General features: G+C 63.8%; 59 protein-coding genes (1 of these 59 running past the window's edge). 32 read left to right on the top strand and 27 right to left on the bottom strand.

Features of this window, described 5'->3' with window-relative positions; translation table 11 throughout:
• The 4 genes in view from cyoA to cyoD are tightly spaced (at most 3 nt apart) and all read left to right on the top strand, a layout consistent with a single transcriptional unit that may run on beyond the window.
• A protein-coding gene (gene cyoA, locus N539_RS15910) for a ubiquinol oxidase subunit II (RefSeq protein ID WP_051531602.1) crosses the window boundary here: on the top strand, positions 1-343 show its end. 539 nt of this gene lie to the left of the window's left edge; 343 of the gene's 882 nt are visible here — the last part of the coding sequence; its start codon lies beyond the left edge, outside the window; it ends in the stop codon at positions 341-343.
• A 3-nt stretch (positions 344-346) separates the two neighbouring features.
• Positions 347-2353, top strand: coding sequence for a cytochrome o ubiquinol oxidase subunit I (cyoB, locus tag N539_RS0107145; protein WP_028969721.1), 2007 nt, complete (start codon positions 347-349; stop codon positions 2351-2353).
• Complete coding sequence (cyoC, locus tag N539_RS15905; RefSeq protein ID WP_037552525.1) at positions 2350-2991, top strand: cytochrome o ubiquinol oxidase subunit III; 642 nt, start codon at positions 2350-2352, stop codon at positions 2989-2991. Before cyoB ends, cyoC begins: the two co-directional genes overlap by 4 nt.
• Entirely contained in the window at positions 2988-3377 is a 390-nt protein-coding gene (cyoD, locus tag N539_RS0107135; protein ID WP_028969720.1) for a cytochrome o ubiquinol oxidase subunit IV, read from the top strand. The genes cyoC and cyoD overlap by 4 nt, the downstream gene beginning before the upstream one ends.
• Here cyoD and N539_RS0107130 read toward each other — a convergent pair.
• The 6 genes from N539_RS0107130 to N539_RS0107105 are packed head-to-tail and all read right to left on the bottom strand — an operon-like array spanning position 3374 to position 9780.
• Complete coding sequence (locus N539_RS0107130) at positions 3374-4627, bottom strand: MgtC/SapB family protein (RefSeq protein WP_028969719.1); 1254 nt, start codon at positions 4625-4627, stop codon at positions 3374-3376. The genes cyoD and N539_RS0107130 overlap by 4 nt on opposite strands.
• 15 nt (positions 4628-4642) lie before the next feature.
• Positions 4643-6709, bottom strand: a complete 2067-nt coding sequence (locus tag N539_RS0107125; protein WP_028969718.1) for an alkaline phosphatase D family protein — start codon at positions 6707-6709, stop codon at positions 4643-4645.
• Between the two features lie 3 nt (positions 6710-6712).
• Positions 6713-7549 carry an S-formylglutathione hydrolase gene (fghA, locus tag N539_RS0107120; protein WP_028969717.1) on the bottom strand — a complete coding sequence of 279 codons (837 nt, stop codon included), beginning with the start codon at positions 7547-7549 and terminating at the stop codon, positions 6713-6715.
• Between the two features lies 1 nt (position 7550).
• Entirely contained in the window at positions 7551-7919 is a 369-nt protein-coding gene (locus tag N539_RS0107115) for a cupin domain-containing protein (protein WP_028969716.1), read from the bottom strand.
• A 40-nt stretch (positions 7920-7959) separates the two neighbouring features.
• Positions 7960-9072, bottom strand: a complete 1113-nt coding sequence (locus N539_RS0107110) for an S-(hydroxymethyl)glutathione dehydrogenase/class III alcohol dehydrogenase (RefSeq protein ID WP_028969715.1) — start codon at positions 9070-9072, stop codon at positions 7960-7962.
• A gap of 30 nt (positions 9073-9102) precedes the next feature.
• Positions 9103-9780: a type 1 glutamine amidotransferase gene (locus N539_RS0107105; protein WP_028969714.1), complete on the bottom strand. Its 678-nt coding sequence runs from the start codon at positions 9778-9780 to the stop codon at positions 9103-9105.
• A 46-nt stretch (positions 9781-9826) separates the two neighbouring features.
• Here N539_RS0107105 and N539_RS0107100 point away from each other — a divergent pair, with 46 nt between their 5' ends.
• From N539_RS0107100 to N539_RS18440, 6 genes are all read left to right on the top strand, one after another.
• On the top strand, positions 9827-10591 hold the full coding sequence (locus N539_RS0107100) for an SDR family NAD(P)-dependent oxidoreductase (protein WP_028969713.1): 765 nt from the start codon (positions 9827-9829) through the stop codon (positions 10589-10591).
• On the top strand, positions 10588-11397 hold the full coding sequence (locus N539_RS0107095; RefSeq protein ID WP_028969712.1) for an enoyl-CoA hydratase family protein: 810 nt from the start codon (positions 10588-10590) through the stop codon (positions 11395-11397). Before N539_RS0107100 ends, N539_RS0107095 begins: the two co-directional genes overlap by 4 nt.
• Positions 11397-12545, top strand: coding sequence for an acyl-CoA dehydrogenase family protein (locus N539_RS0107090; RefSeq protein ID WP_028969711.1), 1149 nt, complete (start codon positions 11397-11399; stop codon positions 12543-12545). Before N539_RS0107095 ends, N539_RS0107090 begins: the two co-directional genes overlap by 1 nt.
• Complete coding sequence (locus N539_RS0107085) at positions 12542-12934, top strand: RidA family protein (protein WP_028969710.1); 393 nt, start codon at positions 12542-12544, stop codon at positions 12932-12934. The genes N539_RS0107090 and N539_RS0107085 overlap by 4 nt, the downstream gene beginning before the upstream one ends.
• 84 nt (positions 12935-13018) lie before the next feature.
• The gene (locus tag N539_RS0107080; protein WP_028969709.1) at positions 13019-14614 is read left to right on the top strand and encodes an AMP-binding protein; all 1596 of its coding nucleotides are present in this window, start codon (positions 13019-13021) and stop codon (positions 14612-14614) included.
• Positions 14611-15072 carry a hypothetical protein gene (locus tag N539_RS18440; RefSeq protein ID WP_156029818.1) on the top strand — a complete coding sequence of 154 codons (462 nt, stop codon included), beginning with the start codon at positions 14611-14613 and terminating at the stop codon, positions 15070-15072. Before N539_RS0107080 ends, N539_RS18440 begins: the two co-directional genes overlap by 4 nt.
• A gap of 3 nt (positions 15073-15075) precedes the next feature.
• On the opposite strand, the gene N539_RS0107075 is transcribed toward N539_RS18440, so the two are convergent.
• From N539_RS0107075 to N539_RS0107045, 7 genes are all read right to left on the bottom strand, one after another.
• On the bottom strand, positions 15076-17142 hold the full coding sequence (locus tag N539_RS0107075; protein ID WP_028969708.1) for an acetyl-CoA carboxylase biotin carboxylase subunit: 2067 nt from the start codon (positions 17140-17142) through the stop codon (positions 15076-15078).
• 272 nt (positions 17143-17414) lie between these two features.
• Positions 17415-19547, bottom strand: a complete 2133-nt coding sequence (gene scpA / locus N539_RS0107070; RefSeq protein WP_028969707.1) for a methylmalonyl-CoA mutase — start codon at positions 19545-19547, stop codon at positions 17415-17417.
• A gap of 84 nt (positions 19548-19631) precedes the next feature.
• Positions 19632-20213: an SOS response-associated peptidase gene (locus N539_RS0107065; RefSeq protein ID WP_028969706.1), complete on the bottom strand. Its 582-nt coding sequence runs from the start codon at positions 20211-20213 to the stop codon at positions 19632-19634.
• A gap of 3 nt (positions 20214-20216) precedes the next feature.
• Positions 20217-20633, bottom strand: a complete 417-nt coding sequence (mce, locus tag N539_RS0107060) for a methylmalonyl-CoA epimerase (RefSeq protein WP_028969705.1) — start codon at positions 20631-20633, stop codon at positions 20217-20219.
• Complete coding sequence (locus tag N539_RS0107055; protein WP_028969704.1) at positions 20630-21088, bottom strand: OsmC family protein; 459 nt, start codon at positions 21086-21088, stop codon at positions 20630-20632. Before N539_RS0107055 ends, mce begins: the two co-directional genes overlap by 4 nt.
• Complete coding sequence (locus tag N539_RS0107050; RefSeq protein WP_028969703.1) at positions 21085-21378, bottom strand: hypothetical protein; 294 nt, start codon at positions 21376-21378, stop codon at positions 21085-21087. The genes N539_RS0107055 and N539_RS0107050 overlap by 4 nt, the downstream gene beginning before the upstream one ends.
• Positions 21348-22874 (bottom strand): acyl-CoA carboxylase subunit beta, encoded by a 1527-nt coding sequence (locus tag N539_RS0107045; RefSeq protein ID WP_028969702.1) that lies wholly within the window; start codon positions 22872-22874, stop codon positions 21348-21350. Before N539_RS0107045 ends, N539_RS0107050 begins: the two co-directional genes overlap by 31 nt.
• A 220-nt stretch (positions 22875-23094) precedes the next feature.
• On the opposite strand from N539_RS0107045, the gene N539_RS18980 reads away from it, so the two are divergent.
• Genes N539_RS18980 through N539_RS15890 form a run of 3 tightly spaced genes read left to right on the top strand, consistent with a single transcriptional unit; the run spans position 23095 to position 26461 of the window.
• Positions 23095-24285 (top strand): glycosyltransferase family 1 protein, encoded by a 1191-nt coding sequence (locus tag N539_RS18980; RefSeq protein WP_231462941.1) that lies wholly within the window; start codon positions 23095-23097, stop codon positions 24283-24285.
• Positions 24282-25451, top strand: coding sequence for a UDP-galactopyranose mutase (gene glf, locus N539_RS18975; protein WP_037552522.1), 1170 nt, complete (start codon positions 24282-24284; stop codon positions 25449-25451). The genes N539_RS18980 and glf overlap by 4 nt, the downstream gene beginning before the upstream one ends.
• Entirely contained in the window at positions 25448-26461 is a 1014-nt protein-coding gene (locus N539_RS15890; protein WP_051531600.1) for a glycoside hydrolase family 43 protein, read from the top strand. Before glf ends, N539_RS15890 begins: the two co-directional genes overlap by 4 nt.
• Here N539_RS15890 and N539_RS15885 read toward each other — a convergent pair.
• Both N539_RS15885 and N539_RS15880 read right to left on the bottom strand, forming a co-directional pair.
• On the bottom strand, positions 26429-27589 hold the full coding sequence (locus N539_RS15885) for a hypothetical protein (RefSeq protein WP_197018365.1): 1161 nt from the start codon (positions 27587-27589) through the stop codon (positions 26429-26431). The two genes, N539_RS15890 and N539_RS15885, sit on opposite strands and share 33 nt — an antisense overlap.
• A gap of 127 nt (positions 27590-27716) precedes the next feature.
• Entirely contained in the window at positions 27717-28214 is a 498-nt protein-coding gene (locus N539_RS15880) for a hypothetical protein (protein ID WP_037552521.1), read from the bottom strand.
• Between the two features lie 293 nt (positions 28215-28507).
• Between N539_RS15880 and N539_RS17715 the strand changes: the two genes are divergently transcribed.
• Complete coding sequence (locus tag N539_RS17715) at positions 28508-29041, top strand: TetR/AcrR family transcriptional regulator (protein ID WP_028969700.1); 534 nt, start codon at positions 28508-28510, stop codon at positions 29039-29041.
• A 22-nt stretch (positions 29042-29063) separates the two neighbouring features.
• Here N539_RS17715 and pyk read toward each other — a convergent pair whose 3' ends face one another.
• Entirely contained in the window at positions 29064-30542 is a 1479-nt protein-coding gene (gene pyk, locus N539_RS0107010; protein WP_028969699.1) for a pyruvate kinase, read from the bottom strand.
• A gap of 102 nt (positions 30543-30644) precedes the next feature.
• Between pyk and N539_RS0107005 the strand changes: the two genes are divergently transcribed.
• The 5 genes from N539_RS0107005 to N539_RS0106985 all read left to right on the top strand — a co-directional run bounded on the left by N539_RS0107005 (position 30645) and on the right by N539_RS0106985 (position 33203).
• A complete protein-coding gene (locus N539_RS0107005; protein WP_028969698.1) occupies positions 30645-30887 on the top strand; it encodes a DUF2312 domain-containing protein in 243 nt (80 codons plus the stop codon).
• 9 nt (positions 30888-30896) lie between these two features.
• Entirely contained in the window at positions 30897-31640 is a 744-nt protein-coding gene (locus N539_RS0107000) for a YebC/PmpR family DNA-binding transcriptional regulator (RefSeq protein ID WP_028969697.1), read from the top strand.
• On the top strand, positions 31637-32122 hold the full coding sequence (gene ruvC, locus N539_RS0106995; RefSeq protein WP_028969696.1) for a crossover junction endodeoxyribonuclease RuvC: 486 nt from the start codon (positions 31637-31639) through the stop codon (positions 32120-32122). The genes N539_RS0107000 and ruvC overlap by 4 nt, the downstream gene beginning before the upstream one ends.
• Positions 32123-32214: 92 nt before the next feature.
• On the top strand, positions 32215-32805 hold the full coding sequence (gene ruvA, locus N539_RS0106990) for a Holliday junction branch migration protein RuvA (protein WP_028969695.1): 591 nt from the start codon (positions 32215-32217) through the stop codon (positions 32803-32805).
• A complete protein-coding gene (locus N539_RS0106985) occupies positions 32802-33203 on the top strand; it encodes a GFA family protein (protein ID WP_028969694.1) in 402 nt (133 codons plus the stop codon). Before ruvA ends, N539_RS0106985 begins: the two co-directional genes overlap by 4 nt.
• 3 nt (positions 33204-33206) lie before the next feature.
• Here the strand turns inward: N539_RS0106985 and N539_RS0106980 are convergent, their stop codons facing one another.
• Positions 33207-34331: a dipeptidase gene (locus N539_RS0106980; protein WP_028969693.1), complete on the bottom strand. Its 1125-nt coding sequence runs from the start codon at positions 34329-34331 to the stop codon at positions 33207-33209.
• Between the two features lie 64 nt (positions 34332-34395).
• On the opposite strand from N539_RS0106980, the gene ruvB reads away from it, so the two are divergent.
• Both ruvB and N539_RS0106970 read left to right on the top strand, forming a co-directional pair.
• Complete coding sequence (ruvB, locus tag N539_RS0106975; protein WP_028969692.1) at positions 34396-35439, top strand: Holliday junction branch migration DNA helicase RuvB; 1044 nt, start codon at positions 34396-34398, stop codon at positions 35437-35439.
• Positions 35439-36608 carry a DUF3089 domain-containing protein gene (locus N539_RS0106970; RefSeq protein WP_028969691.1) on the top strand — a complete coding sequence of 390 codons (1170 nt, stop codon included), beginning with the start codon at positions 35439-35441 and terminating at the stop codon, positions 36606-36608. The genes ruvB and N539_RS0106970 overlap by 1 nt, the downstream gene beginning before the upstream one ends.
• Here N539_RS0106970 and N539_RS0106965 read toward each other — a convergent pair.
• Positions 36574-36771 (bottom strand): helix-turn-helix transcriptional regulator, encoded by a 198-nt coding sequence (locus tag N539_RS0106965; protein WP_331280080.1) that lies wholly within the window; start codon positions 36769-36771, stop codon positions 36574-36576. The genes N539_RS0106970 and N539_RS0106965 overlap by 35 nt on opposite strands.
• A 1-nt stretch (position 36772) precedes the next feature.
• On the bottom strand, positions 36773-37216 hold the full coding sequence (locus N539_RS0106960; protein WP_028969689.1) for a hypothetical protein: 444 nt from the start codon (positions 37214-37216) through the stop codon (positions 36773-36775).
• Positions 37217-37320: 104 nt separating this feature from the next.
• Between N539_RS0106960 and N539_RS0106955 the strand changes: the two genes are divergently transcribed.
• From N539_RS0106955 to N539_RS15870, 3 genes are read left to right on the top strand one after another with little or no spacing between them, the layout of a single operon-like run.
• Complete coding sequence (locus N539_RS0106955; RefSeq protein ID WP_028969688.1) at positions 37321-37779, top strand: YbgC/FadM family acyl-CoA thioesterase; 459 nt, start codon at positions 37321-37323, stop codon at positions 37777-37779.
• Positions 37776-39083: a Tol-Pal system beta propeller repeat protein TolB gene (gene tolB, locus N539_RS0106950; RefSeq protein WP_028969687.1), complete on the top strand. Its 1308-nt coding sequence runs from the start codon at positions 37776-37778 to the stop codon at positions 39081-39083. The genes N539_RS0106955 and tolB overlap by 4 nt, the downstream gene beginning before the upstream one ends.
• Positions 39083-39532 (top strand): OmpA family protein, encoded by a 450-nt coding sequence (locus tag N539_RS15870; RefSeq protein WP_037552519.1) that lies wholly within the window; start codon positions 39083-39085, stop codon positions 39530-39532. Before tolB ends, N539_RS15870 begins: the two co-directional genes overlap by 1 nt.
• 3 nt (positions 39533-39535) lie before the next feature.
• On the opposite strand, the gene N539_RS0106940 is transcribed toward N539_RS15870, so the two are convergent.
• On the bottom strand, positions 39536-39841 hold the full coding sequence (locus tag N539_RS0106940) for a sel1 repeat family protein (protein WP_028969686.1): 306 nt from the start codon (positions 39839-39841) through the stop codon (positions 39536-39538).
• A gap of 79 nt (positions 39842-39920) precedes the next feature.
• Positions 39921-40745, bottom strand: coding sequence for a pantoate--beta-alanine ligase (gene panC / locus N539_RS0106935; RefSeq protein ID WP_443027623.1), 825 nt, complete (start codon positions 40743-40745; stop codon positions 39921-39923).
• An 89-nt stretch (positions 40746-40834) separates the two neighbouring features.
• Between panC and N539_RS0106930 the strand changes: the two genes are divergently transcribed.
• Positions 40835-41629 (top strand): division plane positioning ATPase MipZ, encoded by a 795-nt coding sequence (locus tag N539_RS0106930; RefSeq protein ID WP_028969684.1) that lies wholly within the window; start codon positions 40835-40837, stop codon positions 41627-41629.
• Positions 41630-41661: 32 nt separating this feature from the next.
• A complete protein-coding gene (gene pgmG, locus N539_RS0106925) occupies positions 41662-43041 on the top strand; it encodes a phosphoglucomutase/phosphomannomutase PgmG (RefSeq protein WP_028969683.1) in 1380 nt (459 codons plus the stop codon).
• A 138-nt stretch (positions 43042-43179) separates the two neighbouring features.
• On the opposite strand, the gene N539_RS0106920 is transcribed toward pgmG, so the two are convergent.
• The 5 genes from N539_RS0106920 to N539_RS0106900 form a co-directional block, all read right to left on the bottom strand.
• The gene (locus N539_RS0106920) at positions 43180-47283 is read right to left on the bottom strand and encodes an Eco57I restriction-modification methylase domain-containing protein (protein ID WP_197018364.1); all 4104 of its coding nucleotides are present in this window, start codon (positions 47281-47283) and stop codon (positions 43180-43182) included.
• A gap of 57 nt (positions 47284-47340) precedes the next feature.
• A complete protein-coding gene (locus tag N539_RS0106915) occupies positions 47341-48432 on the bottom strand; it encodes a site-specific integrase (RefSeq protein ID WP_231462937.1) in 1092 nt (363 codons plus the stop codon).
• Positions 48432-48917: a helix-turn-helix domain-containing protein gene (locus N539_RS18750; RefSeq protein WP_037552517.1), complete on the bottom strand. Its 486-nt coding sequence runs from the start codon at positions 48915-48917 to the stop codon at positions 48432-48434. The genes N539_RS0106915 and N539_RS18750 overlap by 1 nt, the downstream gene beginning before the upstream one ends.
• 9 nt (positions 48918-48926) lie before the next feature.
• Positions 48927-49094: a helix-turn-helix domain-containing protein gene (locus N539_RS0106905; protein WP_037552566.1), complete on the bottom strand. Its 168-nt coding sequence runs from the start codon at positions 49092-49094 to the stop codon at positions 48927-48929.
• Between the two features lie 103 nt (positions 49095-49197).
• The gene (locus N539_RS0106900; protein ID WP_156029817.1) at positions 49198-49941 is read right to left on the bottom strand and encodes a hypothetical protein; all 744 of its coding nucleotides are present in this window, start codon (positions 49939-49941) and stop codon (positions 49198-49200) included.
• Between the two features lie 361 nt (positions 49942-50302).
• On the opposite strand from N539_RS0106900, the gene N539_RS0106895 reads away from it, so the two are divergent.
• The 4 genes from N539_RS0106895 (at position 50303) to N539_RS0106875 (ending at position 53639) form a co-directional block, all read left to right on the top strand.
• Positions 50303-51178, top strand: a complete 876-nt coding sequence (locus N539_RS0106895; protein WP_037552515.1) for an alpha/beta fold hydrolase — start codon at positions 50303-50305, stop codon at positions 51176-51178.
• A gap of 111 nt (positions 51179-51289) precedes the next feature.
• Positions 51290-52039, top strand: a complete 750-nt coding sequence (locus N539_RS0106890; RefSeq protein WP_028969677.1) for a hypothetical protein — start codon at positions 51290-51292, stop codon at positions 52037-52039.
• 617 nt (positions 52040-52656) lie between these two features.
• Positions 52657-52986 carry a hypothetical protein gene (locus N539_RS0106880; protein WP_028969675.1) on the top strand — a complete coding sequence of 110 codons (330 nt, stop codon included), beginning with the start codon at positions 52657-52659 and terminating at the stop codon, positions 52984-52986.
• A gap of 455 nt (positions 52987-53441) precedes the next feature.
• Entirely contained in the window at positions 53442-53639 is a 198-nt protein-coding gene (locus N539_RS0106875; protein ID WP_028969674.1) for a DUF6894 family protein, read from the top strand.
• On the opposite strand, the gene N539_RS0106870 is transcribed toward N539_RS0106875, so the two are convergent.
• Complete coding sequence (locus tag N539_RS0106870) at positions 53627-53992, bottom strand: hypothetical protein (RefSeq protein WP_028969673.1); 366 nt, start codon at positions 53990-53992, stop codon at positions 53627-53629. The two genes, N539_RS0106875 and N539_RS0106870, sit on opposite strands and share 13 nt — an antisense overlap.
• Before the next feature lie 95 nt (positions 53993-54087).
• Between N539_RS0106870 and N539_RS0106865 the strand changes: the two genes are divergently transcribed.
• Both N539_RS0106865 and N539_RS0106860 read left to right on the top strand, forming a co-directional pair.
• The gene (locus N539_RS0106865; RefSeq protein ID WP_028969672.1) at positions 54088-54441 is read left to right on the top strand and encodes a hypothetical protein; all 354 of its coding nucleotides are present in this window, start codon (positions 54088-54090) and stop codon (positions 54439-54441) included.
• 63 nt (positions 54442-54504) lie between these two features.
• Complete coding sequence (locus N539_RS0106860; protein ID WP_028969671.1) at positions 54505-54771, top strand: hypothetical protein; 267 nt, start codon at positions 54505-54507, stop codon at positions 54769-54771.
• Positions 54772-55883: the final 1112 nt, after the last annotated feature.

Below are 55883 nucleotides of genomic sequence, written 5' to 3'. Positions count from 1 at the left end.
GATGACCACCCGCCTCAACCTCCAGGCGGACCGGCAGGGCTCCTTCAAGGGCCTGTCCGGGCACTTCAGCGGCGACGGCTTTCCGGGCATGGAGTTCCAGGTCCAGTCGCTGCCGCCCGACCAGTTCGCGATGTGGGCGCAGGGTGCGCGCGGCCAGGGTGGGGCGCTTGACGGGCGCAGCTACGCCGAGCTGTCGAAGCCGAGCAGCTACGTGAAACCCATCACTTACGGCACCGTCGCGCCCGGTCTGTACGACGCCATCGTCGCCAACCGCGCGCCGATGCTTCACCTGCCCCAGGCGACGACGCCCGATCCACCCTCAGCCGTACCGGCGGCAGGCTAGACGATGTTCGGAAAGCTCACCTGGGCGGCGATCCCATTCGACCAGCCGATCCCGCTGATCACCTCGCTCGTGGTGGCGCTCGCCCTCGCGGGGATCGCGCTATGGGTCTGGCGCAAGGGCTGGTGGCCTTACCTGTGGAACGAATACATCACCTCCACCGACCACAAGCGCATCGGCGTCATGTACATTGTGCTCGGCCTTGTGATGCTGGTGCGCGGGTTTGCCGACGCGATCATGATGCGCCTGCAGCAGTCGCTCGCGATCGGCGCGTCGCAGGGCTATTTGCCGCCCGAGCATTACAACCAGATTTTCTCCGCCCACGGCACGATCATGATCTTCTTCGTGGCGATGCCGCTGGTCATCGGCTTCATGAACTTCGTCGTTCCGCTGCAGCTCGGCGTGCGGGACGTTGCCTTTCCGACGCTGAACAACGTCAGCTTCTGGCTAAGCGCGTCGGGCGCGCTGCTGGTCAACCTCAGCCTGTTCATCGGCGAGTTCGCGCGCACCGGCTGGCTGGCGTTCCCGCCGCTCAGCGAAAAGGCTTTCTCGCCGGGGGTCGGCGTCGATTATTATCTCGTCGCGCTCCAGATATCGGGGGTCGGCACCGTGCTGACCGGCGTCAATTTCGTCACCACCATCCTCAAGATCCGCGCGCCCGGCATGAGCTATTTGCGGATGCCGGTATTCTGCTGGACGGCGCTCGCCTCCAACCTGCTGATCATCGCCGCTTTCCCGGTCCTGACCGTCACCTTGGGTCTGCTGATGCTCGACCGCTACCTCGGCTTCCACTTCTTCACGAATGACGGCGGCGGCAACTCGATGCTCTACATGAACCTGATCTGGGTCTGGGGGCATCCCGAGGTTTACATCCTCATCCTCCCCGCGTTCGGCATCTATTCCGAAGTCGTCTCGACCTTCTCCGGCAAGCCGCTGTTCGGTTACCGCTCGATGGTCTTCGCGACCCTCGCCATCTGCCTCATCTCGTTCATGGTGTGGCTGCACCATTTCTTCACCATGGGCGCCGGCGCCGACGTCAACGCCGTGTTCGGCGTCGCCAGCATGATCATCGGCGTGCCGACCGGCGTGAAAATCTACAACTGGCTGTTCACGATGTACGGCGGCCGCGTCCGCTTCACCGTGCCGATGCATTACGCGATCGGCTTCATGCTCACCTTCGTCATCGGCGGGCTGACCGGAATCCTGCTGGCGATCCCGCCGGTGGATTTCGTCGTCCACAACAGCCTGTTCCTCGTCGCCCACTTCCACCAGGTGATCATCGGCGGCGTCATCTTCGCGGTGATGGCCGGATACACCTATTGGTTCCCCAAGGCCTTCGGCTTCACCTTGGACGAGCGGCTCGGCAAGGCCATCTTCTGGTGCTGGTTCATCGGCTTCCACCTTGCCTTCATGCCGCTCTACGTGCTCGGCTTCTGGGGCGCGACCCGGCGGCTGCAGCATATTTCCGATCCGAGCTGGGCGCCGTTGCTGAACGTCGCGCTGCTCGGCGCAATGATCATCGGGCTCGGCATCGCCCTCACCGTCGTCCAGCTTCTCTATTCGATCCGGACGCGGGAGCAGCGGCGCGACGTCACCGGCGACCCGTGGGATGGGCGGACGCTGGAATGGCTGACGCTGTCGCCGCCGCCGCACTACAATTTCGCCGTCCTTCCCGACGTCCACGGCGAGGAAGCCTATTGGACGCGCAAGCAGACCGCGATCAAACAGGACCAGCTGATCGACGAACCCGACTATCAGCCGATCGAAATGCCGCTCAACACGCCGACCGGGGTGATCGTCGCCTTCTTCGCCGCGGTCTGCGGCTTCGCCGTCATCTGGTACATCTGGTGGCTGGCGATCCTCGGCCTGATCGGCTCGTTCGCCGTGATGGTCTGGTACGCCTGGCGCGACGAGCATGAGCATATCATCCCGGTCGAGGAGGTCAGGGCGAACGCGCGCGAGCGGCGCCGCATCCGCATGGAGCACCTCCACCGCCTGAGTCAGTCGACATGACGGCCGAAGCGGCGACCATTGGCCTCACCCATGGCGGCTCGGAAGATACCGGCCTTGGTCAGCGCGGCCCGGAATCGAAGAGCATCGTCATCCCCTACGGCTTCTGGCTGTTCGTGCTGTCGGACATGGTACTGTTCTCGGCCCTGTTCGCGACCTACGCCGCGCTGGTCCACGCGACCGACGCCGGCCCCGTCACCAACCAGCTGTTCGACCGCACCCTGGTGGCGATCGAGACGCTGGCACTGCTGCTGTCGAGCTTCGTGTGCGGCCTCGCGATGATCGCCGCCAAGCGCAAGAACATGGCGTGGACGCAAGGATGGCTGCTGCTGACCGGCCTGCTCGGCGCGGTGTTCCTGTTCATCGAGCTTTACGAGTTCCGTTCGATGATCGCGGAAGGCGCGCCGCCGCAGCGCAGCGCCTTCCTGTCGTCCTTCTTCACGCTGGTCGGCTGCCACGGCGCGCACGTCACCGCCGGGCTGCTGTGGATCGGCACGATGATGGCGCAGATCTGGGCCAAGGGCTTCCGTCAGGACATCGTCCGGCGGCTGCTGTGCCTCAGCATCTTCTGGCACGCGCTCGACATCATCTGGGTGGCGATCTTCACCATCGTCTACCTGATCGGGACCTTGCCAGCATGACCGAAGACGAAACCGACGTCATCGACGTCGCGCCGGGGGCGCCGCACAACAACATCGTCAGCGAGACGATGGCCTACGCCATCGGACTGGCGCTGGCGCTGATCCTGACCGGCGTTGCGTTCTGGGTGGCTTCGACGTCGACGCTGTGGGGGCCAGGCGTCGCCGTCGGCCTGGTCGTTCTCGCCATCGCGCAGATGGGCGTGCACCTGGTGTTCTTCCTTCACATCACCAGCGGCCCGGATAACACCAACAACGTGCTGGCGCTGGCGTTCGGCGTGCTGATCGTGTTCCTGGTGATGATCGGCACGATCTGGATCATGGGGCACATGGACGCGAACATGGCGCCGATGCCGGAGATGACGAACCTCATGAGCCAGCGCGGCTAAAGCCGGGTCCAGGCGATCGCGATCGAGATTGCGAGGACGACGACGCTCGCGGTCATCGCCAGTGCCGCGGACAGGCCCTTGCCCCGGGCGTAGACCAAAGTGATGCCGATCTTCACGGCCATGTTGGCGATGATCGTCCCGGCGATCGCGATTGCGGCGAGCAGCGGCGAGATCGCCCCCGGCTGCATTCCGCCGAGCGTGATGATGGCGGTGTCGACGCTCATGCTGCCGACGATCAGCAGCAGCACCGCGATGCCGCTCTGGCCGAACCGCCCTTCCGCCCAGGTCGCGGCAACCGCTGCGACGGCGACGAAGGCGGCAAAGCCAAGCGCGGGCAGGAGCGCGATCGGATTCCCCGGCGCGGCCGGCGCATCGGATTTGGGCGCCCGGCGATAGAGCCAGAGACCGGCGCCCCAGGCGACGACGACGGCGGGCAGCAGCAGCATCGAGATCGCGGGCAGCGCACGCGTGGCGAAGACCGCCATCAGCACCGGGACGCGGAGGTACATGACGGCCGTCGCAAGCGCGATCCCGGCCGGCTCGGCGCCCGCTTCCGCCTTCGATCCGAGCCGCTGGGCTAGCGCCTGAGTGACCGCCGTCGAGCTGTAGGCGCCGCCGATCAGCGCGGTGGCGATGGTCCCGTTGCGCTCGCCAAAGATGCGGTTGGCGGCATAGCCGAGGAATGAGAAGCCGGTGACCAGCACCACCACCAGCCACAGCCGCTGCGGGTCCCAGGCGCCGAGCGGCCCGTAATGTCCGCTGGGCAGGAACGGCAGGACGGCGCCGGCGATCACCGCGAAGCGGGCCAGCGCCTTCACGTCGTCGGCGTCGAGCCGCTCGACGAACCCGTGCAGTTCCTGGCGAAGCGCGAGCAGCGCGACTCCGACCGCGGCGCAGGCGATCGCCAGCGCCGGGTTCCCGTTCCCCGCGAGGAACCCCATCGCGACGGTTGCGATCGCGGCGACCGCGCTGGTCGAATCATGGTGGCTGCGAAGCTCGCGCGAGTAAGCGATGACCATGATCGCGACCATCGCGGTCGCGATCGCCGCCGCGACGACGACCTGGCCGAGCGCGCCGAGCAGCCCGGCGATCCCGCTGCCCAGGCCGAGCATGGTGAAAGTGCGGACCCCGGCAACGCGCGTGCCGGGCTTCTGGTCGCGAAGCTTCCAGCCGCGCTCGATCCCGATCAGCAACCCGCAGGCGAGCGCCGTCGCGACCGAGAGCGCCTGCCAGTACCAGCCGCCGTTCACGACGACACGCCGTGTCTAGATGGACAGCCCCGGGTCGCCTTCGAGCACCTGTTGCGCGAGCTGCGGGCGCTCACCCGGCGCCCACAGCTTGGCGGTGTGGACAATGCGGTAACGCAGTGGTCCGCCATCGGGCGTGCTGGCGCGGGTAATCGGGCGCGGAATGCAGACGAACTCGGTTCGCATCTCGTCGCCTGTGAGCCGAACCGTCGCGTAACCATGTCCGCCAATATCCACGAAACTAAGGTGCGGTGCCACATCGGGGTTGGACAGCGCCCGCGCCTTCGCCCGATCGAAGGATTTGGCATATTCGAAGCACGAGCGAACGCCATGCCTCAGCATCATATTGTAAGTACTCTCAGGCTTAGGCGCGCCCGGTCGGTCGGCCAGGTAGAGCGGCCGGAACTTGTTGTCTTTCTTTATCACGTACTCGTTCGCTTCGCCGCCGCCTACGCTCGACATGGATCCGCCGGTGAAGCTCAGGCCGACGGGCTCGAACTTGCCGGGCGGCAATTGCGCGGAAGCATAACCGGCCCAGAAGCTGTGCAGGTCGCCGGAAACGATCGCGAAACCGGTGATCTTCGCGTCACGGACCAGGTCGTAGATCTCGCCGCGCTCGGCCCATGCGCTGTCGTAGCCGCCGCCCTGGACGTTGGCGAAACGGCCTGCCGGCCATTTTTGCTTGGTGAGCCCAGCCGGAAGATTTTCAGGATCGGCGCGCTGTTCCAGCGTGCCTTGCGAACTGCCCCAGATCTTCCAGGTTGCGCTTGAGTTGCGCAAGCGGTCCTTGAACCAGGCTTTTTGCGTCCCCCCAAGAATGGTCTGCGGCGGTTTGTCCTTTCGGGGGTTGGCGATCTTCGCGCCGTTGAATTCCAACTCGGCCGGGGGATTGCCGCCGTTGAAGGCGCGGCCGCCCTCGAGCACCTGCATCAGGTCGTCGGGGAACATCCCGTCATAATCGGCCCAGTCGGCAAGACTTCCGGGTGTCTCGTCTTCGAACGGGCTCGGACCGCGATAGCTGCGCTCGTCGGTGAGCAGGAGATCGAGGTGGCGGCCATAGCGCAGCGCGCGGTAGATAATCAGGCTGTTGATCGCGGCGATATTGTTCGCCTCGAGGCCCAGGCCGTCATCCCCGAACTTCTCGATCTTGACGTTCTTGACCGGAACCGAACCGAATTCGTCGAACGATCCGCTCGGCGCTTTCACCCGCGCCGGGATATTCTCGAACCAAACCTGGTTGGCGGCGACTTTGATTGTCTGCCCGGGCTGCTCGAACTTCGGATTTTTCAGGATGCTCTGCCATCCTTGCCATGAGAATTCGTGATTGTCCCAGATGCACACAAACGGCCAGCGCGCGCGCGCATCCTGCAGGTCGGGATCGGCGAGATAGCCCTTCCAAACCGCGCGGTATCCCTCGACGGTCGTCGGAAGGTGGAAAATAGAGGCCTTCAGCGCGTCCGGAATCCGCGCAACCTCATAGAGCTTCCGGTCGAACCGGGGCTTCCCTTCCTCCGGATATTGCACGACCTCGTAGATGAAATCGCCAAGGTGCAGGACGAAATCGAGCTGGTCCTCAGGCCGCGCCCGCTCATCCTCGAAAATCATGCGACGATAGCCGTTGAGCTTGCTTTCGTTGACGTCCTGGCAGCTTACGAACGCGAACTTGACCGGCCGGGGATCGTTAGACAGCGGCGCGGTGATGGTACGGCCGATGCGGCTGCCGTTCCCGTCCGCGTCGGTGAAGCGATACCAATAGACGCGCGCGGGCTTAAGGCCGCCGACGAGCACCCGGGCGGTCCAGTCCGCCGAGGCCGAGACCGGGGCCTGAGTCGTCGCGACCACGCGCCGGAATGCCTCATCCTCCGCCACCTCGACCGTCAGCTGGTGCCGGTCCCCGGTATCGTAGGGCCTTCGCGTCCACAGTATCACGCTGGTCGGGTCCGGATCGCCGGAGGCAACGCCTTCGGGGTAATGATCGCGTGCTTCACGCCAGTTGGAGCGCGAAGCGACAGCTCTGCCGCTCCACGCAAGCGAGGCGCCCATCGCCGCCGCAAGTGACACGAATTCGCGGCGGCTGAGCGTCATCCCCTATCCCCTTCGCAATCTCTCCGCGTGCCAGCGCAGATGCTCGGCCATGAACGTCGAGATGAAAAAATAACTGTGGTCGTACCCCGGCTGACGCCGCAGCGTCAGTGCGATCCCCGCCTTGGCACATGCTGCTTCGAGCAATTCGGGCCGCAACTCGTTTTCGATGAACGGGTCCGCTGTTCCGACGTCGACCAGCAACTCGGGCACACGTGCGCCATCCTCGATCAACGCAACCGCATCATGTTCGCGCCACGCCGCCCGATCGTCGCCGAGATAGCTGGCCAGCGCTTTCTGGCCCCACGGCACCTGACTTGGTGCGACGATGGGGGCGAAGGCCGAAACGCTACGAAATTTGGGGAAGAACAGAGCGATTGTCAGCGCGCCGTGCCCACCCATCGAATGGCCGGTTATGCCTTGGCGTTCCATGTCGGCCGGAAAATGGTCGCCAACCAAGGTCGGCAGTTCGTCGGCGACATAGGTCCACATTCCGAAATGCGGCGTCCACGGCTCCTGCGTCGCATCGACGTAGAACCCCGCACCCTGTCCAAGGTCAAAAGCTTCGTCGTCAGCCACGCCGGGCCCACGCGGGCCGGTATCGGGCGCGACGAAGATCAGGCCGAGCTCTGCGCAGGCCGCGCGATATTCGCCTTTCTCGGTGACGTTGGCGTGGCTGCAGGTCAGCCCCGACAGATACCAGACGACCGGCAACTTGCCGCCGTTGTCGGCTTGCGGCGGCAGGAAGATCGAGAAGGTCATGTCGGTCGAGGTTGCGCTCGACGCGTGCTTCACGACCAATTGCCTGCCGCCATGCGACTTGTTCTCGCTGACGATTTCCATGTCAGATTTCGACCTTCACCGCCGCTGTTGCTTCATCGCCGGTGTTGGGGGTGCCGCGAGGCTCGATCAACAGTAGCTTCACCTCGCCCCGGCGCGCGACCGGCCGATGTTCGACACCGGTTGGGACCACGAACAGCTCACCAGACCCAAGCGTCACCGTCCGGTCTCGAAGCTCGATGTCGAGCTCGCCGTCGACCACCAGGAAGAAATCGTCGGTGTCGGGATGGCTGTGCCACACGAACTCGCCCTCGACGCGGACGACCATGACGTCATTGCCGTTATAGCGAGCGACGATTCGCGGCGACCATTGCTCGGTGAATTGGCCTAGCTTTTCAGACAGGTTGACCTTGGCGGGAGCAGGTACAGTCATTGGCGTCTTCCTTCATCACTAGCTCCCCAGCCAGCCAATCTCAGTATAGCACGACCGAGCGGATGCTTTCGCCGGCGTGCATCAGGTCGAAGCCCTTGTTGATTTCGTCAAGCGTCAGCGTGTGGGTGATCATCGGGTCGATCGCGATCTTGCCGTCCATGTACCAGTCGACGATTTTGGGCACATCGGTGCGGCCCTTGGCGCCGCCGAACGCGGTGCCGCGCCAGTTGCGGCCGGTCACCAGCTGGAACGGCCGCGTCGCGATTTCCTTGCCCGCTTCGGCAACCCCGATGATGATGCTGGTGCCCCAGCCGCGGTGGCAGCATTCGAGCGCCGTGCGCATCACTTCGGTGTTGCCGGTCGCGTCGAAGGTATAGTCGGCGCCGCCGTCCGTGATCTCGACGATCTTCGCGACGATCTCCTCGCGCGACATGTCCTTGGAGTTGAGGAAGTCGGTCATGCCGAACTTGCGGCCCCATTCCTCGCGGTCGGGGTTGATGTCGACGCCGACAATCTTGTTCGCGCCGACCAGCCTCGCGCCCTGGATGACATTGAGGCCAATGCCGCCGAGCCCGAAGACGACGACGTTGGCGCCGGGCTCGACCTTCGCGGTCTTGACCACCGCGCCGACGCCGGTGGTCACGCCGCAACCGATGTAGCAGCTGGTCTTGAACGGCGCGTCCTCGCGGATTTTTGCCACGGCGATCTCGGGCAAAACCGTGAAGTTCGAGAAGGTCGAGCAGCCCATGTAATGGAAGATGGCCTCGCCTTTGTAGCTGAAGCGGCTGGTGCCGTCGGGCATCACGCCCTTGCCCTGGGTCGCGCGGATCGCGGTGCAGAGGTTGGTCTTGCCGCTGAGGCACGACTTACACTGGCGGCATTCGGGCGTGTACAGCGGGATCACGTGGTCGCCCGGCTTCACCGACGTCACGCCCGAGCCGATTTCGCGCACCACGCCCGCGCCCTCGTGGCCGAGGATCGAGGGGAAGATGCCTTCGCTGTCGAGCCCGTCAAGCGTGTAGGCGTCGGTGTGGCAGATGCCGGTCGCCATGATCTCGACCAGCACTTCGCCTTGCTTGGGGCCTTCGAGGTCGACCTCGACGATCTCGAGCGGCTGTTTGGCGGCAAAAGCGACGGCGGCGCGGGTCTTCATGCGATTCGGTCCCCTGGGGTCGTCCGGCGCCTATGCCTTCAAGAAGCGCCGTATCCAACCGGCAACGCGCGCATTGTCGTTGGGCGCATCGAGCGAGGCGATTGCCGCATCGGGATCGGGCACGCGATCGTAGCGCTCGGCGATCAGCGCCTTGGCGAAAGCCGGCGAGAATTCGGGATGGAACTGGAAGGAGATCGCCGGGCGGTCGGTCCAGGCGAGTGCGGCGTAAGGCGTGAAGTCGGACATCGCGACGACTTCCGTATTGGGCGGCTGGACGATGACTTGGTCCTGATGTGACGCGGGAATCGCGATATCGCCAGTCGCGTCGATCCACCGCTCGTCCCCGATCACCGAATAGCGATGCAGCCCGGCGCCCCAGCCCTTGTCCGACTTCTCGACACGGCCGCGGAGCGCCTGCGCCATGGCCTGGTGGCCGAAACAGATGCCGACCATCTTGCGGTCATCGGCGGCGCGGATGAAGTCGAGAAGCTCGGGAATCCAGCGCAGATCCTCGTAAACACCGGCAGGCGATCCCGTGATGAGCACGGCGTCATGATTGCCCGGATCAGGAAAGCGGCCGGCCTCCACATCGAAGCTTTCGATCTCGAATCCGTCCGCCAGCATCTCGGCGAACATTTGCGGATAGTCCCCGAAACGCTCGGCAAGGTCACCCGGCGGACGGCCGGTCTCGAGGACGGCAAGCTTCATGCGGCGCGCCTTGCCACCTTATTGGGCTTGGGCCAATGCTCGCGCGATGCCCGACTGGCTGCAATCGCGACACGCTCTCATCACCGGCGGCGGGACGGGCATCGGCGCATCGGCGGCGACCCATCTCAACGCTGCCGGAGCGAAGGTCACGGTGCTCGGACGCCGGGCCGAGCCGCTCGAATTCGTCCGCAACATCGTCGGCGGCACCGCGGTCCAGGCCGACGTCACCGACCGCGGCGATATCGACCGGGCGTTCGACGAAGCGCGCGCCACAAACGGCCCGATCGAGATGCTGATCGTCAACGCCGGGATCGCGGACAGCGCGCCGTTCGCAAAGACCACGCGCGAGAGCTGGGACCGGATCATCGCCACCAACCTCACCGCCGCGTTCGACTGCGCGCAGGCGGCGCTGCCCGATTTGCTGGCGAGCGAGCACGGACGGCTGATCTTCGTCGCTTCGGTCGCGAGCCTGCGCGGGGTCCCTTATGCGGCGCCTTATGCCGCCTCGAAGCATGGCGTCCTCGGGCTGATGCGCAGCCTCGCGGTCGAGTTCGCCAGGACCAGCCTCACCGTCAACGCGGTCTGCCCGGGCTATGTCGATACGCAGATGACATCGGATTCGATTGCCCGCGTGATGGCCAAGACCGGCCGCAGCGAAGAGCAGTCGCGCGCCGCCATCGAGGGGCAGAATGCGAGCGGCCGGCTGGTCCATCCGGACACCATCGGGACGATGATCATGACTTTGTGCCTGGCCCAGTCGCAGGACGTGAACGGCGCCGCGATCACCATCGACGGAGGGACCAGCGCGTGAGCTTCGATCCCGCCGCCTTCACGCCCGAGCATTTCCGGTGGGACTATGCCGACGGCGTCGCGACGATCACGCTCAACCGCCCCGAGCGCAAGAACCCACTGACCTTCGAGAGCTATAACGAGCTTCGCGCGACCTTCTACAATCTCGACCAAACTTACGCCGTGAAAGCCGTCGTAATCAGCGGCGCCGGCGGCAATTTCTGCTCGGGCGGGGACGTCCACGAGATCATCGGCCCGCTGACCAAAATGGATCACGATGGGCTGATCGAGTTCACCACCATGACCGGCGATCTGGTGCGCGCCATGCGCCTGTGCCCGCAACCGATCATCGCTGCGGTCGAAGGCGTTTGCGCGGGCGCGGGGGCGATCCTGGCGATGGCCAGCGACCTCAGGCTCGCCGCGTCCGATGCCAAGACCGCCTTTCTATTCACCCGCGTTGGCCTGTCGGGCGCGGACATGGGCGCGTGCGCGATCCTGCCGCGGATCATCGGCCACGGCCGCGCCGCCGAGCTGCTGTTCACCGGGCGCAACATGAGCGCCGAGGAAGGGCACGCCTGGGGCTTCTGGAATCGCCTTAGCGATAACGTCCTTGCCGATGCGCAGGCGCTTGCCCGCGATCTCGCCGGCGGCCCGAGCCTGGCGCACGCGGTGACCAAGGCGCAGCTCGACGCGGAGTGGAACGTGCCCATCGAGGAAGCGCTGAAGATGGAGGCGCGGGCGCAGGCGCGCTGCATGCAAACCCGCGATTTCCATCGCGCCTATGAGGCGTTCGCGAACAAGCGCATGCCGGAGTTCCAGGGCGACTGATGAGCGACAAGAGCTTCCTCGCCTGGCCGTTTTTCGAGGAGCGCCATCGCGAGCTGGCGAGCGACCTCGAGGCCTGGTGCGAAGCGACGATCCACGACGCCGAAGCGTCGGATGAGGACGCTGCGGTCCGCGCGACCGTCGCCGAGCTCGGCAAGGCAGGCTTCCTCAAATTGTGCGTCGGTGACGCCGAGCGCCGCCCCGACGTGCGCAGCCTCGCGCTCTGCCGCGAGACGTTCGCGCGATACCATGGCCTCGTCGACTTCGCCTTCGCGATGCAGGGGCTGGGCTCCGGCGCGATCAGCCTGTTCGGAACCGTCGAGCAAAAGCGCGAGTGGCTGCCGCGCGTCGCGGCGGGCGAGGCGATTGCCGCCTTCGCGATGACCGAGCCCGACTGCGGGTCCGACGCCGCGAACATGTCCACGTCGGCGATGCGCGACGGCAACGAATGGGTCATCGTCGGGGAGAAGACTTACATTTCCAACGGCGGCATCGCGGACTTTTACGTGACCTTCGCGCGAACCGGCGAAGGCGAGGGCGCGCGCGGCCTCTCGGCGTTCATCGTGCCGGCCGAAGCGGTCGAAGTCGCCGAGCGAATCCACGTCATCGCGCCGCATCCGCTGGCGCGGCTGAAATATGACAATGTCCGCATCCCGGCCGATGCGATCATCGGCGAGCCGGGCGAAGGCTTTCACATCGGCATGGAGACGCTCAACCTGTTCCGCGTCACGGTCGGTGCCGCGGCGTTGGGATTCGCCCGGCGCGCGCTCGACGAGGCGCTGGCCTTCGCTTCAAAGCGCCGGCTCGGCAGCGGCACGCTCGCCGACAATGCGGTGACTCAGGAGAAGCTCGCCGACATGGCGCTGGCAATCGATGCCTCGGTGCTGCTGATCTATCGCGCCGCTTGGCAGCAGGACATTGGTGGTACCGACAACCGCCGCGCCGCGGCCATGGCCAAGCTCCATGCGACCGAAAGCGCGCAGCAGGTGATCGACGCGGCGGTGCAAATGCATGGTGGCGCGGGAGTGACCAAGGGCGTCAAGGTCGAGGAGCTGTACCGCGACATCCGGAGCTTGCGCATCTACGAGGGCGCGAGCGAGGTGCAGCGCCAGATCATCGCCCGCGATTTGCTCAAAGGGGGCGCGGCATGAAGATCCTGCAACCGCCCGGCTGGCCGCGGCCCAAGGGCTATTCGAACGGCATCAGCGCCAGGGGCCGGATGATCTTCACCGGCGGAATCGTCGGATGGGACGAGCGCGAAAGCTTCCCGGAACATACGCTCCACGGCCAGTTCGCGCGGGCGTTGATGAATACGCTCGAAATCCTCGCCCAGGACGGCGCCGGGCCGCAGCATATCGTGCGCATGACCATCTACGTGATCGACCGCGCCGAATATCTCAACTCGCGCGACGAGATTGGCGGAGCGTGGCGCGAGATCATGGGCAAGAATTACCCCGCGATGGCGCTGGTTGAGGTCAAAGGCCTGGTTGAAAACGCTGCGCTCGTCGAGATCGAAACGACGGCGGTGGTCGAGGAGTGATGCAACCCTCTCCATCGTCATTCCCGCGCAAGCGGGAACCCAGTTTCTGTTTCGCTGGGTCCCCACTTTCGTGGGGATGACGAAATGAGCGAGTACGACTCCTTTGTTCGTGACAGGCTGCCGCCGCCGGAGCTACTTCCGGAATTCCGTTTCGACCTGCCCGAGCTTCGATATCCCGAGCGGCTGAACGCGGCGGCGGAATTGCTCAGGGGCGGCGCCCCGGACGCGCTGGCGATCGTCAACGATCATGGCCGCTGGACCTACGCCGATCTCGACGACTTCAGCGGGCGCATCGCGCGGCTGCTCATCGAGGAGCACGGCCTCGTCCCCGGCAACCGTGTGCTGCTGCGAGGGTCCAACGGTTACACGATATTCGCCGCCTGGCTCGGCGTGCTCAAGGCCGCCGGCGTGGTGGTCGCGACCATGCCTTTGCTCCGCCCCGGCGAGATCGCGACCGTGATCGAGCGCGCACAAATCTCCCACGCGATCGTCGACAGCCGGTTCATCGGCGACTTCCGCCAGGCGGTCGACCAGACGCATTTCGTCAAGCACATCATCAAATATGACGGGGACTACGGGAAGGGCGAACTTGAGACCCGCACCGCGCCGTTGGTACCGCTGCCGCCCGCCGACACCGGCCGCGACGACCCGTGCATCATCGCCTTCACTAGCGGCACGACCGGTATTCCAAAAGGCTGCGTCCAGTTCCACCGCGACGTGCTCGCACCGTGCGACACGTTCGCGAAGCATCTGGTCGGCCCCAAGCCCGACGACGTGTTCCTGACCTCAGCGCCGATGGCGTTTACGTTCGGCCTCGGGATCACGCCGATGTTCTCGCTGCGCTTCGGCGCCGCAAGTGCCACGCTCGAACAGGCGAGTCCTCCCGCGCTGCTCGAGGCGATTGCGAAGTTCGGCGTGAGCCATCTTGGCACCGCGCCGACCGCCTACAAAGCGATGCTGTCGCAGCCGAACCTCGACGCCGCGCTCAAGACCCTCCGCTATTGCATCTCGGCCGGTGAGCATTTGCCCGAGGCAATTTGGCGCGCGTGGCACGAGCGCACGGGGATCGCGATCACCGACGGCATCGGATCGACCGAGATGATGCACATTTTCGTCTCCGCCGCGGGCGAGGACATCCGCCCCGGCGCGACCGGCAAGGCGGTGCCTGGCTATGAAGCGACCGTGCTCGATGCGGACGGCAAGCCGATGGACGAAGGCGTCGGCCGCCTCGCGGTCAAGGGCCCGACCGGCTGCCGCTACCTCGATGACCCGCGCCAGGCCGATTACGTGGCGGAGCGCTGGAACGTCACCGGCGACACCTACCGCCGCGACGCCGACGGCTATTATTGGTACCTCGCGCGCAACGACGACATGATCGTCAGCTCGGGCTACAATATCGGCGCGCCCGAAGTGGAGAATGCGCTGCTGTCGCACCCTGCGGTCGCCGAATGCGCGGTGATCGGCGTGCCCTGCCCTGAGCGCGGGCAAAAGGTGAAGGCGTTCGTGGTGCTGGCGGCGGACGCGGAAGCCTCGGACGAGCTCGTCGCCGAGCTCCAGGCCCACGCCAAGGCTGAGATCGCCCCCTACAAATATCCGCGCGAGATCGAGTTCGTGGACGCACTGCCGAAGACGGCGACGGGCAAGCTCAGGCGGAGCGAGTTGAGGAGTGCCAACCGGTGAAGAAAACCGCGCTTATGATAGTTCTCGTGCTTGCTGAAGCTTCAGTCGGCTGCACTCCGCAACCACCGCTGGTCTGCCAAGAACTCTTCGCGCACGCGATTCCGTTTTGTCAGATGATGAGTCAGAAAGAGTCGTATCGTGAGAAGTCGGTCACGGTGAGTGGTCTCTACATTCTTAGTCCGCACAATGCGGAGCTTTACGCCGAAAGCTGCGAAAATCAGTCGATCAAGCTCCACGGCGAGGTTGGCCTTCCGGACAGCAAACGTGCCTGGACGATTGTTGGACAGGCAACCAAATCCATTAGCGGCGCCAGAATTCCGGTCGTGTTCCGTGGAGTGCTTCATGCACGCCAATACATAGTAATTCCCAACTGTAATGAGTCCTGCTTCGAGTGGAGCTTGGAGCGTGCGCAGTTGCTAGCGGCCGATGGAGCACACGTTCGCCACCCACCAGTCTAGTAGCTACTCAAACTCCACGATGACCTGATCGACCGCGAGGCTGTCGCCAGGCTTGGCCGGAGTCGCCTTGACCGTCGCGGCGCGGCCGGCGCGGAGGATATTCTCCATCTTCATCGCTTCCATCACCGCGACCGGCTGGCCGGCCTCGACCTTGTCGCCGACCGCCACGTCGAGCCGCGTCAGCAGCCCCGGCATCGGCGCCAGCAGCAGCCGCGACAGATCGGGCGGCACCTTCTCGATCATGTGATGCGCGAGCTCGGCAATGTGCGGGCTGAGCACCTGCACTTTGTGGCTTGCGCCGCGCGACTGCAGCTCCCACCCGCGGCCGACGCGGCGCACCTGGACGATGCGCCGCCGCCCGTCGACATCGACCGCGAGCAGCCGCTGCCCCGGCACCCAGCGGCCGATGATGTCGATCAGGTCGCCGTCATTCAGGAGGGCCAGCGTGCCGCCCTTATAAGGCTTGATGCGCACGCGATGCTCCGCGCCCGCGATGCACACGACGCGGTCGCACGACAGATACGTGCGCGGGCCGAGCTGGCCGTCGATCTCGGCAGCGCGCTCATCGGTGATCGTCGCGACCATGCCGGCGATCACCGCGAGGTCGGCGATGAGCTGCGCGTCGGCGGGCGCGCCGTGGAAGCCTTCGGGAAATTCGTCGGCGATGAAATCGGTCGCGAGGTCGCCTTTGCGAAAGCGCGGGTGCTGCATCAGCGCGGAGAGGAAATCGACATTGTCGTGGATGCCGTCGACCACGAACGCATCGAGCGCGTCGACCTGCGCGTCGATCGCCTGTTCGCGCGTCGGCGCCCAGGTGATCAGCTTGGCGATCATCGGGTCGTAGAACATGCTGACCTCGCCGCCGTCGGCGACGCCGTCGTCAATTCTCACCCTGACTTCGTCATTCCCGCGCAGGCGGGAACCCAGTTTTTCCTGTTTCGCTGGGTCCCCGCTTTCGCGGGGATGACGAGTTTGTGGCGGTTCATACCGCACCAACCGCCCCGTGCTCGGCAAGAACCCGCGGTATGGGTCTTCGGCGTACACCCGCGTTTCGACCGACCAGCCGTCGAGCTTCACGTCGTCCTGCGTGAACGCCAGCTTCTCCCCCGCCGCGACGCGAATCATCTGCTCGACCAAATCCAGCCCGGTCACCTCCTCAGTCACCGGATGCTCGACCTGCAGCCTTGTGTTCATTTCGAGGAAGTAGAAGCTCTTGCCGCTGGGGTCGGCGCCGTTGACGATCAGCTCGACCGTCCCCGCCGAATAATATCCGACCGCCTTGGCCAGCGCGACCGCCTGCTCGCCCATCGCTTTGCGCATCGCCGGCGTGACGAAGGGCGACGGCGCTTCTTCGACCACCTTCTGGTTGCGGCGCTGAATCGAGCATTCGCGCTCGCCCAGATAGAGCACGTTGCCGTGCTGGTCGCCGAGCACCTGGATTTCGATGTGGCGCGGCGCCTCGATGAATTTCTCGATGAACACGCGGTCGTCGCCGAAGCTGTTCAAGCCTTCGCGCTTCACGCTCTCAAAGCCCTCGCGGATATCCTTTTCGGTGTACGCGAGCCGCATGCCCTTACCGCCACCGCCGGCCGAGGCCTTCATCATCACCGGATAGCCGATGCCCTTGGCTATGTTGACGGCTTCAGCCGTCGTGGCGATGTCGTCGAGATAACCGGGGACGATGTTGACGCCGGCTTTCTGCGCCAGCTTCTTGGACTCGATCTTGTCGCCCATCGCCGCGATCGCCTTGGGCGGCGGCCCGATGAACGCGATCCCGGCCTTGGTGAGCGCTTTGGCGAAACTCTCGCGCTCCGACAGGAAGCCATAGCCGGGGTGCACGGCCTCGGCGCCGGTCGCCTTGCACGCGTCGATGATCAGCTCTGCCTTGAGGTAGGATTCAGACGCAGGTGGCGGCCCAAGCCGCACACTCTCGTCGGCCATGCGGACATGCGGCGCGCGAGCGTCCGCGTCGGAATAGACCGCGACGGTGTTGATCCCCATCCGCCGAGCAGTGCGGATCACCCGGCACGCAATCTCCCCGCGATTGGCGATCAGGATTTTCTTGAACATCAGCGGTTGCGCACAGTCACTAGGTGGTCTCCGTCCAAACTTCCCAAATCACATCCGATCGGGCGTGCTTACTAATGAAAGCTTCTGCTTCCGTCGCAGCCTGTTCTGCAGTCGTCGGGCGATCGGAAACGTCGAGCATGAGATCAAAATCAGCCACGAAACTTCGGGAACGATCACAAATCCATCGACGCCCAGAATCCGCCCCCCACCTTGCGTGCATTCCCTGATTGACGCGATTGCTTCAGACGCGGGCACCCGTGTCGGAGAGGCGCTCACTCCGCAGCCTCATCCATCGGCGGGCGGTTGTGGCCGAGCAGGCGCAGCACTTCGTCGGCGGCGTCCGCAAGATTGGTGCCGGGGCCGAAGATCGCCTGCACGCCCGCGGCGCGCAGCGCGCCATAATCCTGCGGCGGGATGACGCCGCCGGCGACGACCTTGATGTCGGCGCGGCCCATGTCCTTTAGCGCCTCGATCATCTCCGGGATGAGGGTGCGGTGACCAGCGGCTAGCGATGACGCGCCGACCACGTCGACGTCCGCTTCGACCGCCATTTGCGCGGTCTCGCGCGGAGTCTGGAATAGCGGGCCGGGGATCACTTCGAAGCCGAGGTCGGTGAAGGCCGACGATACCAGGTTCGCGCCGCGGTCGTGGCCGTCCTGGCCCATCTTGGCGACCATGATCCGCGGCTTGCGGCCGAGGCGGTCGGCGACGGATTGCGTGCCCTGCTCCGCCGCTTTCCAGCGCCCGTCGCGCCGCGCCTTGCCGTAGATCCCGCGCACCGGCTCGGGCACCGTCCCGTAGCGGCCGAACGCCCGTTCGAGCGCGTCGGAGATTTCCCCGAGCGTGCATCGAGCGCGTGCCGCGTCGACACTCAGCGCCAGTAGGTTTTCGTCGCCTCGCGCGCCCGTTTCGAGGGCATCGAGCGCCGCACGCGCTTTGTCATCATCCCGTCCCGCCCGCACCTTCTCGATCCGCGCGATCTGGCCCGCGCGCACCCGCGCATTGTCGACTTCGAGGATGTCGTGCTCTTCTTCCTCCGCCAGCCGGTAGCGGTTGACGCCAACGATCACCGTTTCGCCCAAATCGACCTTGGCCGCGCGCGCCGCTGCGGCTTCCTCGATGCGGTGCTTGGGCAGGCCTTCGGCGACCGCCTTGGTCATCCCGCCATGCGCCTCGACCTCTTCGATCAGCGCCCAGGCTTTCTCCTCGAGCTCGCGAGTCAGCGCTTCGACGTACCAGCTGCCGCCGAGCGGATCGGCGACCGCGGTCACGCCGCTTTCTTCGGCGAGAATCAGCTGCGTGTTGCGGGCGATGCGTGCGGAGAAATCCGTCGGCAGCGCGATCGCTTCGTCGAAGCTGTTGGTGTGCAGCGACTGGGTGCCGCCGAGCACCGCGGCGAGCGCCTCGATCGTCGTGCGGACGATATTGTTGTACGCGTCTTGTTCGGTCAGGCTGACGCCGCTGGTTTGGCAGTGGGTGCGCAGCAGCTTGGACTTCTCCGCTTTCGCGCCGAGCTGGGTCATGATCCGCGCCCACAAAGTGCGCGCAGCGCGCAGCTTGGCGACCTCCATGAACAGGTTCATGCCGATGCCGAAGAAGAACGAAAGCCGCGGCGCGAAATCGTCGATGTCGAGCCCGTCGGCCTTGGCGACGCGGACATATTCCATGCCGTCGGCGAGGGTGTAGGCGAGCTCCTGCACCGCCGTCGCCCCCGCTTCATGCATGTGATAGCCGCTGATCGAGATCGAGTTGAACTTCGGCATCTCCGCCGCGCAGTAGCCGATGATGTCGGCGACGATCCGCATCGAGGGTTCGGGCGGGTAGATGTAGGTGTTGCGGACCGCGAACTCTTTCAGAATGTCGTTCTGGATCGTGCCGGTGAGCTCGGCGCGCGGCACGCCCTGCTCCTCGCCGGCGACGATGAAGAAAGCCATCACCGGAAGCACCGCGCCGTTCATGGTCATGCTGACCGACATTTTGTCCAACGGGATGCCGTCGAACAGCAATTTCATGTCCTCGACCGTGTCGATCGCGACCCCCGCCATGCCGACGTCGCCGGCGACGCGCGGATTGTCGCTATCGTAGCCGCGGTGCGTGGCGAGATCGAACGCGACGCTGAGGCCCTTCTGTCCCGCGGCGAGGTTGCGGCGGTAGAAGGCGTTGGATTCCTCGGCGGTCGAGAAGCCGGCGTACTGGCGGATGGTCCACGGGCGGCCGGCGTACATCGTCGCATAGGGCCCACGGGTGTAGGGCGGCAGGCCGGGGAAGCCGCTGTCGATGGAGTTCTCCGGGCCGTAAACCGTCTGTAGCTTGATCCCCTCCACGGTCTCGCGCGAAAGGTCCTTGCCCCGCGCTTCCTTCGCGGCCAGCGCTTCCCAATCGGATTTCGATGGCTTCTCAGTCACGGCGCCTGTGTACCCCTGCGAAGGCAGGGGTCCAGCCCAAAACAAAAGAGTCTGGGCTCCTGCCTTCGCAGGAGTACCGCTGCGTCAGCAAACCTGCTCGACCGACAAGCTGCCCGCCGGAAGCGGCTTGCACAGCTCCGCGGCGGGCACTGCCGGGTCGAGCCAGCGCGCGAAATCGCCCGGCGGAAGCACGACGATCTGGCGGTTGTGGTAGGGCTTGATGTCCTCGCCGGGGTCGGTCGTCAGCATGGTGAAGGCTTCGCCGACGCTCGGATCGGTGCGCCACAGCCCGGCGATCGCGAACTGCTCGGCGTCGCGCAAGGTGAAGCGCCATTTGTGCTTGCGTTTTGCCTTGGCGTCGTCGGGCTTGGTGAACTCGTAGAAGCGGTCAGCGACGATCAGGCAGCGGCCGCTGGAAAATTCGCGCCCGTCGGAGCGGAAGTTGAAGACCGGCTTGCCGCCTGGGCCGGGCCAGCTCCAGCGCCGGACGACGAGGTCGAACTCGCCGCCCTTGTCAGCGCGAACGATCGGTCCCCGATCGGTGATCGCGATCTCGCGCGGCTCGAGATTGGGGACGTCGTCGGGAAAGCTCAGTGGCATCTGCAGGTCGCGGAACAGGCGCGCGACCTCGTCGACCGATTTGGACTGGGTATAGAGGTTGCACATCCGTCAAGCGGCTGCGGGCGTTTCCATGATCTCGGTCAAAACGCCGCCCATGTCCCTCGGGTGCACGAAGAACACCAAAGTTCCGTGGGCGCCGACACGCGGCTCGCCCAGCACGCGCGCGCCCTTGGCCTCGAACTCGGCCTTGGCGGCGTGGATGTCGGGGACCTCGAAGCAGACGTGATGCTGGCCGCCGAGCGGGTTCTTCTCGAGGAATTTTTGCACCGGCGAATCCTCGCCGAACGGCTCGATCAGCTCGATCTGGCTGTTGGGCGTGTCGACGAAGCACACGCGCACGCCCTGCGCGGGCAGGTCGAACGCCGGCCCGTGCGGCTCGGCGCCGAACATGGTTTTGTACAGCGCGAGGCTGTTTTCGATCGACGGCGTCGCGACACCCACATGATTGAGACGGCCGAGTTTCATTGGTCGATTATCACTTCCGTGTTGACCGAATTGGCGATGAAGCAGGCTTCGTGCGCGCGGTGGTGGAGGTCGGCGATATCGTCTTCCTCCGGCGGAACGCCGTGCCAGATGATGCGCGGGCGCAGGGTCACACGGGTCATCGCGATCTTGCCGTCGGCGCGCTTCTCCATCAGCCCTTCGGCATCGTCGTGGTAGCTGTCGATCGTCCACCCGTCGCGGCGCGCATAATCGATGAAGAACAGCATGTGGCATGACGAGAGGGAGGCGATGAACGCTTCCTCCGGATCGATCCCCTGCGGGTCGGACCAGGGAGCGGGGACGACGTGCGGACTCGCGCTCGCGGGCACCGTCACCCCGCCGTCGAATGTCCATTCGTGGGCGCGGCTGTACTGGCCCTTGGTGAAATCGCCGTTGCCGGTGCGGTGCCAGCGGATCGTTGCGGTGTAGGTGCTCATCTGCCGTGCATCCATATCAGAACAGCGATCGTGCTTGCCCATGCGGCGATCAGGAACACAAGGCCGGGCCGAGTCCGTTCAGTCCTGGAGCATCCCGGTTCGACAAGTTGCCATGCGGCGAGCAATATCCTGCTCGCGCCGACACCCAGGATCGCCGGGTAAAGCGCGTCGATTCGGCGGAAGATTTGCAGGCAGATGGCGGCGACAAGGACCAGCGAGCCGATGAGGTAGATCGACTCGAACAGCCGCTGCTCGGGCGTCAGAGCGGGATGTTGTCGTGCTTCTTCCATGGGTTCTCGAGCTGCTTGTTCCGTAGCTTGCGCAGGCCCATCGCCACGCGCCGGCGGGTTGAGTGGGGCATGATCACCTCGTCGATGAAGCCCATGCTCGCGGCCACGAAGGGGTTGGCGAAGCGCTCTTCATATTCTTGCGTATGCTCGGCGATCTCCTTCGCCGTCTTGCCGCGGAAGATGATCTCGACCGCGCCTTTGGCGCCCATCACCGCGATCTCGGCGGTGGGCCAGGCGTAGTTCAAGTCGCCGCGCAGATGCTTCGACGACATGACGTCGTAGGCGCCGCCATAGGCCTTGCGCGTGATCACGGTGATCTTGGGCACGGTCGCTTCGGCGTAAGCGAACAGCAATTTGGCGCCGTGCTTGATGATGCCGTGATGCTCCTGGCCGACCCCGGGGAGGAAGCCGGGCACGTCGACGAAGGTCAGGATCGGAATGTCGAACGCGTCGCAGAAGCGGACGAACCGGGCGGCCTTTTTCGCACTGTTGATGTCGAGCACTCCGGCCAGGACCATCGGCTGGTTAGCGACGATTCCGACCGTGCGCCCTTCGATCCGGCAGAAGCCGATGATGATGTTGGCCGCGTGCGCCGGCTGTAACTCGAAGAAGTCACCCTCGTCGGCGACCTTCCGGATCAACTCGTGCATATCATAGGGGGTCGCCGCGCTCGGCGGAACGAGCGTGTCGAGGCTGTCTTCGATCCGGTCGACCGGGTCCTCGCACGGCCGCTCCGGCTGCTCGTGGCGGTTCGACAGTGGCAGGAAGTCGAAGAACTCGCGGGTCGCCAGAAGCGCGTCGATGTCGTTCTCGAACGCGACGTCGGCGACCCCCGATTTGGTCGTGTGGGTAACCGCGCCGCCCAATTCCTCCTGGGTGACGATTTCGTTGGTGACGGTCTTCACCACCTCCGGCCCGGTGACGAACATGTAGGAGCTATCCTTCACCATGAAGATGAAGTCGGTCATCGCCGGCGAATAGACGGCACCGCCGGCGCAGGGGCCCATGATCAGGCTGACCTGCGGGATGACGCCGCTGGCGAGCACGTTGCGCTGGAACACGTTGGCGTAACCGGCGAGTGACGCGACCCCTTCCTGAATGCGCGCGCCGCCTGAGTCGTTGAGCCCGATCACCGGCGCGCCGACCTTCATCGCCATGTCCATGACTTTGCAGATCTTCTCCGCATGGCGCTCGGAGAGCGAGCCGCCGAACACGGTGAAATCCTGCGCGAAGACATAGACCAGCCGGCCGTTGATCGTGCCCGACCCGGTGACCACGCCGTCGCCCGGGATCTTCTGTTCCGCCATTCCGAAATCGGTCGCGTTGTGCTCGACGAACATGTCATATTCTTCGAAGCTGCCGGGATCGAGCAGCACCGATAGGCGTTCGCGGGCGGTCAGCCGGCCCTTGGCGTGCTGCGCCGCGATTCGCTTCTCGCCGCCGCCGAGACGCGCCAGCTCGCGCCGCTTCTCGAGCTCTTCGATCGTAGTTGCCATCCGGCGGTTCGTCCCCATCTTAGACCGACGCCGTCCTTCCACGCGACATTCGTCTGGTCAATCGGGCGGACTGGCGAATGCTGCACTGCACAATCGTATTAAATCAGGTTAACCCGGGACCCTGTTGCGGAACCGTAATCCCTCTCAAGCCGTTCACTCGGCGGGCAAACATACCACGGAGGATAAACGGAAAATGCTTACGCGCGTCGGGGTGCCTGTTGTGTCGGAGACCGAGTATTCGGGTCCGGAATTGCAGCCCACAACTCTGATCTGCTTCTCGCACCTGCGGTGGAACTTTGTGTTCCAGCGGCCGCAGCATCTCATGAGCCGCTTCGCGCGCGATATGACCGTCATTTATTGGGAAGAGCCGGTCGACATCGGGCCCAAGGAAACGCCGTTCCTCAAGGTCCGCGAGGCGGACAGCAGTGCCAACCTTCGGATCGTCGTCCCGCACCTTCCTCAAGGCATACCGGAGGCCGCGCGCGAAGGCGCTCTGAAGCGCCTGCTCGACGCGCACATCTCCGCGATCCGCGGGCCGATCGTCGCCTGGTATTACACGCCGATGATGCTTCCTTTCTCGAAGCACATCACGCCCGACGTCACCGTCTATGACGCCATGGACGAGCTTTCGAAGTTCAAGTTTGCGCCCGAGCATCTGCTCGACTTTGAGCAGGAGCTGATCGATCGCGCCGACGTCGTCTTCACCGGCGGGTCGAGCCTGTACGAGGCGAAGAAGGATCGCCATCCGAGCGTCTATTGCTTCCCTTCGTCGGTCGACCGCACCCATTTCATGAAGGCGCGCGCGCGCCAGTTCGAGCCCGCCGACCAGGAAGACCTGCCCCTGCCGCGGCTTGGTTTTTACGGAGTCATCGACGAACGCTTCGATACCGAGCTGCTCGACAAGGCCGCCGAGATGCGCCCCGATTGGTCGTTTGTGATGCTCGGCCCGGTGGTCAAGATCTCCGAGGAAGATCTGCCGCGGCGACCCAACATCCATTACCTCGGCAGCAAATCCTACGAGCAGCTGCCGGCCTATCTCAGCGGCTGGGACGTCGCCCTGATGCCGTTTGCGATGAACGAGTCGACGCAGTTCATCTCACCCACCAAAACTCCGGAATATCTCGCCGGCGGCAAGCCGGTGGTGTCGACCCCGATCCGTGACGTCGTGCGCCATTATGGCCAGCTCGAGGGCGTCAAGATCGCCTCGACACCGGAGGAGTTCGTCGCGGCGTGCGAGGAAGCGCTCGAGCTGTCGCGGAATCCTGAAGGCGGCTGGCTGGCCGAAGCCGACCTCATGCTGTCGGCGTCGAGCTGGGACACGACGCAGGCACGGATGGCGGCGCTGATCGGCGACCTGCTCGGTACGCGCCAGCCTGGGACTTCGCCGGCTCTGCTCGTCGCAGCGGAATGACCGGCCAGGATCGCGCGGCCGGGCGCGACGGCCGCTACGACTATCTGATCGTTGGAGCGGGGTTCGCCGGCTCGATCCTCGCCGAGCGGCTGGCGAGCCAGCATGGCGCGCGTGTGCTGCTGATCGATCGCCGTCCCCACATCGGCGGCAACGCCTATGACGAGAAGAACGAGGCGGGCATCCTCTATCACAGATATGGCCCGCACATTTTCCACACCAACAGCGACCAAGTCGTGGATTACCTCTCGCAGTTCACCCAATGGCGGCCGTACGAACATCGCGTGCTGGCGGTCGTCCGCGGCCGGCAGGTGCCGATCCCGATCAACCGGACGACGCTGAACGAGCTGTTCGGGCTGGACCTTAAGACGGACGCGGAAGCGGCCGCCTATCTAGCCTCGCGCGCCGAGCCCGTCGATGAGATCAAGACGTCGGAGGACGTCGTCGTCAACGCCGTCGGGCGCGAGCTCTACGAGCTGTTTTTCCAAGGCTATACGCGCAAGCAATGGGGACTCGATCCTTCCGAGCTCGACAAGTCGGTGACGGCGCGAATCCCGACCCGGACCAACACCGACGACCGCTACTTCACCGACACCTTCCAGGCGATGCCGCGCGATGGTTACACCGCGATGTTCCAACGCATGCTCGACCATCCGCGGATCGAGGTGCGCACCGGCGTCGACTTCCGCGACGTTCGCGAAGGCGTAGCGGCGGACCACATCATCTACACGGGCCCGATCGACGAATATTTCGAGTTTCGCTTCGGCAAGCTGCCGTACCGGAGCCTCAAGTTCGATCACAAGACGCTCGACGAGGAGCTCCATCAGCCCGTCGGCACGGTCAATTATCCCTCACCCGACGTGCCCTACACGCGGATCAGCGAATACAAGCACTTGACCGGGCAGCAGGCTCCAGTGACGACAATCACCTACGAATATCCGTCGGCTGAGGGCGATCCATATTATCCGATCCCGCGGGCGGAGAATCAGGAGCTGTTCAAGCGCTACGAAACGCTTGCCGATGAAACCGAGGGCGTGACCTTCGTCGGGCGCCTGGCGACCTACCGCTATTACAACATGGACCAGATCGTCGGGCAGGCGCTGGCGACCTTCCGAAAGATCGACGAGAAGCGGGAACGAGCGAAGCCGAGCGCCGTTGCCGCTGAGTGACGAACGCAAGCTCGACCACCCTTCCTGCGCCCCTCACCGGCACCTATCGCAACCCGGTCCTCGACGCGGATTTTCCGGACCCGGCGGTCATCCGCGCGCCCGACAGTTATTATTATGCCTACGCGACGCAGACGCAGCGCGATCACAACTGGATCAACGTTCAGGTCGCGCGCTCACCCGACCTCGTGAACTGGCAGCACCTCGGCGACGCACTGCCTGAAAAGCCGGCGTGGGCACGGGCGACGCAGGACGTTTGGGCGCCCTACGTGCTTTACGACGGTGCGCGTTACATCATGTACTATTCGGCGACACACGACGCCTGCCACGACCCGCAGCGCGGGCATTGCCTCGCGGTCGCGACGTCGGATTCGCCGGCCGGCCCGTTCGTCGACATGGGCATGCCGCTGCTGCTTGGCGTCGGCTTTGAATATATCGACCCGATGGTGTTCGTGGACCCGGCGAGCGGCAAGCACTGGCTTTACTGGGGTTCGGGCTTCCAGCCGATTCGGGTGCAGGAGCTGAGTCCCGACGGAATGTCGTTCGCGCCCGGAAGCGAACCGACCAACCTGATCTGGCCCAACCCCGTGAAAGGCGCGTTCCCGCGATTGGTCGAAGCGGCCTGGGTGATCCGCCATGACGATTTTTATTATCTCTTTTACTCGGGCGACAATTGCTGCGGACCGGACGCCGAATATGGCGTGATGGTCGCCCGATCGACGTCACCGACCGGACCGTTCGAAACGCTCGAGGAAGCGCGCAACGTTCCGCACAGCCTCATGCTATACAAGAGCGAGCGCTGGCTTGCGCCCGGACACAATTCGATCGTCACCGACGAGGCCGGCGATACCTGGATTATCTATCATGCGATCGACGTGAATCGCCCGCGCCAGCGACAGGAGGACGAGATCAACAGCCGGCGCATCCTGTTGATCGACAAGATCCAGTGGCGCGACGGCTGGCCGTACGTTGGAACTCCGTCAGACGGACCGCAGCCGTCGCCGGTCACCTGATCCGTTCTGCGACGCAGCGAATAGCTCGCGCTGCGCCTCGAATTCCGCGAGCAGGCGCTGGTCGACGTGGCGGCTGCCGTCGGCGACGACCGACGACAGCAATCCGGTCTCGGCGTGACGGCTGTTGTCCCAGCCGGGATAAGCGGTGATCGGGTACCAGCAGACGCCGCGAATATCCGCGCCCCGGCTCATCGCGTCGCGCACCTCGTTGCACACATAGTGGAGCCATGACGGCTTGCCCGAGCCCTCGGCGCCCGTCTCGGAGAGGAAGACCGGCTTTCGATAGCGCTCGGACATTTCGACCAGCATGTCGGCGAGCGGGCGATATTCGTGATGGCCCATGGGGATGGTGGGCCCCTGGAAATACCATTGGTTGTGTGGGTAATAGTTGAGGCCGACCAGGTCGATCAGCGACGGATCGCCGCCGAACTCCGGCTCGGCCAGGCCCATGATCCAGTCATAGGCCTCATACATCCCGCGAAGGTTCGCTTGTGCGGCGCGCACCGTCTGGCGGCGGCGGTCGTGCGGGGCAATGTGGATCAGCGGCTCCGCCCAGACGATCGTGGTCGCCGGCCAGCGCTGCTTGATTGCCCGCGCCGCCATGATCGCGGTCCGGATCAGCTGGCGCTTGAACCAGCCTTGCTCGTCCGGGCCGACGCGCGGGAAATATTCGTCGTCGATCGCCCATGAGAGGAAGTTGATCTCGTTCAGCGGGCAGACGAAAGCCGGGCGGCCGCTGATCTCTTCATGGAGCTCGAGCGCGACCATCGCGAAATCGGTGAAGCGCTGCGGGAAGTCGGCGGCAGCCTGGTCGACGCAATCGGGCGAGCCGTAGTGGAACAGATCCCAGATGACTTGCATCCCGACCGCTTCGGCTGCCTCCAGCGCCGGCCGCCAGCTCGACCAATCGTACTTGCCCGGCGATTTTTCGATCAAATGCCAGCGCAGGCCGTCGCGGATCGTGCCGAAGCCGAGCTGCTTGCACTGCCGATAGTCGCGCAGCACGTGCTTGTCGTGGCTGGTCGCGCGAATGAGGTCGAGGCGAACGCCGTCGCGCCGCCGGTGCGACGAACATTCGAAGCCCGCCTGGAAAAAGCTGGCGAAGGGGTGGCTGTCACGATTGCTCACGGAACGCATTAATGCGCGAAGACGAGGATCGAGCCAAGTAACGTGGAAAGTCCGGGCGGCACGCTATCGCGCATCACACGGTAAGCGGCCTGCTGGTCCAAGTGCGATGCAATGACGTGATTTGGCGTCAGGTCTGGCGGCGCAACGCCGCCCCGGCGAGGCCGCCCCAAACGGCCATTCCGAAGAAAACGGCCATAAATGCCATCGGCATCCCTGCCGCGATCCCGACCACCACCAAAGCGCCAAGCACGGCCCCAAGTCCCAGCGCAATGCGGCCTAGAGTTCGCACATCCGCTTCAATCAGCGCCCAGCCCCAGGCGAGCACCGACAAGGCGAGGAAGGTCAAACCGATCGGCATGACGTAACGACCCAGCGCACCAATCAGCACAAACAGGCTGCGACCCGTTTCGATCTGGTCCGGAGCGCCATAACGAACGGCAATCATCGGCTGGATAAGCCCGTCGAACAGCAAATTGAGGCTGATCCAGGCCACGCCCGACGCGAAGAAAACATAGGCCGATCGCGCCGCGAGGCGTCCGCTTTCCAAGCGCCGCGACAGCACGCCGTAGCAAATCAATTGAAGCGCGAAGACAAAGATGAAACCACCATGGACGATCAGGTCCATCCGCTGATTCTTTGCCTCTTCCACGACAAAATCCGAAAAGGATCGCGCCTGGCCTCCGGGATGAAGCAGCGCCAGAGCGACTGACGCAACCGCGGCCGCAATCGCCAGGTTTCCAGCGCTGCGATCGGCGGACCGAACTATGTCCGGTCCATCATTGTCCGATGCTTGCAATTGTCCACCCTCCCGCCGATACGAATGGGGGTGTTAGCAAGCTCGGACGGGCGATGGCCGGAGATCGGTCGGCCGGCGTCCGTTACCGGACTTTCGAATGAGATTGTCCGCCGAAGGGGCGCATGAACGACCTGATCACCATCGATCGTCGGCGGCAGCGCACGCGCGACGCCATTCGCAAGGCCTTCGTCGATCTTGCCCTCAACCGCCGTTATGAAGAGTTCAGCACCGCCGATCTGATCGTCACCGCCAATATCGGCAAGTCGACATTCTACGAACACTACAAGGGCAAGGATGATGTCCTGCGCAGCCTGATGGAGGGCATGCTCGGCGAATTGGCGCGCGCGGCTACCGGGCAGCTGGATCCGGCCAGGCTGCGTTTTCTGGTGTCGCATTTCTGGGACAACCGCAGGCTGGGCAAATCCGTGTTCGGCCCGCCGCTCGTCCAACCCATCCGCCGCCGCCTCGCCGTGTTGATCGAAGAGGCGCTCTGCGAACAGCCAGGGATGACAGGGCGCACCAGGCGCGCCACCGCGCTGTACATTGCGGCAGGTCAGATCGGCTTGTTGCACGCGTGGCTGTCGGGCGAGCTTTCAGCCGACATCGAGGAGGTGGTCGCCGCTCTGGCTCGCGAGGCGCATTCCTCGCTCAGCTGACTGTCAGCCAATCCTCGCAATTCTAATTGCGCGCCGACACCTTGCTCGCCTGATAGCGATCGAGCTCGTCGCCGATCAGGCGGACGACGTGGATTACGTTGGTCGATCCCGCGGTCCCGAACGGGATGCCGGCCATCAGAATCAGGCGGTCGCCGCCGGTTGCGATCTTGTGACGCAACGCCATGCGCTTGGCCTTTTCGACCATCTCCTCGAAGCTGGAAACGTCGCGGGTGTGGACCGCGTGGACGCCCCACAGCAGCCCCATTCGCCGCGCCGTGTGCAGTGACGCGCTCATCGCCAGCAGCGGCACCGTCGGCCGCTCGCGGGCGATGCGCCGCGCCGTCGAGCCCGAGCTTGTGTAGCAGACCATCGCCGTCGCCGAGATGGTGCTGGCGATCTGCCGCGCTGAGGCGGCGAGCGCGTCGGCGGTGGTCGGCTCGAGGCGGGTCTCGGTGAAATGGATGCGCGCCTGGTAGGAGGGATCGCGCTCGGCGCTGACGGCGATGCGGTCCATCATCGCCACCGCCTCGACCGGATAATCGCCCGCCGCACTTTCCGCCGACAGCATCACCGCGTCTGCGCCGTCGTAGATCGCGGTGGCGACGTCGCTGACCTCCGCGCGGGTCGGCGTCGGCGAGGTGATCATCGACTCGAGCATTTGGGTGGCGACGATGACCGGCTTGCCGAACTCGCGCGCGCAGGCGACGATCCGCTTCTGCAATGGCGGCACCTGCTCGGGCGGAAGCTCGACGCCGAGGTCGCCGCGGGCGACCATCACCGCGTCGGACAGAGCGATGATGTCGTTCAGGCGGTCGATCGCCGCCGGCTTCTCGATCTTGGCGAGCAGCGCGGCGCGGTCGCCGATCAGAGACCGTGCCTCGGCGACGTCCTCGGGCCGCTGAACGAAGGACAAGGCGACCCAGTCGGCGCGCTGGTCGAGCGCGAAGGCGAGGTCGGAGCGGTCCTTCTCGGTCAGCGCCGGGATCGGGACCAGCACGTCGGGGACGTTGACCCCCTTGTTGTCGGACACGGTGCCGCCGACGACGACTTCGCTGACGATACGTCCGCCGTCGGCCTCGAGCACGCGCAAGCGTACCTTGCCGTCGTCGATCAGGATGTTGGTCCCGGCCTTGACCGCTTCGAACAGCTCGGGATGGGGCAGCTGGACGCGGTTCGCGTCGCCCATCGCCGAATCCTGGTCGAAGAAGAACTTGCGGCCGCCCTGAAGCACGGTCTCGCCGCCTTCGAACTGGCCGACGCGAAGCTTGGGGCCCTGAAGGTCGAACAGGATGGTGGTCGGCCGCTGAAACTCCTTCTCCAGCTCGCGAATGGCGTTGACCAGCCGCGTCTTCGACTTCTGGTCGCCGTGGCTCATGTTGATGCGAAAGGCATCGGCGCCGGCCAGCATCAGCTTGCGGATCGTGCGCTTGTCGCTCGATGCCGGGCCCAGCGTCGCCAGTATCTTCACCTTGCGCGAACGGGGCGCCAGAGTTTCGGTCACTTGTGCTCCTGCGGCGTGGCGAGCGGCTGCCATAGCCGCTTGATATGACGGTTCAAGCCGCTAGAGCCGCGCTTCAAACCTCAAAAGCGGAGAATGAACGACATGGCGGAAGGCGCCGTCGCAGCGGATCAGCTGCGGCTATTTATCGAGCGGATCGAGCGGCTCGAGGAAGAGAAAAAGGGCATCAGCGACGACGTCCGTGATGTCTACGCGGAGGCCAAGGCCAACGGTTACGACCCCAAGATCATGCGGATGATCGTCCGCTTGCGGAGAATGGAGTCGCATACCCGGCAGGAGCAGGACGCGGTGCTGGAGACCTATCGCCAGGCGCTCGGGCTGGCATAAGAGAACGCTATGGCGGGCCATTCCAAATATAAGAACATCATGTACCGCAAGGGGGCGCAGGATAAGAAGCGCTCCGCCTTGTTTTCGAAGCTGAGCCGCGAAATCACCGTCGCGGCAAAGATGGGGCTTCCCGATCCGGAGGCGAACGCGCGGCTTCGCGCCGCGGTCATCGCGGCGCGGGCGCAGTCGATGCCCAAGGACAATATCCAGCGCTCGATCGACAAGGCAGCGGGCGCGGACGCCGAGAATTACGAGGAAATCCGCTACGAGGGCTTCGGCCCCGGCGGCGTCGCCATCATCGTCGAGGCTCTGACCGACAATCGCAACCGCACCGCCACCAATGTCCGCACGGCTTTCTCCAAGAACGGCGGCAATCTCGGCGCCGGGGGAAGCGTCAGCCACGGCTTCGAGCGGCTGGGGCTGATCGAATATCCGGCCACGGTCGGAGATGATGAGAAGGTACTCGAAGCGGCGATCGAGGCCGGCGCCGACGATGTCGAAAGCGACGAGGACGGCCATCGCATCTGGACCAGCATCGACACCCTCCATGAGGTCGCCAAGGCGCTCGAGCCGATGCTCGGCGAAGGCGAAGGCGCCAAGCTCGCGTGGCGGCCGTCGATCGAGGTCGAGGTCCGCGGCGAGGATGCGCAGCAACTGCTGAAGCTGCTGGACGCGCTCGAGGAGGACGACGACGTCCAGACCGTCTGGGGCAATGAAAAGGTCCCGGACGAGGAGCTGGCCAACCTCGCGTGAAGATCCTCGGCCTTGACCCGGGCCTCGGCACCACTGGCTGGGGGCTGATCGAGGCGGACGGCAATCGGCTGCGGCACCTCGCCAACGGCCAGCTCAAGACCGACACCCACGCGCCGCTGCCGCGCCGGCTTGCAGCGCTTGCCGAGCAGCTCGAAGCTCTCATCGCGGAGCAGCGCCCGACCACCGCTGCGGTCGAGGAAGTCTTCGTCAACAAGAACCCGCAATCGACGCTCAAGCTCGGGCAGGCGCGCGGCGTTGTCCTGATGGTTGCCGCGCGCGCGGAGATCGAGGTCGGCGAATATGCCGCGCGGCTGGTCAAAAAAGCCGTGGTCGGAAACGGCAATGCCGAGAAAGTCCAAGTCCATGCGATGGTCTTGCGGCTGCTGCCCGGCGCGCCGATCGCGGGGCCGGACGCCGCCGACGCGCTGGCCGTGGCAATCACCCACGCGCATCATCTGGCGAGCAACCGTCGCATTCCCTGATTCGTCATTCCCGCGAAAGCGGGAATCCGCTCGTGTTGAAGGCAGCGGGACCCCCGCTTGCGCGGGGGTGACGAAAGGATACGGTGCTCACCATGATCGCTCGTCTTTCCGGAGCGCTCGCCGAGACCAGCGCCGACGGCGCGGTGATCGACGTCGCGGGCGTGGGCTATCTCGTCCACTTGAGCGGCAGGACGCTTGCCGCGGTCGGCGCGATCGGCAGCGAGGTGCTGCTGCTGACCGAGCTGCAGGTGCGCGAGGACGCCTGGACCTTGTTCGGCTTCGGCTCGACCGCGGAGCGCGACGCGTTTCGCGCGCTCACCAGCATCCAGGGCGTCGGCGGCCGGCTCGCTTTGGCGATCCTGTCGACTCTGTCGCCGGATGAGCTGGCACGTGCGGTCGCGCAAGACGACAAGGCGATGATCGGCCGCGCCAACGGAGTCGGTCCCAAGCTCGCCGCGCGCATCGCCAATGAGCTTCAAGGCAAGCTCGGCGTGACCGGGCTTGGCGGCACCGCCCCGGTGCCCCGCGCCGGAGCCGCGGCGGACGCTCTGTCGGCGCTCGCCAACCTCGGGTTCAAGCCCGCCGAAGCGAGTGCCGCGGTGAATGCTGCGCAAGAGGAGCTCGGCGCCGATGCCGGTCTCGATGCGCTAGTGCGGCTGGCGCTTCGGAAGGCGGCGAAGTGACCACGCACACCGCTTCCTGCCGCTGCGGGCAGCTAAGGGCCACTGCCAGCGGCGATCCTGTCCGCGTGTCGGTGTGCCACTGCCTCGCCTGCCAGAAGCGCACTGGCAGCGCCTTCTCGGCGCAGGCACGGTGGCCCGCCGATTGCGTCGAGATCGAAGGTGTGTCCAAACAATGGACCCGGACCGCCGACAGCGGGCAAGCGACGACCTACCACTTCTGCCCCGACTGCGGATCGACGGTTCACTACAGCGGCGGCAATTTCCCGGACGTGATCGCGATCCCGCTCGGCTCGCTGGATGACCCCTATATCGCCGACAGCCCCGACTATTCGGTGTGGGAACGCCGCAAGCACGACTGGTTCGACATCATCGACGAGGACGTCGAGCGAACCGACTAAGGGTCAGCCGCCCCAGGCGTCGCCGTAGAGGCGCACGAGGTTCTGACCGAAGAGCTTTTCGACCCGTCCCGTTGTCCAGCCACGCTTCATCAAATCACTACCGAGCCGTTCGAGCTTATCGATCGAATTATAGTTACGAACGACGGTGAACACGTCCGGCCCTTCGCCGGGCGCGGCGATGCCCGCGGCTTTGCGGTACTCGTAGTCCTTGCGGGCGTTCTCGATTGCCTTTGCGTCGATCACCAGCGGAAGGACGCCCCCGTCGGTCCCGAATGAAATGTGATCCTCGCCGGCGACCCGGGCGACATGATCGATGTGCTCGAGCAGCATCGTCCCGCTCGGTTTCATGTCGCCGGCGAGGTACGGCATGAAATAGACGCCGATCACGCCGCCCTTGTCGGCCACCGCACGGATCGCGGCGTCGGTCGAGTTGCGCGGGTGATCGTAGACGGCGCGAGCGCCGGTATGGCTGATGGTGAGCGGCCTTTTGGCGAAAGCGGCTGCTTCCTCGATCGTCCGGGCACCGCCGTGCGCCAGGTCCAGCAGGAGCTTTTCGGCCTCGATCCGCTCGATCGTCTTTCGCCCAAGGTTGGTGATTCCGGCATTTCTTGGCTCGATCGAACCATCGCCGCTCAGATTGGCGAGATTGTAAGTGAGTTGGACGCAACGGATTCCACGCTTCTTCATATCCGCTAGGCGATCGAGCGCGGCGCCGACCATGGCCGTGTCCTGGGTGCCAAGGATGATGCCGAGCTTTCCATCGCGCTTGCAGGCCGGGAGGTCGGCGGCCTTTTCGACCAGCTTCAGCCGATCGGGGTTGGCGCGCAGAGTATCGATGTAATCGTCCAACTTCTTCTGGAACTGCTCCCAGGCATCCGCCTGATTGCCGACGGGAAGGATCGTATCGCGAAGCGCGGTGAGCCCGGTCATCCGGAATTCGGACCAGGCACGGTCGCTCAGCCGCAGGTCCTCGTCGGCGCCATAAGGATCGTTGATTCCGCCGAGACCGTCGATGACCAGCGCGTTGCGGTACCAGCCTGCCTGCTTCACCGCCTTTTGGGCCATTGCCGGCGCCGCGGCCAAAGCGGCCGCGCTTCCCGCAAGCAAAGTCCTTCGATCGATTTGCATTGGCCGTTCCCTTCCCGCTTGATCGCTTGTCGTAAGGCCATCCATCTGCGAATCAACGTCACGGATGGCAACCGATCCCGCCCGTATCACCACGCCCGAGCGCACGGCGGAGGACGCCGACGCGGCGCTGCGGCCAAAGAGCCTCGATGAATTCATCGGCCAACAGGCCGCGCGCGAAAACCTCCGGGTGTTCGTCCACGCCGCGAAGAGCCGGGGCGAGCCGCTCGACCACGTGCTGCTCCACGGCCCGCCCGGCCTCGGCAAGACGACGCTGGCCGGAATCCTGGCGCGGGAGATGGGCGTCGGCTTCCGCGCGACTTCGGGGCCGGTGATCGCGAAGTCGGGCGATCTCGCGGCGCTGCTCACCAACCTCGAAGACGGCGATGTCCTGTTCATCGACGAGATCCACCGTCTCAATCCGGCTATCGAGGAGGTGCTCTATCCGGCGATGGAGGATCGCGCGCTCGACCTGATGATCGGGGAGGGACCGTCGGCGCGCTCGGTCCGCATCGAGCTGCCCCGCTTCACCCTGATCGGCGCGACCACACGGCAAGGGCTGCTGACGACGCCGCTCCGCGACCGCTTCGGCATTCCCGTCCGGCTCAACTTCTATACCGTCGAGGAGCTGGAGCTGGTGGTGCGCCGCGCTGCCCGGTTGCTCGGCGTCGACCTCACCGAGGATGGCTCGCGCGAGATTGCGCGGCGGTCGCGGGGAACGCCGCGGATCGCCGGCCGGCTGCTCCGCCGAGTGCGTGATTTTGCCCATGCCGCAGGGGAGGATTCGATCTCGGCCGAAGCCGCGGACAAGGCGCTGTCGCGGCTGGAGATCGACGCCCTCGGCCTCGACGCGATGGACCGGCGCTATTTGACCATGATCGCCGACCTCTACGGCGGCGGGCCGGTCGGAGTGGAGACGCTGGCGGCCGGCCTGTCCGAGCCGCGCGACACGATCGAGGACGTGATCGAGCCCTTCCTCATTCAGCTTGGCCTCATCGGCCGCACGGCACGGGGCCGTGCCTTGAACGGCCGCGGCTACGCCCATCTCGGGCTGCCGGCGCCGCCGGGCAGCCAGGCCGGCCTGTTCGATTCGGGAGCGTCCGCGAAGTAATGCGATCAGCAATCGCGGCCGCAGCCGCAGCCGCCCTCGGCCTCGCCGCTCCCGCCCCGATCTCCGCCCAGGCCCCGTCGGCCGCGCCCAATTATGCGCAGGACTCAAGCTGGTTGTGCCTGCCCGGCCGCAAGGACGTCTGCTCGACTCCCCTGCCGACCACTGCGCTCAATGCGAACGGCTACGGCTCAGTCGGCCGCAACGAGGTCGCCAAAAACCCACCGGTCGATTGCTTCTACGTCTATCCGACGGTGTCGAACGATCCCGGCCTCAACAGTGACATGATGCCCGGGCCGGAGGAGAAGGTCACCGCCGAGACCCAGTTCGCCCGCTTTGCGTCGGTGTGCCGGACGTTCGCGCCGGTCTATCGCCAGATGACGCTCGCCTCGATTGCCACTTACTCGACCGGGGGCGACATCCGTCCCAACGTGCTGATCGCCTATCGCGACGTGCTCGCCGCGTGGAAGAATTACCTCGCGACCCGCAACCACGGCCGGCCGTTCGTCCTCGTCGGCCATAGCCAGGGCAGCCTTCTGCTCCAGCAGCTGATCGCGCGCGAGATCGAGAAGGATCCGGTGATTGCGGGCCGGATGAAGCTCGCCATCCTCGCCGGCTGGAACGTCATCGTGCCGCAGGGCAAGCTGGTCGGCGGCACCTTCAAGTCCACGCCCCTGTGCAGCCGCGAGGGCGAGACCGGCTGCGTCATCGCATGGTCGAGCTTCCGCGAGAAGAACGTACCCCCGAGGGGCGCGATGTTCGGCGTTGCGCGCCAGCCCGGGATGACCGTCGGCTGCGTCAATCCGGCGCGGCCGGGATCACGGGATTGGATGCCGCTCGACAGCTATTGGTACACCCGCTCGACGCTCCCGGTGCCGGACGGGCCGATCGTATGGTCGAGCGAGGGTTCGCCGGGAACCTCCTACGTTCGAACCGAAGGGCTCGTTTCCGCCAAGTGCATGAGCGATGGCAACCGCGGTTATCTGTCGGTGCGGACCAATGCCGACCCGAAAGACAAACGGACCGACCGGGTGGGCGGGGAAGTCGCAATATTGGGCATGTTCCTGCCCGGCTGGGGGATGCACCTTGCCGACATCGAGATCGCGCTCGGCGACCTCATCCGACAGGTCGGAGCGATCAGCGATCAATCCAGAACAGCTGCTCGACACTGAGTCCCAGCGCCTTCGCAAGCTTGATGGCGAGGGTCGTGGAGGGGGTGAAGACGCGGTTCTCGACGGTGTTGATGGTCTTGCGGCTCACTCCCACGTGGGCCGCCAGTTCGGCCTGGGTCCAGCCTTTCGCGACGCGAGCCTCGCGAAGCTGATTCATCAGCACTTCAGCCAATGCGGTGGGCCCGCCGTTCGCGCGTTGCGAAGCTGAGCAGTGCCGAACCGACGCCTGCCGTGACGATGATGTGCACTCCGGCACTCAGGCTGACCGTCTCAAACATCGCCGCGACATAGAGGCTGAGCGCAGCGATCATGGCTGCCCAGAAACCGACCGCCTGAGACGCCGATAGGTTCGTCCGTGAGGTCTCATCGTTCAGAAGATCCCACACCTTTCGGCCTCTGAGCAGGAAACCGCCGGTCGCAATGAGCAGCAGCATCAGAATCGCGAGAATGAGCCAAGCGCCGATCCTGAAGCTGGTATCGCGGGTCGCGCCCGGGTTCGAGAAGTACGGAAGCTGCCCGACGAAAAACACGATCGCCATCACGAAAAACACCCGCGAGCGCGAGCGCCCAAGCCGCTCGGCTTTCTCAATCCGTTCGATATCGCTCATCTAATCGCCCCTGCCTGTGTAACGTATAGGTGACATGTAACCTATGAGTTACGCGTGTCAAGTGGGGTTTACGGCGGGAGTCGCCGGTCGCTAGAGCCGCCCAGATGCCCCCCGAATCCCTCGACATCCCCTATCGCGGCGGTTTCGTCGGTCCCGAGCACCATTTCGCACTGACCGTCTATTTCGAGGACACCGACGCCTACGGCATCGTCTATTATGCCAATTATCTGAAGTTCATGGAGCGCGCCCGCTCGGACATGATCCGCGCCGTCGGCGTCGACCAGGCCGCCGAGCTCGCGGCGAGCGGCAGCGCCTATGCCGTGGTCGAAGTCGACATCCGGTATCGGCGCCCCGGCCGGCTCGGCGACGATTTGCAGGTCGTCAGCACGGTCGATCAGGTCCGCGCATCCTCGGTCGACATTCAGCAGCGAGTCATGCGCGGGACCGAACTGCTGACCGAGGCCACGGTCACCGCCGCTTTCCTCGATGGCGAGGGCAGGCCTAGGCGGCAGCCCAGGGCCTGGGTCGAGCAATTCATGAGGATCAGCGAACAGGGGCGATGAGCAAGCGTCGAGGGTTCATTCTGGCAATAGGTGCCGCGCTTTGGGTGGCGGGGCCTGTCCACGCCCAACAAGCGGCCGCGCCGACCGTCAGCGTGGTCGCCGTCCCGCCGTTCGCGACGCCCGACAACGGGCCGACCGCGAACCAGTCGCTCGGGCTCGGCTGGCAGGCGACGCAGATGATCGTCTCCGACTTGCGCTCGACTGCCGAGCTGATGCCGCTGCCGCCGAAGCAGAAGGACTTCTATTCCTATCCCGAGGTCACGGCCCCGAGCTTCCCCAAGTGGCGCTCCGCGGGCGCCAAGACCCTGGTCACCGGGTTCGTTCAGTCGCGCTCGGACGGCCGCCTGACCTTCGGCTGCTATGTCTATGACGTCGACAAAGGGCGGGAGCTCGCCCGCAAGGGATTCGTCGTGGCCGGCAGCGACTGGCGCCGGGCCGCGCACAAATGCTCGGGGCTGGCGTACACCGCGGTGACCGGGGCTGCGGGCGTGTTCGACACGCGCATCGCTTATGTCGCCGAGAGCGGCAGCGGCGATGGCCGCTCGCGTCGGATTGCCATCATGGACAGCGACGGCTTCGATCATCGGTACCTGACCCAGGCCGACAGCATCGTCCTGACCCCGCGGCTGTCGCCCAAGGCGGTCCGCGTGGCGTACGTCAGCTTCGCCGGGGGCCAGCCGGCGATCCAGGTCCTCGATGTCGACACCGGCGCCAAGCGGGCGCTGCTGCAGACCGGCGGCGTGTCGTTCGCGCCGCGCTTTTCGCCCGACGGCGAGCGGATCGTCTTCTCGATGATGAACGGCGCCAACGCCGACATCTACGTCGTCGGCACCAACGGCGGGCTGCCGCAGCGGCTGACCACCGCGCCGGGCATCGACACCGATCCGAGCTTCTCGCCCGACGGCACGAAGATCGTATTCGAGAGCGACCGCTCGGGCTCGCCCCAGCTTTATGTGATGAACGCCGACGGTTCGAGCCAGCGCCGCCTGACCTTTGGCGGCGGCTGGTATGCTGGGCCGGACTGGAGCCCCGACGGGCAGTGGATCGCCTTCACCCGCCGCGGCGCCGGTGCCCGGCGGATCGGCATCATTGCCGCCGACGGCAGCGGCGAACGGACCCTGACCGCGGGACCGGGCGACGAGGGGCCGAATTGGGCGGCGAGCAGCCGCGAATTGGTCTTCCAGCGCACCGACGCGACTCGCCGCAACCAGATCTACCGAATCGCGATCGACGGCAGCGAACCGCGCAAGCTCGAGATCCCGCAGGACGGCACCGACCCCGACTGGTCCGGAGTGATCGACTGATGCGCAAGACGGTGCTGCTTCTCGTGGTTGCCGCTCTGGCGGGCAGCGCTTCGGCGCAGCTGCCGGGCCTCCGGCGACGTGGACCGGCTCCGCCAGTCCAACCAATGCTGTTGGGCATCGACGCCCTGCGCGCGGACTTCATGGCGCGATCGGGCGCTGACACCGTCTATTTCGGAAGTGACAGTTCAGTGCTTGGCGCGCCGGCTCGGGCCACTCTATCAGCGCAGGCTCAATGGCTGTTGCAGCATCCAGAGGTGCTGGTGCGCATCGAGGGCCATGCCGACCCGAGCGACACGCGCGATCATGCCTTGGCGGTGGGGGCTCGCCGCGCCGTGGAAGTGCGCGACTATCTCGTCTTGCTCGGCGTGCCGGCGGTGCAGTTGAGCGCCACCAGCTGGGGCAAGGAACGGCCGGGCGCCGGGCGCGCCGTTACCGTTCTCGTGCGCTAGGATTCAGGCGGCGCGGCGCTGATAGCCGGTGACCGACAGCCAGGCGCGGGCCTGGCGTTGCGCTTCGGCGATTTCGCGCGCGGTCATCTCGACCGAAATCTCGGCGCGGCATTCCTGGCCGCGGGTGCTGCCGTTCAATGCCGCGAGGTTGAACCATTTGTGCGCTTCGATGAGGTCGACCGGCGCTCCGCCGCGGCCCGTCGAATAGGTCACCCCAAGCTCGAACAACGCGTCGACATCGCCCGCTTCGGCATCGGCTAGGCGGCTGCGGATTAGAAATTCCGCGCCCTTTTGACTGATTGCACCCATGAAAACCCCCTCTGTCCCTGTTGAGGTGGAATTCAGCAGCCGAAGAAGAATAAATGGTTAACGCGGTTCAACCAAGTTTTCAGACGGCCACGTTGTCGATCAGCCGCGTCGAGCCGATCACCGCGGCGGCGATCAGGCGCATTCCCGCCCGCAGCCGGTCGAGCGGCTCGAGCGTTTCCGCATCGACCGCGGCGAAATAATCGACCCGCGAAAAGCCGCCTTCCAGCAGCGAATTGCGCCCTTCACCAAGTGCATCGTCGATCGCATTGCCGCTGAGGATGGCGGCGCGCGCCGCCTCCAGCGCCCGGGGCAAGGCCAGCGCCTGCTGCCGCTCGTCGAGCGAAAGATAGGCGTTGCGGGAGGAGAGGGCGAGGCCGTCCGTTTCCCGCACCGTCGGCACGCCGACAATATTGTCGCATAGCCCCAGGTCGATCGCCATTCGGCGAATGACCGCCAGTTGCTGAAAATCCTTCTCGCCGAAGAGGGCGACGTTCGGAACGACTTCATTGAACAACTTGGCAACGACCGTCGCCACGCCCTCGAAATGCCCCGGCCGGTGTTCGCCTTCCCAGCGTTCGCTGACGCCGGCTACTCGGACCGAAGTTGCGAATCCTTCCGGATAGAGATCGCTCGCGCTCGGCAACCAAACCAAATCGCAACCCGCCGCTTCGAGCTTCGCAAGATCGCTCTCCTTCTCTCGCGGATAGCGTTCGAGATCCGACGCGTCGTTGAATTGGAGAGGATTGACGAAGATCGAGACGACAACGCGGTCGGCTAGCTCCTTCCCCTGAGCGACAAGCGCCAGATGTCCATCATGCAGTGCCCCCATGGTGGGGACGAAGGCGATCCGATCGCCATCAGCTACGAAGCATGAGAGCGCGAAGTCGAGAGCGCCGGATTCCAATGATTCACTAACGGTTTGCACGCGATAGGGCCCTCAGTTAATCTTCGCTTCGGGGCGGCGTTTCGATGCCGCGGGGAAAAAGATCAAGCATGAGCCAGCTGCATTTCATCGTCTTCGCCAACGAAAAGGGCGGCACCGGCAAGTCGACGACGGCGGTTCATACGGCGATCGCGCTTGCCGCGACCGGGCATCGCGTCGGCGCATTGGACCTCGACAGCCGCCAGCGGACGATGACCCGCTATCTCGAAAATCGGGATGCGACCACGCGCCGGCTCGGCAAGGACTTGCCTCGCGCAGCCTACGAAGTCCTCGAAGAGCACAGCGAGGACGGGCTGGCCGGGGCGATCGAGCGTCTGGCCAAGCAAGCCGACGTGATCGTCGTCGACACGCCCGGCCGCGACGACGCCATCGCGCGCTCGGCCATCCTTCGCGCCGACACCCTGGTCACGCCGATGAACGACAGCTTCGTCGACCTCGACCTGATCGGCCAGGTCCATCCCGAAAACTACAAGATCACCAAGCCGAGCTTCTACGCCGAGCTGATCTGGAACAGCCGCACGGCACGGGCCAAGCAGACCGGCAAGACCGTCGACTGGGTGGTCTTGCGCAATCGCCTCCAGCATATCGATTCGCACAACCTCCGCCGCGTTGGCGCCGCGCTCGACGAGCTCGCCCGCCGCGTCGGGTTCAGGGTCATCCCCGGCCTTGGCGAGCGGGTCATCTACCGCGAGCTGTTTCCCAAGGGTCTGACGCTGATCGACCTGCCCCAGCTCGGCGAGGTCGGCATCGCCCACGTCACCGCCCGCCAGGAGCTGCGCGAGATGGTCGCCGGGCTCGGCATCCCCGAGCCGGGTGCAATCGAGCCGATCGCCGCCGCCGGTTGAACAATTTCGCCGGCGCTGCGTAAGGCGGCGCAATGGCGCACATCTTCAACCCCAATATTCTCCGCGAATATGACATCCGCGGCATCGTCGGCGATACACTCACCGAGGACGACGCCTACGCGCTTGGCCGGACCTTCGGCTCAAAAGCCCATGGCGAAGGCGTGCGGACGCTCGCCGTCGGGCGCGACGGACGCACCCATTCGGGAATGCTCGAAGCAGAGCTCATCCGTGGCCTGACCGAGAGCGGCATGACCGTCATTCAGGTGGGTATGGGCCCGTCGCCCATGCTCTATTTCGCGACTCATTATCTCGACGTCGACGGCGGCATCCAAGTCACCGGCAGCCACAATCCCGCCGACTACAACGGCTTCAAGCTGCTCCTCAAAGGGCGTTCGGTGTTCGGCGCCGAGATTCAGGAGATCGGCCAGCGCGCCGCCTCGGGGCACTGGCATGACGGCAGCGGCACGGTCGAAGAGGTGGATATCCGCGAGGCCTATGTTGACCGGCTGCTCGAGGATTTTTCGGGCAAGCCGTTTCGCATCGGCTGGGACGCTGGCAACGGTGCCGCTGGTCCGATCCTCGACATGCTGGTCGAGCGCCTGCCCGGCCATCATCATGTTATCTTCAGCCAAGTTGACGGCCGATTCCCCAACCATCACCCCGATCCGACGGTCGAGGCTAATCTCAAAGACCTCAAAGCGTTGGTCGAGCGCGAGCAGCTGGACTTCGGCATTGCCTTCGACGGCGACGGCGATCGGATCGGCGCGGTCGACGGCGAGGGCCGCGTGATCTGGGGCGACCAGCTGATGCTGATTCTCGCCGAGGCGGTGCTGAAGGAGCTGCCCGGCGCCACCATCATCGCCGACGTCAAGGCGAGCCAGGTGCTGTTCGACGGCATTGCGGCGCTCGGCGGCAAGCCGCTCATGTGGAAGACGGGACACAGCCTGATCAAGGCGAAGATGAAGGAGACCGGTGCCCCGCTCGCGGGCGAGATGAGCGGGCACATCTTCTTCAAGCACCGCTGGTACGGCTTCGACGACGCGCTTTATGCGGCAGTGCGGTTGATCGAGGCGGTCGGCGCGAGCGGCCAGAGCCTGACCGCAATCATGGACGCAATGCCGAAATCGGTCGCCACGCCGGAGATGCGCTTCGAAGTCGACGAGCCCCGCAAGTTCGCCATTGTCGAAGAAGTCCGCGCCCGCCTCGCCGCCGACGGCGCCAAGGTCGATGCGACCGACGGCGTCCGCGTCAGCACCGCGGACGGCTGGTGGCTGCTGCGCGCCTCGAACACCCAGGACGTGCTCGTGGCGCGGGCGGAGGCGAACGACGAAGCCGGCGTCGAGCGCCTCGTCGCGCAGATCGATGATCAGCTGGCGAAGTCCGGGGTAGAACGGACCGAAGCGGCGCACTGACTGCGCCGCAAAATGGTGCCCAGGAGAGGACCCGGTAGAGGCTACTATCTGATTGAAATATTTACTTGTTCTTGCGACGCAATCCGAAAAGGCCCCCAAATAGGCCCCTATAAATATTCAGTGGGCATCGATTGTTTTCTACCCGGTCACGTTTGCATCAGGTTGACCGGCAATCAGTGTGTTGACGTAGGCGAGACACAAATCGCGGCTGCGATACCGGCCGTAAGCGGCAATTTCCTGCTGCTCGACGATTGGGAAGGTCGAGTAGATATAGCGGATGTCGTCGCGACCTTGTGCGGGGTCCGCCGGATCATAGACGCCATAAAGGATGAAATAGAGCGCATCGAGCTTGGCGCGCAGATGAAGGCGGGTTTCTTCGTCCCAGATAAAGGGCGGCAACACGTCGCCCGCATCGTCCACGTGGCCCATGTCGCGGGCGAACGGGGCCATGTCGTGCGCGGTATAGGTCAGCTCCAGCACCGCCGCCCTGACAATATCGGCCGCGCTCTTGGGGCCAATCATTCGGGCATAGGCGTGAGGGGAAATGACGGGAAGTTGTTCGACTATATACCAATTCAGGTGCGTGCTTTGCGCCTTCTGGCGAGCCACATAATCGAGCACCAGCGCGTTAAAGTTCGCCAGCAATAGAGCTTGATCCGGAATCCTGGAGGCACTCAATACCAGCGGAGCGGTGTTGCCCGCCGCGTGATTAGGGATGAACGAAGCAATTACCGTTCGAACGTCGGTTGCCCGCGCAATGTCGCGGAAGGCAACTGTTGCGCCCTTTGCAGTTTCTACTGTGCTCGCAATCCAGAATTGCGGCGAAGGGGCAAAGGTGGGGTCAGCTTTCATTTCGGCAGTCACATCGCCACTCAACGCAGCGTTGTGCAGATTATCCTCATTGACCGTGACCGAAGCTGCACGGTGATCAAATTGGTGGATCATCCGCCCAACATACAGCGGCAGCCAATCGCAGTCCTTCGATTGCCACCGATTGCCGCCGATCGGCCAAGCGCCTTCATTATCCTCCAGCTCGGCCTTGGTGCGGAACAGGTGGCTGTCATTGGTCATGTCGAACATGCGCACGTATTTGACCGGCCAGGTCGCGACTGGCGTAGGGCCGGATTTGTCCACCAGCACGGACAGTCGATCATAAATGGACGTGGTCAGCGCCATATCGCGGCGGGTGCGGAATATCGGCGCGGTCCCGGTGTTCGGATTGACCCGCGCAAAGCCTTCTGACGTGATCGGGAAGGTCTGATCGGGGTTTTTCAGCTCCTCTGTCGAATGAAGGTAGAATGCGCAATTGGCCCCACCGAAGGTTCGTTCCGGGCTCAACACCATGATGCAGAATTTGAAGCTGGCATGGACGTCAGGAAAGAAGACCTTTTTGTTTTCGAAATCATAAAGTGACTTCAAGTGATCTCCGGTCGCGACCTTGCGGAAAAATTTGCTGGCGGACAGGTCGGATGCGATGCCGCTGGGGGTCAGCAAGCCGACCATGCCGCTGGGTCTGACCAACGCTTGAGCCCGCTCAACGAACAGGCTGTAGAGATTGATATCGCCTCGGCTGAGCAAGGGATAATGCCCGGACTTGCGCGCCATGCGCATTGTATTGGCAGCGCGCGCGTCAGCATTTTCAAAGTCGGTGAACAGGGGGTCGTTCGCCTTCGCCAGTGCCCCAATCATTTTCGTCCGGTCGGATGCGCGCTGCGCTTTCGCGATTTCCGGCCGCCGCGCTGCGAACCATTCGACCTGTTGCAGCTTGATCCGATCCCATGGCGGGTTGCCGACGATTGCATCGAACCCGCCTTCGCGGCCCTTATTCACCCAATTGCTCCACACGCCGGGAAACGTGATTTGCCAGTTCAGGAAACGCTCTTCGGCGATCAGGGCGCGCGCCGCCGCCCAGATAGCGCGGAACCGCTCGGCCTCGTTCGGCTTGGCGCGGTAGGCCTCAGGCGCTTTACGACCGCGGGCGATCGGTATCGGCTCTCCAAATTGTCCATCTAGCCACAAACTGACCAGGGCCTTGTCAGGCCCCTTCAAGTCTAGCCAATCGAGCGCGTGCATGAAGCTGACAAAGCCGTCGAGCGGGCCGGTCTGCGCTTCGACTTGGTGCCACATGTCGGCGGAATTTTGGGCTTCTGCAATTTCGGCGTCGGTGAGCGCCTCGATCCGCCGCATGACGGCCGCTTGGCGTTCGGCGTTGCGCAGTTCATCGACGTAGAGCAATTCGCCGCCCTTGCCTGCCTTGTCGATTGCGTCGCGCACCCATAGGCCGAACAGGCTATCGCCAGTCGCCAGATGATGGTCGATGAAGCTAAGCGGCGCGCCGACAGTGAAGGTGTGCAGCCACAGCGATACCTTCGCCAGTTCGACCGCCATGGGGTTTTTGTCAGCCCCGTAGACGCAGCGCTTGAGCACCATGCGCTTGATCAGCTGAGGGTCGTCGAGTTGCTCTTCGCTGACGGCCCACCTGGCGTCTTCGGCATTGTGCCGGATGGTCGCCCGGATCTTCCGGATTTCCTCGGCAACCGGCGACTCATAATCCAACCCGGTCAAATCGCGCGCCATCGCCGCACTTTCAGCAATCGCATCGAGCGCATGATTGGTCAGCCGGTCGACTAAACCGACTAGGAAATGCCCGGAACCCATCGCCGGGTCGCAAATGCGCAAGCGCGTGATCGCCCTGGCCGGATCAACCTTTTGCAATTGGGCAATGCGATAATCTTCGCTGTCGGTTGGTTTCAGGCTTTCCAGTTCGGTCTCAAAGGCGGCCATCGCATCGGCAATGAGCGGCTCCAGCGTTTCGTCCAGGATCAACAGAACAAGGTCGTCGGGCGTGTAGTAGCTGCCCGAATTTTTCCGCGCGAAAATATTGGGACGGATATTCACCCCACCCGCTTCATCGCGGACCAGCTCAAATTCCAGCAGCCGTTCATATATCGAACCGAGCTGCTGCACCGACAAATCACGATAATTGATATAGCGCCGCTGCCCACCCCGTTGCTCGAACGACAGGATATCGATCGCCTCGGCCATGACGTCGTCGCCAAGAGCGATAGCCTTCAACAGCGGGGTTTTCGCGGCATTGAACAGCCCGCCGTTATAGGGCGGCAAACCGACCGAAGGGTCGCCCACGTCGATCATTTCGGCCAAATCGGCGAAGCGATTCCAGATTGTTTTGGCGACCGACGAAAAGGCGTCGCCCTCGTCCTTACGCCGTCCGATATCCAGCCGCGCGAACCGCAAGGCGTAATCATCGAACCGCTTGTCCCGGACTGGCAACAGGCCCCGGTCTTCGGCGTAGAGAACGAACAGCAAGCGATAGAGCAGGATCAGCGTCGCTTGCCGAACGTCGTCCAGGTCGGTTGCGGCTGGGGCTGCCTTGGCTACCGCGTTACCCAAAGCCGGATAGAGCCGATTAAACACAAGGTCCGACAGGCTCTTGGCTACACGCTCTTCGTAGAATGCGGCGTCGCGTCGGGCACTATCGTGAAATGTAGGGGCCTTGACGCTCGCGCGCTCGAACGCGGTCCGCGAAAACATGGCGACGAAGACGGTAAGCCAATGGTCGCGCTCTTGGTCGCTGACGCCGGTATCGAGCAAGTCGCCGTCCACCCGCATGATGCGGGCAAGATCGAGCTCCAGATAATCGTCGATGGGCGAGCGTCCGCCCGCAAAATACAGCCGCCACTTAAGGCCGTTAGTTAAAATTCCCCAACGCAGGTCTCCATTGGTCAGGTCGTCGATGCGGCGCAGGTAGCGTAGCAATTGAGTGGACGGCGTGTCCTTTTCAGTCTTTCCCTCAGCCCGGTCGAGCGCACGGCCCCAGCGTTTACTCTCGATGATCGCTGAGCCGAATTGATAGCGCCTCCATTCTTCCGGATGCTCGTTTGCGCTGACCTTTGCCGCTGCGTTGATAAACAAGAGGCCGTCGGGCACGTCGAGCCGGCCGGTTGCCGACAAATTTTGCTGGGTCAGATATTCGGTCCAGCCGAGCGCGGCCATAGTCGGCCAGATCAGGTCGCTTTCGGTCGTCGCTTCATTGGGCTTGCTGGCATGAGGAAAGCCGAACAAAATGTTGGCCAGCGCGACGCGGACCGCCTTGGAATCAACGGCCCGATATTGCTCAGCGCCGGTTATCCCATCCAGCAAATAGTCTTGGCTGAAGAGCGCGCCAGACGTGAACAGGCTGGGGTCAGTCTCACGCAAACCAATGCTAATGGCATTTGCCACGAACCCCCGCTTTCGAGTGAAGGCTTAGCGGGCGTTTCACCGTCGGGGCAAGGCAAGTCAGGCCCTTGCCTGAATTGCCCGAATCAAGGCGATGACGTTCGGGTCGTCGAGTGTGTTGCACTGCGGACGCGGCTCGCTCAGCGCCCGGATCAGCTCTCCCTGGCGGTGAGCGGGCACGTTTCCGTAACTAGTGAACGTCGTCAGCACATCGGCATGCCCCAGGTTCTGTGACCATGCCTTCATCGATTCCGCCGACAGGTCTAACGTCATCGCGTGACGGACCAGCATGTCGCGGAAGCTGTGCGGGTTGAAATAGGGCAATCCCCCCCGCTCAAATGCGCGGCGAAAAATCGCATTGATGGGCTGGGTTGTGCGCCAGCCGCTTCGCAAGATGCCGACGGCCGTGAAGCCCCCATTAGCGTCCAACCCCATCTCCGTCGCCGGGAAGAGCGGGTCGTCGCGGCCCCAAAGATGATCGCCTTTCAACTCGCCAACCCAAGCGGTGAACATGGCCAATGCGCCGCGGCCGATCGGCATGAACCAGGTCGGAAATGTCTTGGCGAATTTGGTCCGCACGTCACGCGCGTCCTGCTCGACAAAGCCATCGTCGATATTGACGTGACCCAGCCGGAAGGACGCGAGCGCCGCCACCCGTGCCCCGGTCAATGCGGCGAACGCGATCAACGCCCGGTCGCGGCGCTCCAGGATCGTTTCCGCGGGCATGGTCGATAGGACATGATGGACTTGCGCCAGCGTCGGCACTCGCTTTTCCCGCCGCGCCCGCGCCACCGCGATGTCCTTGTCACTGAGATTGAAATAGTCGGCGTCGGCATAAGCGAGATGCGACTTGAAGCCGGGCTCTCGCGCCAGCCAGAAAAAGAAGCTTCGCAGCTCGCGCAGCGTCGAAAGCATGGTCGCCTTGCTGATCCGTTCCCCGGTGCGCGAATTGAGCGCCTTGGCCAGACCCGCCTTGAACGAGACCGCTTGCGCTTTGTGAAAACGCTTGAAGTCGCGCGCCTGAGTCGATTCCTCGAATCGCGCCAGCGCCTTGGCCACGCCGTCGATCGTGGCTTCGTCGCGGCCCTTCGCCTCTTTCAAATAGGCGAAGTAGTCGCGCTTGATTCGCTCGTTTGTCGCACTGTGTTTCATCATACCGCCGCTTGCGTTTCCAAATCACAATTCAGGGAGGGGGCGGGACTGCCCTTTAGGCGTGGCAAGGCCTCCACGAATTGGATGTCGCAACCGGGCAGGACCGCCGCCAGGGCGGCTTTGGACGCCCGCCGGTGCATTACAGTTTCGCATGTAGCGCAGATCGCGCGGACGTTTCCGGATTTGGCGTTGAGCGACAGATAATCGACCATGCCAAGCGCGGGCGGACGCGGCTCCCGGCATCGGAAGCAATAGAGCGTTCCCGGGGGGCAAGGGCGCTTGCGGCTGGCGTTGCGGGCCGAAAGGAAGGCGCGGACGATCGCGCCCTGAAAGAGCACCGGACGGCCGCTGTCGATCGGCTTCAGCCCATCGCGCTGCCATTGGCGCACGGTATTCTTATGCACGCCGAAACAAGCCGCCAGTTCGGAAACGCTATAGCTCCGGTGTAGCTTGACGGCGCGCGAGTTGACCCGTCGCGATGCCATGACTTGCCTTCAGTCTTGCGCGGCGACCAGCCGTCGGATCGACTCCATCTTGACGAGCGTGCGTCGTCCAAGCTTGAATGCGTCGAGGCGCCCGTCCGAGATCATCGCGTAAATTGACGTGCGCCCCAGCCCCAACGCTCTCGCGGTCTCGTTAATCGAAACTGCCAGCTGTTCCATTGATCGCCACTCCGTATTGTGCACTGGCAGGACGCCAGCGTTCACGGGAGTGCATCAACACGTTCCAACGTTGAATCGCGGCCGGAAAGGGTCTGAAAGGCTTCTAAGTTATTCGCGGCGTTTCCGGCCTTTCAAGTGATCGGATGATCGTGGCCGCGCGCTGACGAACGAGGCTTGGCGCGGGCGTGTCACCCGCTTCCTCCAAGAACCAGCCGGACATCATTTCTTCGATCCGGGCTTGCGCGCCTGGACCGGTAGGCAGCCCGTCGGGCAACTGTGCCTGCGAAATAACGAAGGCCAAAGCCCCTTCCCAATTCCACTTTGGGGGGCGGCCAATCGCGCGAGGTTTTTCTAATCGGTCGGTCGAGACGATATTCGCCGCGGGCATTTGGAAGTTAGGCAGCAGCATCTCTATCTGATTTAGTTGAAACTTGAGGCCAGCAAAAAGAGCCTCAAAGTCTGCCATTTCAAACTCTGTGCTCAAGACCTCTTCATCTTGAAAGAAGAACTCAACCCTCTGTCGTTCGTCGGGTATCCAGTCAGCCCAAAGTGTGCCTTTTTCCCAGTCGATCTCGGTAGCGTAAACAAAGAAACCTGGATCGACCGCGCGTGGCTCTTCGGATTCACCCCACAAGAATGGGTCATCATCAACCCGATCGTGCATCGCCTTGCCTACAAGCTTCGCCGCAAACTCCGGGGGGAACGCTTCTCGGATCGCCGCGTCTAGTTTTGGACCGCTTGTTTCTTTCGCGGTCCCTACCAACTCGGCGACGAATTGGGCCACAGTGGCGTGTGGCTGGACCTTACCCGTGCTGAAATATGCGATCAGCTCCTGATCGAAGATCATCCAACGAAGCATTCGCTGGACCCACGGCCGTGGGGCGACCTGTGATAGAAAGTTTAGCGTATCAGCGGAGGAGATTAGCTTCATAAAGTCGGAGAATGTTACGATTTATGACAACGCCGGAGACACGCCGGTGTTCAAATTGCAGGCAGTCGAGTTCTGAGGCCCCCCGCTCCCACCGCCATTTCCGGCAGCGATGTGTAGATGACCGCTTTGGGTGGAAAGCGGACATTTGATCATGTCCGCGCTTCGGGTCATGAATACGCTAAGGAGGCGGTTTATGCGGCGAGAGAGCTACTGCGTTTGGGCTGCTGCTTTCTCGGCCCTTTCCGCAAGTGTGGCGTCAGCTGTTCCGGTGGCAAAGATGGTTCCGGTCGAGCGGGGCGTCCAGCTTGAGGTGCTCGACTTCGGGGGTGCTGGGACACCGCTAATCTTCCTTTCCGGATTTGGCGGAACTGCACACGACTTCGCGGGACTGGCAGAGAAGTTCACGTCAGCTCATCACGTTTACGCGATAACACGCCGGGGATTTGGCAAGTCGGCCCATCCGCCCGCGACGATAGCTGCCTACAGCCCCGAGCGGCTGGCAGCAGACACGCTGACGGTTGTCAAAGCTCTGCGCATCGGTCGGCCATTCCTCGCCGGTCACTCGGTTGCAGGGCAAGAGCTGAGCGAGATCGGAACGCGTCATCCGGAGCGGGTTCGAGGGCTTATCTACCTCGATGCGGCCAATGCGGAAGCATTCTACGGCCCCAGCTCCAATGTTCTGTACCCCATTGCCGGAGAGGTGCGGCGCGACTTGGAGCAGTTAATCTCAGCGCAGCCGAGCGAGGCTCCAAAGTTGATTGAGAAGATCACGGGCGAACTTCCGCGACTGCAACGGGGTTTGAACTGGTATGCGACCGCCGTGAAGGGTGTACGGGATCTACCGCTAGAGGACATAAACTCGCGTCAGAAGACCTTGCAAGACGCGATTGTAAAAGGAGCCCGGGTCTACGGCCCAACCGGGACCCCCGTTCTCTCCATAGTGGCTCTTCCACTTCAGTGCGCTCCCGAGTGCGATTCTGAAGCCGCAAAGAGGCGAGAGCTGGCGGCGGAAGCGCAGGCCGCTGATTTCAGCGAGGCCAATCCCTCAGCGAAGGTGGTCAGGTTGCCCTACGCCGATCATTTCGTTTGGGAGAGCAATCAAAAGGCTGTGGTGGATGCCATGAAAGAGTTCATGGAGAATGCTCCACGCTGAGCATTCTTAGTGTCTGCTTTGGGTGGAACGCTGCCATTCGCCGCGTAGGTCCGGCCTGCCTGCTGTCCAACTCTCCCTTTCTCGCTTAGGCTCACTACGAGGGGGCCTCACATGCCGAACCAATCGCCGAAGCCCTGGCACGATTGGCGCAACGATGTGCGCGAGCTCGCGATCGTCGTCGGTGGCGTCCTCATTGCGCTCCTCGCCCAGCAGGCAGTGCAGAACTGGGAGTGGACGCAGAAGGTAGCGGCGGCCGAAACGTCAATGAAGCGCGAACTGCTGTGGGACGATGGGCCGCAAATCTACCAGCGCGCAATGATGCACCCCTGCATAACGCAGCGGCTGGACCAGATCCGCTCTGCGGTCGAGGCTCATGCGTCGCGGGGTCAAATTTTCGCCCTGACTGATAGCTTTCAGGTGCACCAGCTGACCTATGATGTCGTTGCTCTGCAGGCCGCGATGACCTCCGATGTTTCGAGTCATATCAGTCAGGACATGCTCGAGCACTACATGACGCCGTACGCGGTTATGCCCGAGCTAGGGCACACTGCGGCCGTCGAGCAGGAGCATATCGCCCGGCTGCACGCCTTAAGCCGCACCGGCGGGCCGCTGTCAGACGCCGAAGGGATGCAAGTGCTGAACGCGGTCGAGCTGCTGCGCAACGACAACCGCTTCATGTTTAGCGGTGCGCGCTGGAGCCTTCCGCAACTTAGGAACCTCGGCCCCTTCGATACACGGCGCATGCAAATAATGACCGACCTGGCGCGGCAGAATTATGGCGATTGCATAAAGCCGCTACGCTCGGATTTCCCCAAGAACATTCCGGTCGACCGAGATGACGTCGTAGTGGAGCAACGCTGAACCACTCTGTCGCGATTGCTCTAATGGCAGGAATGGGTCGGAAGCGGACGCTACCGCTCACGCCAGTGCCGCATGAGCACATATGCATTCCCGAATGTTTTGACAGCGAAGCTAAATGTGACGGCAACCGCTACGAGCAGGACAAGCGCCTGACCTAGACTAACCCGTTGTGGCCAATCGCACGCCCAAGCGAAAGCGGTTGCTAGAGCAAGCAAGACGAATGCGACGCAAAGTGGCAGAGCGCTGAGCACGTACGCAACGACCCACCACTTTGCGGGCATCTTTTGCTTTCGAGCTGGACCCAGGATCGCGCGGCGCAGCCCTCCTAGAACGAGCACAGCGAGCAGCAAGACCGGCAATGCCAGTGAAGAGAAGAAAGCTCCGAGCCATTCTCCCATCCTGTCGCCTGAGACGATGGCCGCGGCGGCGGAGCCCAAGGCGATAATGCAACCACAGGCGACGCTCACGCCTACGAGCGTTCGCCGTTCAAGCGCCCAGCTTGGAATGTTAGGCGTCTCGCTCATCTTCGAAGTGGTAACGGGAAGCGCCCGATGTCTGCAATGGGTGGAGAGCAGACATTGGCGCGGTGGGCTTCAGTGGCATAAGCTTTGTCTGCCATGGACAAGCAAGCCCTGCTCGGCCGAGTTAAAGCTCTTTGGCCTGATGCGATCACGCTGCGTCCGGATGGGGGTCAGGACGCACTCAACAACGTCTATTGGCCCATTGAAAAGAAGCTAGAAGGCAAGGGCAACGAGTGGATTGCGTTGTCTGCATGGGCGTTCCACCAAGCACTCTGGGACCTCGCTAAAGCCAAGGTCGGGCTTGGACGCGCAGCACTGCGTCCAGCCGAGGTCACCTTGGAATCGTTCGACCAATGGATGAGAAAGAATCTATCCGACGAGACGTGGGCGCAACTTCGCCATGAATATGACGAGACACTCGATTGACGGCTTATGCGTGCAATGGGTGCAACCGGACGTTAGCTGAAATCCAAGGTCACGGCCGAACTCCCTGATTGCAATTTGCCCGCGCTTGGTCCGCATCAACGCCTGTCATTTGGGCCAAGCACTGACGCATCGCGGCGTTGTAGACCTCGGAACGCGTGCGCCAGGCCATGATGCCCGGCCATGCGACCCACCCTGCGGCCAGCGCCACGGGTCCGAGGATAGCCCAAAGGGCGAGCTTGTGCCGACGGTCCATGCTGCACGTCTCCCTTGGCAGATGGAAGTGCGTGTTGCCGGCTCCCCAGCAATGGGAGCGAGCCTAACAGAAGAGCTCAGTTCGGCAATGGGTTGGAAGCGGGCGGCAGCTTTGGGTGGAAAGCGGACATCGCACGGCTCGCTTTCGCGGAGCCAAATTCCCTGATCTGAGTTAGTTTCTCGCTTGCTGATGGAGGCCCAGCATGGTGCGCTACTACATGCAGTTGCGGGACGGCACCGAGCATCTGCTTGATCCGGAAGGTATCGAATACGCGGATATAGACGAGCTCAAGAAGAAGGTGCTGATCGCCGTTCGTGACCAGTTCGGCCATTCAAGCGTTTTTGCAGCGCAAGCTTACGTCCGCAATGGGTGGAAAGCGGACACTCGTCAGGATTGCTGAAGGCGTTGGATCCATGCCCCAATCAGAGCCGCTACGGGGCCGACAGCACAGAGGGTCAGGAGCGGCGGAACCGTACGGTCATCGCGGCCAAGAACGAACAGCACAGCCAAGGCAATTACGGCTACTAAGTTCGTAGGTGTCCGCCAACCAAACCGCGCATTCGAGCGCGATGCATTTGCGAGGCAGAGCGCCGCAAACGAGCCGCACAGCACAGCCGTCAATCCGATTGCCCAAACATCTTCCGGCTCTTGTGAGTAGCTAATCAGCTTGTCTGGCAGGAAGCCGACGGCCACGAGCGCCCCAAGAAAGAGCAACGTTCCACACAAGATATTCGCCAAGCGAATGACCGCCATCGCGCGAACGTAGCTTCAAACGAAATGTCTGCAATGGGTGGAAAGCGGACTTAAGGAAGTTGCCATCAGCACCGTTGGGCGTCAGCGTCTGAACCATGGACAGCATCGCCGACGGCTGGTGGAATGAGGACCGACGCGACCTGTTCCATTCCGTCGAAGTCCTCGCATCGGACGCCCGAAGCGTGGAGCGACTTGGCACCGCGCTCGACACCGTCCTCAATGACCTGGAGCTATACGATGACCCTCGCCAAGGCGCGGGCGCGTGGCTCTTCGACACCGAACTTGAGCTTGCCGACAAGCTCGGTGACCAACTTCACGCAGCGGTGGGCGACGCCCCCCCACTCGACGCAGGTGCCATTGCGCTTGCGAGCGGCGAATGGCCCAATGTTCGAGCCACGGCAGGGACGCTTATAAGATTGATGGAGGCGAACGGAGACTTCAGCCGCTGAGTGCCTGCTTTGGGTGGAAAGCGGTCATTGGCATCGCTTCGCCACCTCGACTAGTCTTTCGCCGTGGCGCGCACTCAGCAGACTTTTCAGAACGACAAAGATGGCCCGATCTATGTCTCAGTCGAGCCGTGGCCGGAGTGCTTCGAGTTAGAACCAAAAGACAAGCTGACCCTCATCTGGAACGCCCCTGAAACCGGCGATGCCGTGCAGGTGAACTTTATCAACGAGCGTGAGCTGGTTGTCTGGCCGAACGGCGATCTTGGTGACCTCGTTATTCTATTCAATGACGGCCCGTCCGAAGGTCGAAGCTGGTCGTTCAAGCACGAGTGACCGGCGCGACCTAATGTCGCAATGGGTCGGTTGCTGACGTGGCAGGAATGGGTGGAAAGCTGACATTCAAGAATGCTCGAAGCGCCCGTGCCGGTAGGTCCATCGGAGCGGTCGCGGCGATGTGCTTGTTTCCCGACCGGAGGCATCTGTGGGCCGCATGTATGTGACCACCGTGAGACCCGGCTCTGTAATCACCGATGGCACGCTGCGACTGCCGGTTTCGAGAACCTTAACAACGCCAGCGGGCGTTATCTTCCACACACGCGAACCACGTAGCAGCAGCCTGTCCCCCAAACTGAATAGATGAGACCGCTTCGGTCTAGGTCGACCAGACCCATAGGAGTGTCGCCAACTGGCGCGGTAAAGTGGATGGGGCGGGCGCATCGACCGACGCAGTCCACCTTTAGGCGATAGCCGGTGCTTCGGTCGTCGACGACCTGCACGATTGCTTCCGAGCCATTGCCGATGCCAACGCGCAGCGAAGCGGCAACCGTTTGTGCAGCGATGAGCGCGGCGAGCATCATCTGGCGAGATTAGAGAAACGGCTAATGTCCGCAATGGGTCGGTTGCTGACGTGGCACGTTTGGGTGGAAAGCAGACTCTACGCCGACCGATACTCTTCATCTTCCGCTCCAGTTCGTCAGCCGGCACTTCCCATCCAAAGAGTCTGACACGTCCACCGACGCGAGGATAAATCAGACATGCGCTGACCAGCCCCGCAGCGGTCCGGATTACCTCTGTGTGGTCGATGTCGTTCCACGCCCAGTGCAATCGCCTCCAACCGAGGTTCTGAGTGATACCTTCGGCGTCAATTGTGAGAGTGCCAGGAAAGCACGCGGCCCAAAGATACCGCAATGCCAGAAGGCCAAAAAACGCCATTCCGACGCGCAAGAATATGACGGCTTTCGTCGCTTCGGCCGGTTGAAGGTTTGACGCCGCAGGCCTGCTGAGCGTCCACAAACAGACCCCGACAAAGGCAACGCAGAGGGCTAGTCGTCCGATTGCTTGAAGGCGAGATTCTTGAACGATCATTGGTGACACGCGGCATTACTAGCGAATGTCGCTAATGGCAGGAATGGGTCGAAAACTGCCATTTAGAACCCCGATGCGCC

The sequence above is a fragment of the Sphingomonas sp. URHD0057 genome (assembly GCF_000620665.1).
Taxonomy (GTDB): Bacteria; Pseudomonadota; Alphaproteobacteria; order Sphingomonadales; family Sphingomonadaceae; genus Sphingomicrobium.
The sequence above is the reverse complement of the archived record's forward strand: the minus strand, read 5'-3'. Positions and strand labels throughout refer to the sequence as shown.

Coding starts and splice junctions, on each gene's coding strand:
- N539_RS18750 (WP_037552517.1), bottom strand. CDS start 48,917: ATGGCATCGCGACGGGTCAACTCGCGCGCCGTCAAGCTACACCGGAGC.
- N539_RS0106980 (WP_028969693.1), bottom strand. CDS start 34,331: ATGCAAATCGATCGAAGGACTTTGCTTGCGGGAAGCGCGGCCGCTTTG.
- N539_RS0107050 (WP_028969703.1), bottom strand. CDS start 21,378: ATGGAAGAAGCACGACAACATCCCGCTCTGACGCCCGAGCAGCGGCTG.
- N539_RS0107085 (WP_028969710.1), top strand. CDS start 12,542: ATGAAGATCCTGCAACCGCCCGGCTGGCCGCGGCCCAAGGGCTATTCG.
- glf (WP_037552522.1), top strand. CDS start 24,282: ATGACCGGCCAGGATCGCGCGGCCGGGCGCGACGGCCGCTACGACTAT.
- N539_RS0106880 (WP_028969675.1), top strand. CDS start 52,657: ATGGACAAGCAAGCCCTGCTCGGCCGAGTTAAAGCTCTTTGGCCTGAT.
- N539_RS0107110 (WP_028969715.1), bottom strand. CDS start 9,072: ATGAAGACCCGCGCCGCCGTCGCTTTTGCCGCCAAACAGCCGCTCGAG.
- N539_RS0106870 (WP_028969673.1), bottom strand. CDS start 53,992: ATGGCGGTCATTCGCTTGGCGAATATCTTGTGTGGAACGTTGCTCTTT.
- fghA (WP_028969717.1), bottom strand. CDS start 7,549: ATGGAAATCGTCAGCGAGAACAAGTCGCATGGCGGCAGGCAATTGGTC.
- N539_RS0107075 (WP_028969708.1), bottom strand. CDS start 17,142: ATGTTCAAGAAAATCCTGATCGCCAATCGCGGGGAGATTGCGTGCCGG.
- mce (WP_028969705.1), bottom strand. CDS start 20,633: ATGAAACTCGGCCGTCTCAATCATGTGGGTGTCGCGACGCCGTCGATC.
- N539_RS0107045 (WP_028969702.1), bottom strand. CDS start 22,874: ATGGCAACTACGATCGAAGAGCTCGAGAAGCGGCGCGAGCTGGCGCGT.
- N539_RS0107115 (WP_028969716.1), bottom strand. CDS start 7,919: ATGACTGTACCTGCTCCCGCCAAGGTCAACCTGTCTGAAAAGCTAGGC.
- N539_RS0107090 (WP_028969711.1), top strand. CDS start 11,397: ATGAGCGACAAGAGCTTCCTCGCCTGGCCGTTTTTCGAGGAGCGCCAT.
- N539_RS0106895 (WP_037552515.1), top strand. CDS start 50,303: ATGGTTCCGGTCGAGCGGGGCGTCCAGCTTGAGGTGCTCGACTTCGGG.
- N539_RS0106940 (WP_028969686.1), bottom strand. CDS start 39,841: ATGGGTGCAATCAGTCAAAAGGGCGCGGAATTTCTAATCCGCAGCCGC.
- pgmG (WP_028969683.1), top strand. CDS start 41,662: ATGGCGCACATCTTCAACCCCAATATTCTCCGCGAATATGACATCCGC.
- N539_RS17715 (WP_028969700.1), top strand. CDS start 28,508: ATGAACGACCTGATCACCATCGATCGTCGGCGGCAGCGCACGCGCGAC.
- N539_RS15880 (WP_037552521.1), bottom strand. CDS start 28,214: ATGGACCTGATCGTCCATGGTGGTTTCATCTTTGTCTTCGCGCTTCAA.
- N539_RS0107100 (WP_028969713.1), top strand. CDS start 9,827: ATGCCCGACTGGCTGCAATCGCGACACGCTCTCATCACCGGCGGCGGG.
- N539_RS0106900 (WP_156029817.1), bottom strand. CDS start 49,941: ATGATCTTCGATCAGGAGCTGATCGCATATTTCAGCACGGGTAAGGTC.
- N539_RS0106930 (WP_028969684.1), top strand. CDS start 40,835: ATGAGCCAGCTGCATTTCATCGTCTTCGCCAACGAAAAGGGCGGCACC.
- N539_RS0107080 (WP_028969709.1), top strand. CDS start 13,019: ATGAGCGAGTACGACTCCTTTGTTCGTGACAGGCTGCCGCCGCCGGAG.
- N539_RS0107125 (WP_028969718.1), bottom strand. CDS start 6,709: ATGACGCTCAGCCGCCGCGAATTCGTGTCACTTGCGGCGGCGATGGGC.
- tolB (WP_028969687.1), top strand. CDS start 37,776: ATGAGCAAGCGTCGAGGGTTCATTCTGGCAATAGGTGCCGCGCTTTGG.
- N539_RS0106890 (WP_028969677.1), top strand. CDS start 51,290: ATGCCGAACCAATCGCCGAAGCCCTGGCACGATTGGCGCAACGATGTG.
- cyoB (WP_028969721.1), top strand. CDS start 347: ATGTTCGGAAAGCTCACCTGGGCGGCGATCCCATTCGACCAGCCGATC.
- N539_RS0106905 (WP_037552566.1), bottom strand. CDS start 49,094: ATGGAACAGCTGGCAGTTTCGATTAACGAGACCGCGAGAGCGTTGGGG.
- N539_RS0106915 (WP_231462937.1), bottom strand. CDS start 48,432: ATGAAACACAGTGCGACAAACGAGCGAATCAAGCGCGACTACTTCGCC.
- N539_RS0106865 (WP_028969672.1), top strand. CDS start 54,088: ATGGACAGCATCGCCGACGGCTGGTGGAATGAGGACCGACGCGACCTG.
- N539_RS0107055 (WP_028969704.1), bottom strand. CDS start 21,088: ATGAGCACCTACACCGCAACGATCCGCTGGCACCGCACCGGCAACGGC.
- N539_RS0107005 (WP_028969698.1), top strand. CDS start 30,645: ATGGCGGAAGGCGCCGTCGCAGCGGATCAGCTGCGGCTATTTATCGAG.
- ruvA (WP_028969695.1), top strand. CDS start 32,215: ATGATCGCTCGTCTTTCCGGAGCGCTCGCCGAGACCAGCGCCGACGGC.
- N539_RS0107105 (WP_028969714.1), bottom strand. CDS start 9,780: ATGAAGCTTGCCGTCCTCGAGACCGGCCGTCCGCCGGGTGACCTTGCC.
- N539_RS0106960 (WP_028969689.1), bottom strand. CDS start 37,216: ATGAGCGATATCGAACGGATTGAGAAAGCCGAGCGGCTTGGGCGCTCG.
- N539_RS15870 (WP_037552519.1), top strand. CDS start 39,083: ATGCGCAAGACGGTGCTGCTTCTCGTGGTTGCCGCTCTGGCGGGCAGC.
- cyoC (WP_037552525.1), top strand. CDS start 2,350: ATGACGGCCGAAGCGGCGACCATTGGCCTCACCCATGGCGGCTCGGAA.
- N539_RS0106875 (WP_028969674.1), top strand. CDS start 53,442: ATGGTGCGCTACTACATGCAGTTGCGGGACGGCACCGAGCATCTGCTT.
- ruvB (WP_028969692.1), top strand. CDS start 34,396: ATGGCAACCGATCCCGCCCGTATCACCACGCCCGAGCGCACGGCGGAG.
- N539_RS0106970 (WP_028969691.1), top strand. CDS start 35,439: ATGCGATCAGCAATCGCGGCCGCAGCCGCAGCCGCCCTCGGCCTCGCC.
- N539_RS0107000 (WP_028969697.1), top strand. CDS start 30,897: ATGGCGGGCCATTCCAAATATAAGAACATCATGTACCGCAAGGGGGCG.
- cyoD (WP_028969720.1), top strand. CDS start 2,988: ATGACCGAAGACGAAACCGACGTCATCGACGTCGCGCCGGGGGCGCCG.
- N539_RS0107065 (WP_028969706.1), bottom strand. CDS start 20,213: ATGTGCAACCTCTATACCCAGTCCAAATCGGTCGACGAGGTCGCGCGC.
- N539_RS0106955 (WP_028969688.1), top strand. CDS start 37,321: ATGCCCCCCGAATCCCTCGACATCCCCTATCGCGGCGGTTTCGTCGGT.